The sequence below is a fragment of the Streptomyces sp. NPDC056527 genome (assembly GCF_042794475.1).
GTDB lineage: Bacteria > Actinomycetota > Actinomycetes > Streptomycetales > Streptomycetaceae > Streptomyces.
The window spans coordinates 1-57671 of the sequence record NZ_JBHTTQ010000034.1; the positions used below are offsets into that span (position 1 = coordinate 1).

The 57671-nt window shown below is 72.4% G+C and carries 45 protein-coding genes (1 of these 45 running past the window's edge); 26 read left to right on the plus strand and 19 right to left on the minus strand.

What is annotated here, in order from left to right; genetic code table 11:
* Positions 1 to 168: 168 nt before the first annotated feature.
* The gene (locus ACFQ7Q_RS18345; RefSeq protein WP_383556039.1) at positions 169 to 1176 is read left to right on the plus strand and encodes a hypothetical protein; all 1008 of its coding nucleotides are present in this window, start codon (positions 169 to 171) and stop codon (positions 1174 to 1176) included.
* A 4-nt stretch (positions 1177 to 1180) separates the two neighbouring features.
* Here ACFQ7Q_RS18345 and ACFQ7Q_RS18350 read toward each other — a convergent pair whose 3' ends face one another.
* The 5 genes from ACFQ7Q_RS18350 to ACFQ7Q_RS18370 form a co-directional block, all read right to left on the minus strand.
* Positions 1181 to 2314 (minus strand): serine hydrolase domain-containing protein, encoded by a 1134-nt coding sequence (locus ACFQ7Q_RS18350; RefSeq protein ID WP_383556042.1) that lies wholly within the window; start codon positions 2312 to 2314, stop codon positions 1181 to 1183.
* A 93-nt stretch (positions 2315 to 2407) separates the two neighbouring features.
* Positions 2408 to 2875, minus strand: a complete 468-nt coding sequence (locus ACFQ7Q_RS18355) for an NUDIX hydrolase (RefSeq protein WP_383556044.1) — start codon at positions 2873 to 2875, stop codon at positions 2408 to 2410.
* Positions 2876 to 2884: 9 nt separating this feature from the next.
* Positions 2885 to 3325, minus strand: a complete 441-nt coding sequence (locus ACFQ7Q_RS18360) for an HPP family protein (RefSeq protein WP_383556046.1) — start codon at positions 3323 to 3325, stop codon at positions 2885 to 2887.
* Positions 3326 to 3361: 36 nt separating this feature from the next.
* Positions 3362 to 4231, minus strand: coding sequence for a pyridoxamine 5'-phosphate oxidase family protein (locus tag ACFQ7Q_RS18365; protein ID WP_383556048.1), 870 nt, complete (start codon positions 4229 to 4231; stop codon positions 3362 to 3364).
* Between the two features lie 52 nt (positions 4232 to 4283).
* The gene (locus ACFQ7Q_RS18370) at positions 4284 to 4739 is read right to left on the minus strand and encodes a VOC family protein (RefSeq protein WP_383556051.1); all 456 of its coding nucleotides are present in this window, start codon (positions 4737 to 4739) and stop codon (positions 4284 to 4286) included.
* A 117-nt stretch (positions 4740 to 4856) separates the two neighbouring features.
* On the opposite strand from ACFQ7Q_RS18370, the gene ACFQ7Q_RS18375 reads away from it, so the two are divergent.
* The 5 genes from ACFQ7Q_RS18375 (at position 4857) to pepN (ending at position 14123) form a co-directional block, all read left to right on the plus strand.
* Positions 4857 to 5399 carry a CGNR zinc finger domain-containing protein gene (locus ACFQ7Q_RS18375; RefSeq protein ID WP_383556053.1) on the plus strand — a complete coding sequence of 181 codons (543 nt, stop codon included), beginning with the start codon at positions 4857 to 4859 and terminating at the stop codon, positions 5397 to 5399.
* A 197-nt stretch (positions 5400 to 5596) separates the two neighbouring features.
* Positions 5597 to 8914, plus strand: a complete 3318-nt coding sequence (locus ACFQ7Q_RS18380) for a S8 family serine peptidase (RefSeq protein WP_383556056.1) — start codon at positions 5597 to 5599, stop codon at positions 8912 to 8914.
* Between the two features lie 192 nt (positions 8915 to 9106).
* The gene (locus tag ACFQ7Q_RS18385; RefSeq protein ID WP_383556058.1) at positions 9107 to 10126 is read left to right on the plus strand and encodes an aspartate-semialdehyde dehydrogenase; all 1020 of its coding nucleotides are present in this window, start codon (positions 9107 to 9109) and stop codon (positions 10124 to 10126) included.
* Positions 10127 to 10273: 147 nt separating this feature from the next.
* Positions 10274 to 11497, plus strand: coding sequence for a TerD family protein (locus ACFQ7Q_RS18390; RefSeq protein ID WP_383556061.1), 1224 nt, complete (start codon positions 10274 to 10276; stop codon positions 11495 to 11497).
* Between the two features lie 52 nt (positions 11498 to 11549).
* Positions 11550 to 14123: an aminopeptidase N gene (gene pepN, locus ACFQ7Q_RS18395; protein WP_383556063.1), complete on the plus strand. Its 2574-nt coding sequence runs from the start codon at positions 11550 to 11552 to the stop codon at positions 14121 to 14123.
* Positions 14124 to 14239: 116 nt separating this feature from the next.
* Here pepN and alc read toward each other — a convergent pair whose 3' ends face one another.
* The 4 genes from alc to ACFQ7Q_RS18415 form a co-directional block, all read right to left on the minus strand.
* A complete protein-coding gene (alc, locus tag ACFQ7Q_RS18400) occupies positions 14240 to 15373 on the minus strand; it encodes an allantoicase (RefSeq protein ID WP_383556065.1) in 1134 nt (377 codons plus the stop codon).
* Positions 15374 to 15457: 84 nt separating this feature from the next.
* Entirely contained in the window at positions 15458 to 16378 is a 921-nt protein-coding gene (locus tag ACFQ7Q_RS18405) for a LysR family transcriptional regulator (RefSeq protein ID WP_383556068.1), read from the minus strand.
* Between the two features lie 35 nt (positions 16379 to 16413).
* The gene (locus ACFQ7Q_RS18410) at positions 16414 to 17358 is read right to left on the minus strand and encodes a DMT family transporter (RefSeq protein WP_383556070.1); all 945 of its coding nucleotides are present in this window, start codon (positions 17356 to 17358) and stop codon (positions 16414 to 16416) included.
* 25 nt (positions 17359 to 17383) lie between these two features.
* Positions 17384 to 18331: an EamA family transporter gene (locus tag ACFQ7Q_RS18415; RefSeq protein ID WP_383556072.1), complete on the minus strand. Its 948-nt coding sequence runs from the start codon at positions 18329 to 18331 to the stop codon at positions 17384 to 17386.
* A gap of 166 nt (positions 18332 to 18497) precedes the next feature.
* Between ACFQ7Q_RS18415 and ACFQ7Q_RS18420 the strand changes: the two genes are divergently transcribed.
* Positions 18498 to 19010 (plus strand): MarR family winged helix-turn-helix transcriptional regulator, encoded by a 513-nt coding sequence (locus tag ACFQ7Q_RS18420; protein ID WP_383556074.1) that lies wholly within the window; start codon positions 18498 to 18500, stop codon positions 19008 to 19010.
* A gap of 65 nt (positions 19011 to 19075) precedes the next feature.
* Here ACFQ7Q_RS18420 and ACFQ7Q_RS18425 read toward each other — a convergent pair whose 3' ends face one another.
* From ACFQ7Q_RS18425 to ACFQ7Q_RS18435, 3 genes are read right to left on the minus strand one after another with little or no spacing between them, the layout of a single operon-like run.
* Positions 19076 to 19312 carry a hypothetical protein gene (locus tag ACFQ7Q_RS18425; protein ID WP_260226244.1) on the minus strand — a complete coding sequence of 79 codons (237 nt, stop codon included), beginning with the start codon at positions 19310 to 19312 and terminating at the stop codon, positions 19076 to 19078.
* Positions 19313 to 19332: 20 nt separating this feature from the next.
* The gene (gene malQ / locus ACFQ7Q_RS18430) at positions 19333 to 21417 is read right to left on the minus strand and encodes a 4-alpha-glucanotransferase (RefSeq protein WP_383556077.1); all 2085 of its coding nucleotides are present in this window, start codon (positions 21415 to 21417) and stop codon (positions 19333 to 19335) included.
* A gap of 1 nt (position 21418) precedes the next feature.
* Positions 21419 to 21655: a hypothetical protein gene (locus ACFQ7Q_RS18435; protein ID WP_383556079.1), complete on the minus strand. Its 237-nt coding sequence runs from the start codon at positions 21653 to 21655 to the stop codon at positions 21419 to 21421.
* A gap of 168 nt (positions 21656 to 21823) precedes the next feature.
* Here ACFQ7Q_RS18435 and ACFQ7Q_RS18440 point away from each other — a divergent pair, with 168 nt between their 5' ends.
* On the plus strand, positions 21824 to 24808 hold the full coding sequence (locus ACFQ7Q_RS18440) for a beta-N-acetylglucosaminidase domain-containing protein (protein WP_383556081.1): 2985 nt from the start codon (positions 21824 to 21826) through the stop codon (positions 24806 to 24808).
* Between the two features lie 41 nt (positions 24809 to 24849).
* Here the strand turns inward: ACFQ7Q_RS18440 and ACFQ7Q_RS18445 are convergent, their stop codons facing one another.
* Positions 24850 to 25413, minus strand: coding sequence for an HNH endonuclease (locus tag ACFQ7Q_RS18445; RefSeq protein WP_329120506.1), 564 nt, complete (start codon positions 25411 to 25413; stop codon positions 24850 to 24852).
* Positions 25414 to 25627: 214 nt separating this feature from the next.
* Between ACFQ7Q_RS18445 and ACFQ7Q_RS18450 the strand changes: the two genes are divergently transcribed.
* The 14 genes from ACFQ7Q_RS18450 (at position 25628) to ACFQ7Q_RS18515 (ending at position 44551) form a co-directional block, all read left to right on the plus strand.
* A complete protein-coding gene (locus ACFQ7Q_RS18450) occupies positions 25628 to 26722 on the plus strand; it encodes a mechanosensitive ion channel family protein (protein ID WP_383556085.1) in 1095 nt (364 codons plus the stop codon).
* A 220-nt stretch (positions 26723 to 26942) separates the two neighbouring features.
* Entirely contained in the window at positions 26943 to 28157 is a 1215-nt protein-coding gene (locus tag ACFQ7Q_RS18455) for an ROK family protein (RefSeq protein ID WP_383556087.1), read from the plus strand.
* A gap of 233 nt (positions 28158 to 28390) precedes the next feature.
* Positions 28391 to 29728, plus strand: a complete 1338-nt coding sequence (locus ACFQ7Q_RS18460) for an ABC transporter substrate-binding protein (protein WP_383556090.1) — start codon at positions 28391 to 28393, stop codon at positions 29726 to 29728.
* A 136-nt stretch (positions 29729 to 29864) separates the two neighbouring features.
* Positions 29865 to 30746, plus strand: coding sequence for a carbohydrate ABC transporter permease (locus ACFQ7Q_RS18465; protein ID WP_383556166.1), 882 nt, complete (start codon positions 29865 to 29867; stop codon positions 30744 to 30746).
* A gap of 3 nt (positions 30747 to 30749) precedes the next feature.
* A complete protein-coding gene (locus ACFQ7Q_RS18470) occupies positions 30750 to 31634 on the plus strand; it encodes a carbohydrate ABC transporter permease (protein WP_383556093.1) in 885 nt (294 codons plus the stop codon).
* 8 nt (positions 31635 to 31642) lie between these two features.
* The gene (locus ACFQ7Q_RS18475; protein ID WP_383556096.1) at positions 31643 to 32908 is read left to right on the plus strand and encodes a 6-phospho-beta-glucosidase; all 1266 of its coding nucleotides are present in this window, start codon (positions 31643 to 31645) and stop codon (positions 32906 to 32908) included.
* A complete protein-coding gene (locus tag ACFQ7Q_RS18480) occupies positions 32905 to 33888 on the plus strand; it encodes an N-acetylglucosamine kinase (RefSeq protein WP_383556168.1) in 984 nt (327 codons plus the stop codon). The genes ACFQ7Q_RS18475 and ACFQ7Q_RS18480 overlap by 4 nt, the downstream gene beginning before the upstream one ends.
* A 235-nt stretch (positions 33889 to 34123) precedes the next feature.
* Positions 34124 to 35545, plus strand: a complete 1422-nt coding sequence (locus tag ACFQ7Q_RS18485) for a hypothetical protein (protein WP_383556098.1) — start codon at positions 34124 to 34126, stop codon at positions 35543 to 35545.
* An 11-nt stretch (positions 35546 to 35556) separates the two neighbouring features.
* Positions 35557 to 36636 (plus strand): glutamate ABC transporter substrate-binding protein, encoded by a 1080-nt coding sequence (locus tag ACFQ7Q_RS18490; RefSeq protein ID WP_383556100.1) that lies wholly within the window; start codon positions 35557 to 35559, stop codon positions 36634 to 36636.
* 3 nt (positions 36637 to 36639) lie between these two features.
* On the plus strand, positions 36640 to 37917 hold the full coding sequence (locus tag ACFQ7Q_RS18495) for a hypothetical protein (RefSeq protein ID WP_383556102.1): 1278 nt from the start codon (positions 36640 to 36642) through the stop codon (positions 37915 to 37917).
* Between the two features lie 41 nt (positions 37918 to 37958).
* Complete coding sequence (locus ACFQ7Q_RS18500) at positions 37959 to 40430, plus strand: tetratricopeptide repeat protein (protein WP_383556170.1); 2472 nt, start codon at positions 37959 to 37961, stop codon at positions 40428 to 40430.
* 2 nt (positions 40431 to 40432) lie between these two features.
* Positions 40433 to 41884 carry a protein phosphatase 2C domain-containing protein gene (locus tag ACFQ7Q_RS18505; RefSeq protein ID WP_383556172.1) on the plus strand — a complete coding sequence of 484 codons (1452 nt, stop codon included), beginning with the start codon at positions 40433 to 40435 and terminating at the stop codon, positions 41882 to 41884.
* Positions 41885 to 41945: 61 nt separating this feature from the next.
* Complete coding sequence (locus tag ACFQ7Q_RS18510; RefSeq protein ID WP_383556104.1) at positions 41946 to 43274, plus strand: VWA domain-containing protein; 1329 nt, start codon at positions 41946 to 41948, stop codon at positions 43272 to 43274.
* Positions 43275 to 43315: 41 nt separating this feature from the next.
* Positions 43316 to 44551, plus strand: a complete 1236-nt coding sequence (locus tag ACFQ7Q_RS18515; protein WP_383556106.1) for an FHA domain-containing protein — start codon at positions 43316 to 43318, stop codon at positions 44549 to 44551.
* A gap of 27 nt (positions 44552 to 44578) precedes the next feature.
* Here the strand turns inward: ACFQ7Q_RS18515 and ACFQ7Q_RS18520 are convergent, their stop codons facing one another.
* Positions 44579 to 45556, minus strand: a complete 978-nt coding sequence (locus ACFQ7Q_RS18520) for a methyltransferase domain-containing protein (protein WP_383556108.1) — start codon at positions 45554 to 45556, stop codon at positions 44579 to 44581.
* A gap of 102 nt (positions 45557 to 45658) precedes the next feature.
* Between ACFQ7Q_RS18520 and ACFQ7Q_RS18525 the strand changes: the two genes are divergently transcribed.
* The 4 genes from ACFQ7Q_RS18525 to ACFQ7Q_RS18540 all read left to right on the plus strand — a co-directional run bounded on the left by ACFQ7Q_RS18525 (position 45659) and on the right by ACFQ7Q_RS18540 (position 53276).
* Positions 45659 to 46063: a globin gene (locus ACFQ7Q_RS18525; protein WP_329120479.1), complete on the plus strand. Its 405-nt coding sequence runs from the start codon at positions 45659 to 45661 to the stop codon at positions 46061 to 46063.
* 126 nt (positions 46064 to 46189) lie between these two features.
* Entirely contained in the window at positions 46190 to 49525 is a 3336-nt protein-coding gene (locus tag ACFQ7Q_RS18530) for an FtsX-like permease family protein (protein ID WP_383556111.1), read from the plus strand.
* Complete coding sequence (locus ACFQ7Q_RS18535; protein WP_383556114.1) at positions 49525 to 52317, plus strand: FtsX-like permease family protein; 2793 nt, start codon at positions 49525 to 49527, stop codon at positions 52315 to 52317. Before ACFQ7Q_RS18530 ends, ACFQ7Q_RS18535 begins: the two co-directional genes overlap by 1 nt.
* Positions 52314 to 53276, plus strand: a complete 963-nt coding sequence (locus ACFQ7Q_RS18540; protein WP_383556116.1) for an ABC transporter ATP-binding protein — start codon at positions 52314 to 52316, stop codon at positions 53274 to 53276. Before ACFQ7Q_RS18535 ends, ACFQ7Q_RS18540 begins: the two co-directional genes overlap by 4 nt.
* A gap of 68 nt (positions 53277 to 53344) precedes the next feature.
* Here ACFQ7Q_RS18540 and ACFQ7Q_RS18545 read toward each other — a convergent pair whose 3' ends face one another.
* The 5 genes from ACFQ7Q_RS18545 to ACFQ7Q_RS18565 all read right to left on the minus strand — a co-directional run.
* Positions 53345 to 54013 (minus strand): hypothetical protein, encoded by a 669-nt coding sequence (locus ACFQ7Q_RS18545; RefSeq protein ID WP_383556118.1) that lies wholly within the window; start codon positions 54011 to 54013, stop codon positions 53345 to 53347.
* On the minus strand, positions 54010 to 54432 hold the full coding sequence (locus tag ACFQ7Q_RS18550; RefSeq protein WP_383556121.1) for an acyl-CoA thioesterase: 423 nt from the start codon (positions 54430 to 54432) through the stop codon (positions 54010 to 54012). Before ACFQ7Q_RS18550 ends, ACFQ7Q_RS18545 begins: the two co-directional genes overlap by 4 nt.
* 2 nt (positions 54433 to 54434) lie before the next feature.
* Positions 54435 to 56099, minus strand: coding sequence for an energy-dependent translational throttle protein EttA (gene ettA, locus ACFQ7Q_RS18555; RefSeq protein WP_383556123.1), 1665 nt, complete (start codon positions 56097 to 56099; stop codon positions 54435 to 54437).
* A 310-nt stretch (positions 56100 to 56409) separates the two neighbouring features.
* Positions 56410 to 57225, minus strand: coding sequence for a sulfite exporter TauE/SafE family protein (locus ACFQ7Q_RS18560; RefSeq protein ID WP_383556125.1), 816 nt, complete (start codon positions 57223 to 57225; stop codon positions 56410 to 56412).
* 393 nt (positions 57226 to 57618) lie between these two features.
* A protein-coding gene (locus ACFQ7Q_RS18565) for a hypothetical protein (RefSeq protein ID WP_383556128.1) crosses the window boundary here: on the minus strand, positions 57619 to 57671 show its final stretch. 364 nt of this gene lie beyond the right edge of the window; 53 of the gene's 417 nt are visible here — the last part of the coding sequence; its start codon lies beyond the right edge, outside the window; the stop codon is at positions 57619 to 57621.

Consider the following 57671-nt stretch of genomic DNA (forward strand, 5'->3'; position numbering starts at 1 on the left):
GGCCGGGGTTTCCCCCGGCCCCTGCGGAACGTATGCCCATGACGGGAGGAGCGGCGGTCGGGCCTTTTCGGCACTCGAACGCGCGTACTTTAGGGCGAGCTTGTCCCGGTTTGGTGACGCGCTTGTAACAGCGGTTAGCGAGGGCCCGGGAAGCGGAAGACCCCCGTCATGAACCACAACACCCCCATCAGTCCCCGCCCGCTCCCCCTCCCCCCTCACGCGGAGAACCACCAACGCGTCCTGTCCGCCTCCCAGTTGCGCGCCCAGGGGATGTCCGGCGCGGAGATCGCCGCCCGTTGCCGACCGGGCGGCGGATGGCAGCAGATCCTGCCCGGCGTTTTCCTGCCGCACCCGGGACAGCCCACCAGCGAGGAGCGGCTGCAGGCCGCGCTCCTCTACGCCCGCCGCTCCGGCCTCGTGCCCTCCCAGGACCCCGACGCGATGATCACCGGGCTCGCCGCGCTCGCCCTGCACCGCTTCTCGTCCGCTCCCCCGCTGACCTCTCTGGACCGGATCGACGTGCTGGTGCCGCGCACCCGCCGACTGCGGTCCACCGGCTGGGTCCGGGTGGAGCGCACCCAGGACATGCCCGAGCCGCTGGAGCTCACCGGGCTGCCGGTCGCCCCGGTCGCCCGGGCCCTCGCCGACGCCGTGTCCGGCCTGACCGACGCGGACGTGGTGCGCCGGCTTCTCACCGAGGCCGTCCGCGGCGGACACTGCGAACCCAGCGCGGTCGTACGGGAGTTGAACCGGGCCCGGCTGCTCGGCCGGTCGCATGTGGTGGACGCCGTGGACTCGCTCCTCGCGGAGGGCCGGAGCATCGCCGAGGAGCGGCTGTACGAGATGGTGCGGGAGTTCGCGCTGCCCGACCCGTTGTGGAACGTGGACCTGCGGCTGCCCGGTGGTCCGCACCTCGGCGGCCTCGACGCGTACTGGCCGGACCAGGCGGTGGCGGTGGAGCTGGACACGCGGGCGCCGCGGCAGGACGACGACGCGCTGTGGTCGGAGTACACCCGCAAGCGCGAGCACCTGGAGCGGCTCGGCATCACGGTCGTCCACATCACCCCGCGCAAGCTGCGCGAGGCGATGGACCAGCAGGCCACTGTGGTCCGTACGGCCCTGATGGCCGCGTCGGACCGGCAGCCCGCCGCCTATGTCGTCGTCCTGCCCCGCTGACGGATCAGCCGCAGAACTCGCCCTCGATGACCGTCCGGCTGTCGCCCGCCCAGTCGGCGTTGAAGTTCATGGCGAGCGAGTGCTCGCCGTCCCGGGTGACGACGGCCTCCGACGAGGAGCCGTGAATGCCACCACCGTGGCCCCACACCTCCTTGCCGCAGCTCAGCTTCTGCCGCATCAACCCGAGGCCGTAGAAGAACTCCGGCTCCTCGGCGCTGACGGGCACGGCTTTCGTCATCTCTCGCATCTCGGCCTTCGGCAGCAACTTGCCCTTGAACAGGGCCCGGTAGAAGGTCTGCAGGTCGTTGGAGTCGGAGATCATCTCTCCGGCCGCGCCTGCGAGGCTCGGGTTCAGCTCGGTGACGTCGTGGATCGTCGTCGCGTTCTCGTCGATCGACAGCTTCGAGAAGGCCCGTGAACTCGGCTTCGGCATCGTCACGGTCGTCCCGGGCACGCTGGTGGCGCGCAGCTTCAGCGGCTTGATGATCCGCCTCTCGACCTCTTTTCCGTACGGACGTCCCGTGACCTCCTCGATCACCATGCCCGCCAGGACGTAGTTGGTGTTGGAGTAGTTCCAGGCGGCGCCGGGGGCGAAGTCCGGCTCATGGGTCATCGCGATCGCGACGAGCTGGCGCGGGGTCCAGGTGTCGTAGCGGTGGTCGAGGAAGGCGGGGCCGAAGATCTTCTCCTGGAATCCGGGGTCGGAGGTGACGCTGTAGATCCCGCTGGTGTGGTTGAGGAGCTGACGGACGGTGACCTTGCGGCCGTCGTGGCCGTTGCCGCGGACCACACCGGGCAGCCACTTCTCGACGGAGTCGTCGAGATCGAGGCGGCCCTCGGCCTGAAGCTGGAGGAGGACGGTGGCGACGAAGGTCTTGGTGATGGAACCGACGCGGTAGCGGTCCTGGCCGCCGCGCTCACCGGCCGTCCCGGTCCAGCCGGTGCGACCGGACCGGGCCTGGGCGACGGCGCCGGGCACGCCCGCCCGGACCGCCGCGTCGAGAGCCTGCTGAGTGGCGGTGTGGTCCGGCTTCTTCGGCGCGGTGGCCGCGACGGCGGGCGCGGCGAGCGCTCCGGCGGTGAGCGCTGCCACGGCGGTGGCGGCGAGGACGGTGCGTGCGGTGCGTACGGCTGACATCGTGTGCGAGCTCCCCTGTCGTGTACTGCGGTCACGGGAGGGGACCTCGCCCTCGGGCGGCGGGTTGAGGCCGTTTCCTGGGTTGAGCGAGATTCAGCCGTTCGCCGGATCGGCGAGGCGGGAGCGTCCGACGGGGGGTCGCTCGCTCCACAACTGGAGTCCGATGTCGACGAGTTCGACGCGTTCGAGGTCGGGGACGGCGGCGAGCGGATGCCAGGCGGCGAGGTCGGTGGATCCGCCGACCTCGTTGCGCAGCTCACCGCCGGTGACCCGGTTCTCGTAGATGATCCGCAGCCCCTGGAAGTCGCCCGGTCCGGCGAGCCGGCGCAGCCGGCCGCGGCGGATGGAGTCGATGCCGAGCAGGGCGACCGGCTCGGTGACGTATCCGGTCTCCTCCTCGACCTCGCGGACGACGGTGTCGACCGGCTCCTCGCCGTGGTCCATCCCGCCGCCGGGCAGGGTCCATCGCTTGGCACCGGCCCTGTCCACCCAGCGGGCGAGGAGCACCTCGTCGTCACGGACGCACACGGCGTAGGCCGCCACCCTCAACTCCTGCTTCATGAGCCGAGGTTAGAACCAGTACGCCGGGTACGTCCGCCCGGCGGCCCGAGCGCCCGCGAGGCCGACGGCGACGAGCAGCACGCTCGCGAGGGCGAGCAGGGCGAGGAAGCTCCAGAACGGCGGATTCTGAAGGGCGACGATCACGGCCGTCGCCGCGGCGGGCGAGTGCGGGGTGCGGGCCGCCATCATGACGCCGAGCGCGAGCCCGCCGGCGAGGGCGGCGCCCCAGAGGCCGGGTCCGGCGACGAGCAGGACGCCGAAGCCGGTGAGCGCGGAGAGCAGCTGACCGCCGACGACCGAGCGGGGCTGGGAGAGCGGCAGGTCGGGTGCCCCGGCGACGAGCGCCATGCTGGCGGCCAGGGGCGGGATCAGCAGCGGCTGGTGCAGCGCGGTGCCGAGGGCGACGAGGGCGAGCAGGGCCGCGAGGCTGACGGAGGTGGCCGTGGTCATGGCACGGGGGTGGGGGCGGGCGGGGGCGGATGCCATTCAGGAGTCCAGGGGTGGGTTGGCGGGCGAGTACTCGGGGTGGGACCAGCGCAGGGGGCTGGCGGACGGGGTCTCGACGGTCCGCTCGATACGGAAGCGGGTGGTGCGGACTCCGTCGGGGCCGTACGCGGTGTGGGCGCGGCCGGTCAGCCGGACCGTGGTGCCGGTGTGCCAGTCGAGGAAGAGCAGACCCGCCCGGTCGTCGGTCTCCAGGTTGCCGAGAGTCAGGAACATCGCGTTGCCGGGATAGTCCGCCCAGCTGAGTTCGGTGGGCGAGTCGACCCGGACGAAGCCGGGGTGGCCGCCGCGGTGGCTCGCGTCCGCGCCGTCGGGGGCGACGGTCGCGATGAAGAAGGTGTCGGCGGCGCTGACGAAGCGCTCCTGCTCGGGGGTGAGCGCGGTGCCGTGGTGCGGGGTGCCGGCTGGGGTGGTGGTGTCGGGCGCGTACAGCTCGCGCTTCTGGAGGTACTTCGGGCAGTTGGAGAAGACCTGTTCCGCTTCGACGGTGAAGCCGCGGGCGCTGGGGCGGGCGAGGCCGTTGAGGCGCATACGGCGGCGGGTGCGGGGGTCCAGGGCGATCGTTCCGACGGGGGTGCCGTCGGGGGTGCCGTCGGGGACGGGGAGGGGTGCCGCGACCGAGATCGAGTGCGGGCCCGTCGCCCGGACGAAGCCGGGCGTGCCGGTCAGGAGCGAGCACCAGACCCGGCCGTCGGCGTCCGCCGCCCCGAGCACCAGCATGGGCTGGAGCTCGAGGAAGGCGGCGGCGATGGGGCGGATTCCGGTGCCGATGGATCGGCCTACGTGGGCGGCGAGGTCGCGGACGCCTACGCGGGTCTGTACGGCGAGGGAGCCTTCGTTGTAGGCGGCCATGTCCTTGTGGCCCTTCGTGTGCGGGTACGGGGGGTGGGGTGGGCAGCCGGCTCTAGAAGAAGCCGCAGGTGGGAGCCCCCTCCACCGGGGCTTCCGTGCTCTCCGCGCCCGTCGGGGCGAAGATCTCCAGGCGGGTGCCGTCCGGGTCGTGGAAGAAGATGCCGCCGGAGGAGGCGCCCTCGGCGTGGGGGACCACGCCCTCGTAGGCGAAGGAGGTGCCGCGCTCCTTGAGGGCCGCCTCCGCCGCCCTCACCCGGTCGATCGACTCGGCCTCGAAGGCGAGGTGGTGCAGGCCCGCGCGGGCCGAGTCGTACGCGCCCTCCGCCTGCTGCCAGAGCGTGAGGACCAGCCGGCCGCCCTGCCCCAGGAGCGCGAAGCGCCGGCCCTCCTCCTTGCCCTCACGGAGCAGCTCGAAGCCCAGGACGTCCGCGTAGAAGCCGAGCGAGCGCTCCAGGTCCGTGACGTTCAGCCCGATGTGGCCGGTGTTCAGCGTTCCGATCGCCGACATGGCGGTTCCCCTCTGATCGACTGGCTAACCTCTCACTTTGACTTTAGAGGTTAGCCACTCGATGCGCAACCGGTCACGTAACCTTGAGGGGTTAGTTCTTCGAGGAGGGTGTCCGCCATGACCGTTTCCGACCCGCGGCCCCTGCTCGGCGAGCCTGTCTCCCTCGACCTGCTCAACACCCGCTGGATGTCGGACGGCGTGCGCCGGGACCTGCTCGCGGAAACCGAAGGGTTGGGCGTCTGGCTCGCCTCGAACGAGCTCGACGGGCGCTTCGCCGCCGACGCGACGACCCTGCGCCACACGCTCACCGCCCGCGACGCCCTGCTCGCCCTCGCCGACGCCCCGGGTGACGCCGCCGCCATCGCGCGCGTCGACGCCGTCCTCGGGCACGGCCGCATCCGCGCGACCCTCACTCCCGAGGGGCCGGGCGAGGAACCCGAGTTCAAGGACGCCGCCTGGGGGCCGGCCTGGACCGCCGCCCGCGACTACCTCGACCTGCTGCGCACCGCGCCGGACCGGATCCGGGCATGCGCCCACGACGCGTGCATCCTGCACTTCTTCGACACCTCGCGGAACGGCACGCGACGCTGGTGCTCGATGACGACGTGCGGAAACCGGGCCAAGGCCTCGCGCCACTACGCCCGTACAAAGGACAACTAACCGGCGGTTCGGACGAGTCGAGTCGCCCCGCTTCGCGGCGATTCGCTCCCTGTGGCGCGTCTCGCGCGGTGGCGGATGTATGCCACGGCCGTAAACCGCCGTCGACAACTCTCCACAAACCCCTGTCTCTTGCGATTGGCTGAGCGGTCATCCGGTACCGAAATCCGGACCCTCTTCTTTCACAAACAGGGATGTAAATGACCACCCCCGAATCACAGAGCTCCATACCCGGGCGCTCGACCCCCGGGCACAGACGCGCGGCCCGTATCGCCGCCGCCGCCGGACTTGTGACCGCGCTCATCGCGGCCGGTGCTGCTCCGGTCCTGGCCGCCGACGACCCGGCGACCACTCCTCCGGTCAAGTCCGCCGACTCCGCCGACAAGCTCGGCCCGACCGACGCCCAGCGCCTCACCGAGGCCGAGGCGACCGGCGAGAAGAACGTCACCATCCTCGTCGCGACCGCCCCCGGCGCCACCGAGCAGGTCGCGGGCCAGCTCGACGCCGTCCAGGGCGCCTCGGTCGGCAGGCAGGACGACAAGCTCGGCTACGTCCGCGCCACCATCCCGACCGCCAAGGCGGAGGCCGCGATCGCGGCGGCCACCAAGCTCTCCTCCGTCCAGTCGATCGACCTCCAGGCCGAGATCAAGCTGGACGACCCGACCCCGGACGCGGGCGCCACCGGTGCCGTCGAGGGCACGACCGTCACCACGACGTACCCGGCCCCGAGCAAGAGCACCCCGGCGAAGAACCCGTACAACCCGTCCCACGAGACGGGTGCGGTCGACTTCGTCGAGGACCACCCCAAGGCCGACGGCCGCGGCGTGACCATCGGCATCCTCGACTCCGGTGTCGACCTGGGCCACCCGGCCCTGCAGAAGACCACCACCGGCGAGCGCAAGATCGTCGACTGGGTCACCGCCACCGACCCGCTGACCGAGGGCGACGGCACCTGGCGCGCCCAGATCACCCCGGTCGCCGGCCCCGTCTTCACCGCCTCCTCGCAGTCCTGGAAGGCGCCCGAGGGCTCCTACCAGTTCAGCCGCTTCAACGAGGCGATCACCGCGGGCGGCGACCCGGCCGGTGACATCAACCGCGACGGCGACACGGCCGACCTGTTCGGCATGCTGTACGACCCGGCGGCCGGCACCGTCCGCGTCGACACCGACCAGAACAACGACTTCACGGACAACGCGCCGATGAAGCCGTACAAGGACGGGTACCAGATCGGCTACTTCGGTACCGACAACCCGGCCACCGAGGTCGTCGAGAAGACGCCGTTCGTCGTCGAGATCCGCAAGGACGTCGCGATGGACCCGCTGGGCGGGACCTGGGTCGGCCAGAAGCGCGACTTCGTCAACATCGGTGTCGTCGAGTCCTCGCACGGCACGCACGTCGCCGGCATCACCGCCGCCCACAGCCTCTTCGGCGGCAAGATGAACGGCGCCGCGCCCGGCGCGAAGATCGTCTCCTCGCGCGCCTGCACGTGGACCGGCGGCTGCACCAACACCGCCCTCACCGAGGGCATGACGGACCTCGTCGTCAACCGTGGCGTCGACATCGTCAACATGTCGATCGGCGGCCTGCCCGCGCAGAACGACGGCGACAACGTCCGCGCCCGCCTCTACACCCGTCTGATCGACCAGTACGGCGTGCAGCTGATCATCTCGGCCGGCAACTCCGGCCCGGGCATCAACACGATCGGCGACCCCGGCCTGGCCGACAAGGTCGTCTCGGTCGGCGCGGCGATCTCCAAGTCGACCTGGGCGGCCAACTACGGCTCGGCCGTCACCAAGTCGTACGCCATGTTCCCCTTCTCCTCGCGCGGTCCGCGTGAGGACGGCGGCTTCACCCCGACCATCACCGGTCCGGGCTCGGCCGTGAACACCATCCCGACCTGGCAGGCCGGCTCCGGCGTGCCCGAGTCGGGCTACCCGCTGCCCGCCGGCTACGGGATGCTCAACGGCACCTCGATGTCCTCCCCGCAGGTCGCGGGCGCGAGCGCGCTGCTGCTCTCCGCCGCGAAGCAGAAGCGCATCGAGCTCTCCCCGCTCACCCTGCGCACCGCGCTCACCTCGACCGCCCACCGGATCTCCGGTGTCGCGGCCCACGAGCAGGGCTCGGGTCTGATCGACATCAACGACGCCTGGGAGTCGATCAAGGACGGCGCCACGGCGCACGAGTACAAGGTCGAGGCCCCGGTCGACACCGCCATCTTCCCGGCCCCGCACACCGGCACCGGTGTGTACGACCGTGAGGGCGGCCTGAAGGTCGGCCAGAAGAAGGTCTACGACGTCACCATCACGCGCACGACCGGCCCGAACCGGGTCATCGAGCACGAGCTGGAGCTGAAGTACAACGACGGCACCTTCCGGATCCTCGGCGACGACGAGATCGGCCTGCCGCTGAACAAGCCGGTCACCGTCAAGATCCAGGCCCGGCCGACCTCGGCCGGTGTGCACAGCGTGATCCTGGAGGCCGACGACGACCGCACCGAGGGCGTGGACAAGCAGATCCTCGCCACCTCGGTCGTCGCGAGCGACCTGGCCGCGCCCGGCTTCGCCTTCTCGGCGTCCGGCTCGGTCCAGCGCAACAGCCACAAGTCGTTCTTCGTGACCGTGCCGCAGGGCGCGAAGACCCTCGAGGTCGCCCTCGGCGGTCTGAAGGAGAAGAGCCAGACCCGGTTCATCTCGATCCACCCGTACGGCGTGGCCTTCGAGTCCACCGCCTCCAACGTGTGCTACCCGCACTACAACCCGGGCAACGGCTGCCGTGCGGACCTGCGTTCGTACGCCAACCCGACGCCGGGCGTCTGGGAGATCGAGGTCGAGTCCCGCCGTACGTCGCCCGACCTGGACAACCCGTTCAAGCTGGACGTCGCGGTGCTCGGCGCCGACTTCGACCCGGCCGTGCAGACCGTCGCCGAGGCGAAGGTCGGCACCCCGGCCGCCGTCGAGTGGACGGTCACGAACAAGTTCGCGGCCCTCGACGGCAAGCTGAAGGGCGGCCCGCTGGGCTCCCTGAAGGCCGAGACGCCGACGATCAAGCACCACGAGCAGCAGACGAAGACCGTCACCATCGGTGAGGGCGTCGACCGGCTCGACATCTCGATCGGCAACACCTCCGACAAGGCCGCCGACCTCGACCTGACGGTCCTGCGCGACGGTGTGCAGGTGGGCCAGGCCGCGGACGGCGACTCGGAGGAGGCCGTCTCCCTGGTCAAGCCGGCCGCCGGTACATACACCGTCGTGATCGACGGCTACTCGGTGCAGGCCGAGGGTGGCACGACCTTCGACTACAAGGACGTGTACTACTCGGCCGCGCTCGGCAGCGTCCAGGTCGACGGGGCGAAGAGCTACCCGCTGGCCAACGGCGCGAACGCCAAGGTCGGTGCCGAGATCCTCGTCGCCGGTGCCGCGCCCGAGGGCCGGCAGTTCTTCGGCGAGGTCCAGCTGCTGAACGCGCGCGGCACGGTCGCGGGCGCCGGCAGTGTGGTGATCGGCAAGGTCACCCCGTAACACCGCTGTACGAGTGAGGGGCGGGCGCCGGAACCGGTGCCCGCCCCTTCCCCGTCTCCGCCTCCGTCGCCGTGTCATGCCGCTCACGTCGCCGTTTCCGTCCCGATCCTCGGACAATGGATTGGACAAGGCGGGCCGGGACATACGCATCATGGACGGCAGCAGCCTGCACAAACGTACGGAGGAGTCCCCGTGAAGGTCGGAATCGTCGGAGCCACCGGTCAGGTCGGCACAGTCATGCGCAAGATCCTGGCCGAGCGGAAGTTCCCCGTCGACGAGCTGCGGCTCTTCGCCTCCGCCCGCTCCGCCGGCACCGTCGTCGACGGTGTCACGGTCGAGGACGCCTCCACCGCCGACTACACCGGCCTGGACATCGTCCTGTTCTCCGCCGGTGGCGCCACGTCCAAGGCGCTCGCCGAGAAGGTGGCCTCCCAGGGCGCCGTCGTGATCGACAACTCCTCCGCCTGGCGCCGCGACCCCGAGGTCCCCCTCGTCGTCTCCGAGGTCAACCCGCACGCGATCAAGGACCGCCCCAAGGGCATCATCGCCAACCCGAACTGCACCACGATGGCCGCCATGCCGGTCCTGCGGCCGCTCCACCAGGAGGCCGGCCTGACCGCGCTGGTCGCCACCACCTACCAGGCCGTCTCCGGCTCGGGCGTGGCCGGTGTCGCCGAGCTGCGCACCCAGGCGTGCGCCGTCGCCGAGAACGCCGACCAGCTGGCCTTCGACGGCGAGGCCGTCGCCTTCCCCGAGCCGAACGTTTACCGCCGCCCCATCGCCTTCAACGTGGTGCCGCTGGCCGGCAACCTGGTCGACGACGGCACGCACGAGACCGACGAGGAGCAGAAGCTCCGCAACGAGTCCCGCAAGATCCTGGAGATCCCCGAGCTCAAGGTCTCCGGCACCTGCGTACGCGTCCCGGTCTTCTCCGGCCACTCGCTCCAGGTCAACGCCCGCTTCGAGCGTCCCATCAGCGTCGAGCGCGCCTACGAGCTCCTCAAGGACGCCGAGGGCGTCGAGCTCTCCGAGATCCCGACCCCGCTCCAGGCCGCCGGCAAGGACGCCTCGTACGTGGGTCGCATCCGCGTGGACGAGACCGTCGACAACGGCCTCGCGCTGTTCCTCTCCAACGACAACCTGCGCAAGGGCGCCGCTCTGAACGCGGTGCAGATCGCGGAGCTCGTCGCCGCGGAGCTCGGCCAGGCCTGATCGGATCCGACGGATGCGGGGGCGGCCGGTGTCCGGCCGCCCCCGCTTCGCGTCCCCACGACGTCGCCGCGGCATCCCCGCGTCGTCCCCCGGCGGGATTCGGACAACGCGTTCGAAGCCGGGCCTCGGGATGACAGGATCCGCAGCATGACCCAGATACCGAAGGGTGCCAACATCCCGGTGCCCGCCCAGGTCCTCCAGGTCGCCGTCGCCTGGCAGGCCGTGCCGGGGACACCCGACGTGGATGTCTCCGCGCTGCTGCTCGACGCGGGTGGACGGGTGCGGGGGGACGCGGATCTCGTCTTCTACAACCATGTCGAGCACCCCACGGGCACGGTGCGGCATCTGGGCAAGTCGGCGCCCGGCGCGCCGGGCGAATCGGCCGCGGACTGGCTGTGGCTGGACCTGGAGCGCGTGGAGCCCGCCGTCGAGCGGGTGGTCGTCGCCGCCTCCGCGGACGGCGGGACCTTCGGGCAGGTGCCGTCCCTGGACGTACGGGTCACGGACCTGGCAGGCGCACCGGTGGCGTACTTCGCGATCGGGGACGCGACCACGGAGACGGCCTTCGTCTTCGGCGAGTTCTACCGGCGGGAGGGCGGCTGGCGGTTCCGTGCCGTGGGGCAGGGGTACGCCTCCGGTCTCGCCGGCCTCGCGACGGACTTCGGCATCGTGGTGGAGGCCCCGCCGCCCCCCATCCCGGGCCCCGGATACGTCACCCCCGCCCCGCCGCCCGTCCCCGGTCCCGGGTACGCGGCCCCCGTGCCGGCGACGGTCCCGGCCCACGCCCCGGTCCCTGTCGCGGCCGACCCGTTCTCGACCGACTTCCGTCCCTCCGTCCACCAGGGCCGGGGCAAGGAGACCGTGCACTGCGACCCGTCCCTCCCGCCGGGCTGGGCGCTCCTGGAGATCGAGTCGTACCACTCGATCTCCACCACCATCGAGTCCTGCGACGCCTATGGCCGGGCCGAGGACTACCTGCTCATGGCGTACGAGGACGATGTGCGGGCCCGTACCGTCGCGCTCGTCCCGCGCGGCCGGCCGCTGTCGCTGCGGGTCGAGGCGGACACCCCCTGGACCCTGCGGGTCCTCCCCCTCACCCATGCCCGCCGCTTCGACAGCCGAATCGAGGGCCACGCGCACGACCTCGTCGTCTACGACGGGCCTCCCGGTGTCCTCGACTTCTCCCACCACGGCGAGTCCAACTTCACCGTCCATCAGCACACCCCGCCGAGGGAGCCGGAGTACGACGCGGAGGACCAGGATCTCCTCGTCAACGAGATCGGCGAGGTCCGTGTCAGCGCGCCCGTACCGGGTCCCGGACTGCTGCGGATCAGCGGCGACGGACCCTGGAAATGTGCGGTGCGGCGCTGAGGCGCGGCGTGGAAGGATGAGCCAAACGTCACGAAACCGAGGAGTTGACCGGGTGCCTGGCACAAACCTGACCCGTGAAGAGGCGCAGCAGCGGGCGAAGCTGCTGACCGTGGACGCGTACGAGGTCGACCTCGACCTCTCCGGTGCGCAGGAGGGCGGCACCTACCGGTCCGTCACCACCGTCCGCTTCGATTCCGCCGAGGCCGGTGCGGAGACCTTCATCGACCTCGTCGCCCCCGCCGTGCACGAGGTCGTCCTCAACGGCCACGCGCTCGACGTCGCCGCCGTGTTCCGCGACTCGCGGATCGCGCTGGCCCATCTGCACCAGGGCCCGAACGAGCTGAAGGTCGTCGCCGACTGCGCGTACACCAACACCGGTGAGGGGCTGCACCGCTTCGTCGACCCGGTCGACGACCAAGCCTATCTCTACACCCAGTTCGAGGTGCCGGACGCCCGTCGCGTCTTCGCCTCCTTCGAGCAGCCGGACCTGAAGGCGACCTTCCAGTTCACCGTGAAGGCGCCGAGCGGCTGGACGGTGATCTCCAACTCGCCGACGCCGGAGCCCAAGGACGACGTGTGGGTCTTCGAGCCCACCCCGCGCATCTCGACGTACATCACCGCGCTGATCGTCGGCCCGTACCACTCGGTGCACTCGACGTACGAGAAGGACGGGCAGACCGTCCCGCTCGGCATCTACTGCCGTCCGTCGCTGGCCGAGTTCCTCGACTCGGACCACATCTTCGATGTCACGCGGCAGGGCTTCGACTGGTTCCAGGAGAAGTTCGCGTACGACTACCCGTTCGCCAAGTACGACCAGCTCTTCGTGCCGGAGTTCAACGCGGGCGCGATGGAGAACGCGGGCGCGGTGACCATCCGCGACCAGTACGTCTTCCGCTCGAAGGTGACGGACGCGGCGTACGAGCGCCGGGCCGAGACGATCCTGCACGAGCTCGCGCACATGTGGTTCGGCGACCTGGTCACCATGGAGTGGTGGAACGACCTGTGGCTGAACGAGTCGTTCGCGACCTTCACCTCGGTCGCATGCCAGGCGTCCGTGCCGGGGACCCGCTGGCCGAACGCCTGGACGACCTTCGCCAACGCGGAGAAGACCTGGGCGTACCGCCAGGACCAGCTGCCGTCCACGCACCCGATCATGGCCGAGATCAACGATCTCGAGGACGTGCTGGTCAACTTCGACGGCATCACCTACGCCAAGGGCGCCTCGGTGCTCAAGCAGCTGGTGGCGTACGTCGGCCAGGACGAGTTCTTCAAGGGCGTGCAGGCGTACTTCAAGGCGCACGCCTTCGGGAACACGCGACTGTCGGACCTGCTCGGCGCGCTGGAGGAGACCTCCGGTCGTGACCTGAAGGCCTGGTCGAAGCTGTGGCTGGAGACGGCCGGCATCAACATCCTGCGTCCGGAGATCGAGACCGACGAGAACGGTGTCATCACCTCGTTCGCCGTCAAGCAGGAGGCCCCGGCGCTGCCCGCGGGCGCCAAGGGCGAGTCGACGCTGCGTCCGCACCGGATCGCGATCGGCTTCTACGACCTGGACGCGGCCGGGAAGCTGGTCCGCACGGACCGTGTCGAACTGGACGTCACCGCCACCGAGCTGACGAACGTGGCGCAGCTCGAGGGCAAGACGCGTCCGGCGGTGGTGCTGCTCAACGACGACGACCTGTCGTACGCCAAGGTCCGTCTGGACGGGGTGTCGCTGAAGAACGTCACCGAGCACCTCGGCGACTTCACCGAGTCGCTGCCGCGCGCGCTGTGCTGGGCCTCCGCCTGGGACATGACCCGCGACGGCGAGCTGGCCACCCGCGACTACCTGGACCTCGTCCTCTCCGGCATCGCCAAGGAGACCGACATCGGCGTGGTCCAGTCGCTCCAGGGCCAGGTCAAGGCCGCCCTCGACCTGTACGCGGCGCCGGAGTGGCGCGAGGCCGGGCTGACCCGCTGGACCGACGCGACGCTGGCGCACCTGCGCGCCGCCGACGCGGGCAGCGACCACCAGCTCGCCTGGGCGCGGGCCTTCGCGGCCACCGCCCGGACCCCGCAGCAGCTGGACCTGCTGGCGGCCCTCCTGGAGGGCCGCGAGTCCATCGAGGGTCTGGCCGTCGACACCGAGCTGCGCTGGGCGTTCGTGCAGCGGCTGGCGGCGACCGGCGTCTACGACGAGCCGGAGATCGCGGGCGAGCTGCAGCGCGACCCCACGGCCGCGGGTGAGCGGCACGCCGCGACCGCGCGGGCGGCCCGTCCCACGGAGGCGGCGAAGGCGGAGGCCTGGGCGTCGGTCGTGGAGTCGGACAAGCTGGCCAACGCGGTACAGGAGGCCGTGATCGGCGGCTTCGTGCAGACCGACCAGCGTGAGCTGCTCGCTCCGTACACGGCGAAGTACTTCGCCTCGATCAAGGGCGTCTCGGAGACCCGCAGCCACGAGATGATCCAGCAGATCGTGGTGGGCCTCTACCCGACGATCCAGGTCTCGCAGGAGACCCTGGACGCGACGGACGCCTGGATCGCGGAGAACGACCCGGCGCCGGCGCTGAGGCGTCTGGTGACGGAGTGCCGCGCGGGCGTGGAACGTGCCCTGAAGGCGCGGGCGGCGGACGCCGCCGCCGCGTGACGGCTGACGGCTGAATGACGAAGGGGCACCCTCCCCCACGGAGGTGCCCCTTCGTCCGTTTGAGTCCGCTCGGCGGGCGGGCGTCGGCGCGCGGCCGCCCGCCGGGCGGAAGCGTGTCAGCCGCCGAGCGCCGCGTAGCGGGCGCGCAGGTCGGCCGCGCCCTGCTCGGTGAGCGCGCCGTGCAGCCGCATCCGGGCGACGCCGCCGTCGGGGAAGGCGTCGAGGCGGACGTGGGTGACGACGGCCTGCGCGGGGAGCTTGAAGCGGTGCAGGGTGTCGGGCTGGAGCCTGGTCCGGGGGATGATCTCGAACCATTCGCCCGTCTCGCCGTTGCGGCCCTGGAGGGCGATCCAGCCGGCCGAGTTCCCCTTGAGGTACGCGGTGTCGATCTCGACGGCGCGTACGACGCCCTGGGCGGCGAGGCGGAAGCGGACCCAGTCGTTGGTGCCGCGGACCCGGCGGCGGCGGTTCTCCCAGCCGTCGTCCATCTTGCGGGAGGTGCCGGGCAGGATGATCTGGGTCGGCGAGGAGTAGAACTTGTCCGAAGCGTCCTCGTACACGCCTCCGTTGAGAACGGAGATCAGGTCGAGGGTGCCGAGCAGCTCAAGCCACTCGGGGTCGGGCACGACCTCGCCGTGGACGCGCAGACGGGCGATGCCGCCGTCGGGGTGCTGGCACAGGCGCAGATGGGTGAAGCGGCGCTCGACGTCGATCGCGAAGCCGTTGGCGGCGTGGCCGCGTACGGGGGTGGGCGGGACGATCTCCTCCCACTTCACGTCGTCGGCGAGGAGCTGCTCGGGGCTGGGCGAGCCCTCCACCGCGGCGGCCTGGATCGACACCCGCTGCGGGTAGTTGCCGCGGAAGTGGGCGGTGTCGACGATGATGCCGCGGATGACGCCGGGGGCGCCGAGGCGGACGATCGCCCAGTCGTGGTCCTCGGGCGCGGGGAAGACGTTCACGGCGTCGGCACCACGGCGGCGGCGGGTCTCCCAGCCGTCCATGATCTTGCCCTTGTGGCCGAAGTGCTCCGGGTCGAAGACGGCGCGCTCGCGGACGAGGAGGTTCTCGCGCTCGGCGAAGAACTCGTCGTTGGCGGCGACGACACCGGCGCCGAGACGGCGGTCGGCCAGGTCGACCAGCTCGGTGAAGGGGAAGTCACCGGTGCGGTAGTCGGCGTACGGGTCGGCTCCGCCGTAGGGGGCGGCGTCGTTGGCGTGCGGGTCCTGGTCCTGGCTCGTCTCGAAGGTCATGCGTCGACTGTGCGCCCCGAGGACCTGGTGGGTCCATCGAATGTTTTCGACAGGTATTTTCAGTTCTGCTGAACGATGCCGGGGTCAGTTCTGCTGAACGGTCTCGCGCTGGGCGGCCGCCTGGCGGAGCGCGCCGAGCACCCGGGCCACCGCGACCCCCTCCTCCGCCCCGCGCCGTACCGCCGCGACGACATGGCGGCGCGGCTGGTCGGCGGAGAGAACCCGCATGACGACTCCCGCGCGGCGCTCGGCGGAGGCCATCCGGGGCACCAGGGCGACCCCCATGCCCGCCTCGACCATGGCGAGGATCGCGGTCCAGCCGGCGGCGCTGTGGGCCTGTTCGGGCACGAATCCGGCGGCCTCGCAGGCGGCGGTGGTGATCTCGGACCAGGGGCCCGAGCCGCCGAAGATCCAGGGCTCGGCGGAGAGGTCGGCGAGCCGCAGCCCGGGCGCGTCCGCGAGCGGGTGCCCGGCGGGCAGGGCGACGTCGAGGGGGTCGGCCAGGAGGGGGACGCGGCTGAACTTGGGGTCGCGGACGGAGGGGGCGTGCGCGGCGAGCGAGAGCGCCAGGTCGACCTCGCCGGCGCCGAGCAGTTCGTACGCCTCGGACGCCTCGGCCTCGCGGATCCGGACGTCGAGTCCGGGGTGCGCGGTGCGCAGCTGCTGGACGGCGGGGACCACGAGCGCGGGTACGGCCGTCGAGAACGCGGCCACCCGCACCTGCCCGACCTCGCCCCGCAGATAGCCGTCCAGCTCGGCGTCGGCGCGCTCCAGTTGGGCGAAGACGACCTCGGCGTGACGGAGCACGAGATGCGCGGCATCGGTGAGCCGGACCCGCCGCCCCTGCGCCTCCAGGAGCGGCACACCGAGCTGCTTGGCGAGGTTGGTGAGCTGCTGGGAGACGGCCGAGGGGGTCATGAGCAACGCCTCCGCGGTCGCGGTGACGGTGCCGCGATCACGGAGGGTACGAAGGATCTGGAGCTTCTTGATGTCCCACTCGGTCATGGGGCGCAACCTACCGGGGGCCACCGGTGGACCGCTCACGCACGGGACCGTGCGGAGGCCAGTGCGACTCCGCTCAGGATGAGGGTCATGCATGCGCCGCCCGCGATGCCCAGTTCCTCGCCGAGCAGGGGGTACGAGAGCAGCGCCACGCAGACGGGCTGGAGGTAGTAGACGACTCCCGCTCGGGCCGCGCCGATGAGGGCGATGGCCTTGTTCCAGGCGAAGAAGGCGACGGCGGAGGAGAAGACCCCGACGTAGAGGAGCGGTCCGACGGTGCCGAGGGTGGGGTCGAAGCCGCCCTGGACGGCGAGGCTGACGCCGTAGGCCGGGAGCAGCATCAGGGTGCCGAGCACGAAGGTCGTGAAGAGGAAGGGCAGGGCGCCGATCTCGGCCGGCTTGCGCTTGAGCAGGGCGCTGTAGGAGGCGAAGGACAGGGCGGCCGCGAACATCCACAGGTCGCCCGCGGTGAAGTCGACGGCGAGGGAGCCCTTGCCGACGAGGAGCAGCACACCGAGCGCGGCGAGGAGCATCCCGAAGGTACGGCGGGCGCCGAGCCGTTCGCCGCCCAGGCGCGAGTAGAGCGCCATGATCACCGGGGAGGCGGCCATGATCATGCCCATGTTGGAGGCGGAGGTGGTCAGTCCGGCCTGGTGCACGAGGGTGTTGTAGAGGGCGACACCGAACAGCGAGGCCAGGGCGACGTAGCCGAAGTGACGCCGGATCAGCTGCCGTTGTCGCCACGCCTGCCGGGCCGCGAGGGGGGCGACGGCGACGAGGGCGATGATCCAGCGCCAGAAGACGGCCTGGACCGGCGGGACGGAGTCGGCCATGTCCCGGGTGGCGACGAAGCTGCCGGACCAGACGACCGTGGCGACGAGCGCGAGGAGAACGCCGAGGCCGGCCCCCCGCGCGAGGTTCTTCGCGGGTGCCGGCTCGTCGGTCGTTCTCGGTTCGGTGCGGTCGTGCTCCAGAAGCGTCACGGTGGTCCTTTCGGTCGGTGAGGCTCTACCGTCGCACCGAGGAAACCTCCAGGTCCATCGAAAGTTCCTGACCATTCCTTTCAGCTGAGCTGAACGATTCGGGCTTCTTCGCGGCGGCGGTACGCGGGGTCAGCTGGCCGACCAGGGTGGCACCGAAGGCGATCGCCATTCCGGCGAGCTGCACCGGACCCAGCGCCTGCCCGAGCGCCGCCCAGCCGATGACGGCCGCGCTGATCGGCGAGAGCGGACCGAGGAGGGTCACGGAGGAGGCGCTCAGCTGTCCGATCCCGCGGAACCAGAGGAAGTACGAGATCGCGGTGTTGCCGAAGGCGAGGTAGGCGTAACCGAGCAGGTTGGCGGAGTCCAGGGCCGGCGGGGCGCCCTCGATCAGGAAGGCGATCGGCAGGATGATCAGGCCGCCGGCGGTGAGCTGCCAGCCGGTCAGGGCGAGCGCGCCCACCCCCTCCGGCCTCCCCCAGCGCTTGGTGAAGACGGTGCCGGCCGACATCGAGAGGGCGGAGAGCAGTCCGGCGACCACACCGACGAGGTCGAGGGCCGCGCCCGCCTTCAGGACGACGAGACTGACGCCGAAGGCGGCGGCGATCGCCGCGAGCAGGGTTCGCACGGTGGGCCGGTCACCCAGGAAGAGAGCGGCCAGGCCGACGACGAAGAGCGGGCCGACCGAGCCGACGACCGCGGCGACGCCGCCGGGCAGCCGGTACGCGGCGAGGAAGAGCAGCGGGAAGAAGGCGCCGATGTTGAGACCGCCGAGGACCGCGGACTTCCACCACCAGGCACCCTGCGGCAGCTTGCGGGTGATCGCGAGCAGCAGCAGCCCCGCGGGGAGCGCGCGCATCAGACCGGTGAAGAGCGGCCGGTCGGGCGGCAGGAACTCCGTGGTGACGAAGTAGGTGGAGCCCCAGGAGATCGGGGCGAGCGCGGTGAGGGCGATGACGGCGGCCTTGCGGGACATGGCAGGTCCCCCCTGATTCGGAGTGGGTCCGAGTGACTTGGTGATAAGTAGCTTAGCTCTAAGCTACTTATTTGCAAGTCACTTCCGCATAAGCTTCTTCCTTACGAGTGGCTTACCGCCCAGTGACTTACTTGCCGTCGAGTCGATCGATCAGGAGACTGCCGCCATGGACAGCACCGAGACCCCCGCCCACGACGCCGTCGACGCCATCACCGACCAGTGGGCGGCCGTCCGCCCCGACCTCGACACGGTGCCGATGGCCGTCTTCGGGCGGATCTACCGGCTGGCCGGCGGGATGCGCGGCCGCGTCGACAAGGCGTACTCGCCCTACGGAATGGGGCTCGGGGAGTTCGACGTGCTGGCGACCCTGCGCCGCTCGGGCGAGCCCTACACGCTCTCGCCGCGCGAACTCACCGCGACGCTGATGATCACCACCGGCGGGATGACGGGCCGGCTCGACAAGCTGGAGAAGGCCGGGCTGCTCAGCCGCAGCCCCGACCCCAACGACCGGCGCGGGCTGCGGGTGACGCTGAGCGAGCGCGGCCGCGAGCTGGTGGACCAGGCGGTGGGCGCCGGCCTCGCCCAGCAGCGGGAGGCCCTGGAGGCCGCGCTCACGCCCGAGGAGGCGGAACAGCTGGCGGGCCTGCTGCGCAAGCTCCTGGCGACCACGGTCGTGTGAACGCAGACAAGGGCGCCGCGGCGGTACGTCCGTACCTCCGCAGCGCCCTCGGAAGAGGCTGGGCCCTAGGCCTTCTTGGGCCTGTCGGACTTGTCGAGCACCATCACGAGACCGGCGATCACCAGGAACAGCACGATCGGCGCGGCCACGAACAGGCCGAGGGTCTCGACGACACTCAGCTTGGGGGCCGGGTCGTCACCGTCGTCGCGGGTGAGCGCGAGCGCGGGGGACGACATGAGCAGCATCATCAGCGTCGTACCGGCCGCGACAGCACCGGCGCGCAGGGCGTTCTTCTTGTCCACGGTGCAAACGTAGCGAACACCTAAACGGGCCGCGCGCCCGGGGGTGCCGTACGGGAACCGGCGAGGGGACCGAACACCGCGAGGAGGCGGTGGAGGCGGGGGGAGGCGGCCAGTTCCTCCAGGGTGAGCGGCTGGCCCTCCGGGCCCGCCACCGGGAGCCGCCAGTTGGGGTACTGGTCCCAGGTGCCGGGCAGGTTCTGCGGCCGCCGGTCCCCCACGGCGTCCGGCAGCCACACCCCGACCATCGCCGCCGGGGTGCGCAGCAGGAACCGGTGGACGGCCCGGACCTCGGCCTCCTCGTCGCCCGGGCCCTCCGGCAGCAGCCCGCGCAGCTCCAGGTCCGTCAGCCACTCGGCGACCTCGGCCGCGTCCCGGGCGCGCTCACTCCCGAGGTCGCCGGTGAGCAGCCCGAGCCGGTGACGCAGGGCGACATGGTCGCCGGAGAGCTTCGCCGCGGTGGAGGGGAGGTCGTGCGTGGTGGCGGTGGCCACGCAGTCGGTGCGCCACTCCTCGGGGGACAGCGGGCGGCCCGTGCCTGACCAGTCCCGCTCGAACCAGAGCACGGAGGTGCCGAGCACCCCACGGTGGGCGAGCCGTTCGCGGACGCCGGGCTCGACGGTGCCGAGGTCCTCGCCGATGACGACCGCGCCCGCCCGGTGGGCCTCCAGGGCGAGGACCGCGAGCATCGCCTCGGCGTCGTAGCGGACGTACGTCCCCTCGGTGGGTTCGCACCCCTCCGGGACCCACCAGAGCCGGAACAGCCCCATCACATGGTCGATGCGCAGCGCGCCCGCATGCCGCAGCAGCTCCCTCAGCAGGCCGCGGTACGGGGCGTAGCCCGAGGCGGCGAGCGCGTCGGGGCGCCAGGGCGGCAGACCCCAGTCCTGGCCGCGGGCGTTGAAGGCGTCGGGCGGGGCGCCGACGGACATGCCGGCGGCGAAGGCGTCCTGCTGGGCCCAGGCGTCGGAGCCGTCCGGGTGGACGCCGACGGCGAGGTCGTGGACGATCCCGACGCCCATGCCCGCCTCCCGGGCCGCCTCGGCGGCGGCGGCGAGCTGCCGGTCCGTCAGCCAGGCGAGCCGGCAGTGGAAGTCGATCCGGGCGGTCAGCTCGTCGTCGGCGTGGACGGCCACGGCGGCGGAGCGGGGGTCGCGCAGCTCCTCGGGCCAGCTGCGCCAGTGGTGGCCGTGCCGCTCGGCGAGTGCCTGGTAGGTGGCGTGGTCCTCCAGGGCGGCGCCGCGCTCGGCGAGGAAGTCGAAGTACTCCGCCCGTCTGCCGGGGCCGAGTTCCACCGTCCGTACGAGCTCCAGGGCGCGGCGCTTGACGTCCCACACCGCGTCCCGGTCGATCAGGGCGCCCTTGCGCAGGACCCGTTCGCGCAGCTCGGCGGCGTCGGCGAGGACCGCGTCCACCTCGGCTCCGTGCTCGGGCCCCACGAAGCCGAACTCGGGAACGTCCTCGATCCGCAGATGGACGGGGTCGGGGAAGAGGCGTGAGGAGGGGCGGTACGGAGAGGGGTCCGTGGGCGCCCCGGGCACCGCCGCGTGCAACGGGTTGACCTGGACGAACCCGGCGCCGTGCGTCCGGCCCGCCCAGGCCGCGAGTTCGCGCAGGTCGCCGAGGTCGCCCATGCCCCAGGAGCGGGCGGAGAGCACCGAGTACACCTGGGCGAGCAGACCGAACACCCGCCCCTCGGGCCGCGGCACGCGCGCGGGGGCGACGATCAGCGTGCTCGTGCCGGAGCGCCCCTCGGGGGCCAGGGCCTCGACGCGGTGGACGCCTAGCGGCAGCCCGCCCCAGCCCGCGCCCTCCACCACCTCACCCGACTCGGTCGTGACGCGCAGCCGGGTGCCCGGCGGAAGGTCCTGCGGCGGGCGCGGCGGATCGTCCTGCCAGCGCACCAGCGTGGCGGGCAACAACCGGTCCTCGTCGGCCCGCTGTGCCGTCCGGAGCGCGGCGGCCACCGCCTCCGGCGTGGTGGCGTCCACGTCGAGGGCGCCGAGGACGGCCACGACCGTGGCGTCGGACACCTGGACGGTGACGCCCTCGGACGGCTCGTACGCGGTGGCGACGCCATGGAGTTCGGCGAGACGGGCCAGGGTCACTTCACACTCCGGGGGACTCCGTGCCGCCCGCGGTGGCGCGTGCGGTGGGTTCGCTGGTGAGGGGGGCCGCCTCGGTCATGGGCGGCTCGCTGGTGAGGGGTGCGGCGTCGGCGAGGGGCGGTTCGCTGGTGAGCGGGCCTTGTTTCGGTACGCGTATGGGGGTGGTGAGGGGGGCGGTCACGGTCACGGGGGTCTCCCGGTTCGTCTCGACAGGTGGGGCTTCGAGAGCCCTACCCACCGCACCCCGTTTTACCGGCGGAACTTGTCGTCAGGGCGCCACCTCGCCGAAAGACCGCCTGGCAAACCCGACACATCGACCACCTGCATTGACACCCCAGCCGGGCGGGTGGTGGGCTCGTAACCCTCTCGTGACCACGGGAGCCCCACGGGCGAAGAGGAGTCCTCCATGCACCTCGGGCACAGACGGCGGACCGCGTCGGCCGTCGCCGCCGCGGTGATCGGCGGCTTCCTCGGCGGCAGCGTGCCGAGCCTCGCCCAGGCGACGCCGGCCCTCCCGGGCTCCCCCGTCACCACTCCCGACACCGAAGAGCGGCTGTCGCCCGGGACGGCGGTCTGGCCGCGCCCTCAGTCCCAGCGGGCCACGGGCCCTTCGGTGCCGCTCGGCGGCGAGGTGACCCTGCTCACGGACGCCGACGCCGACCCCTACGCGGTCGCCGCACTGCGCGAGGTGCTGCGGGCGGCGGGGGTGCGGACCGTCCACACCTCCCTGCCGGGGGGCGGGACCGTGCTCCGCGTGGGCTTCACCGCCTCCGCGGAGGCCCTGCGGGCGCTGCGCGTGCCCGAGCGCGCCGACCTGCCGCGCGGCGGGTACCGGCTGGCCACCGGCCGGGTACAGGGCCGGGACACGGTCGCCCTGGACGGTGTCGGCGAGGACGGCCTGTTCCATGCCGTACAGACGCTGCGTCAGCTGATCGACGGCACCTCCGACGGCGAGCGGACCGTCCCCGGCGTCGTCGTCCGCGACTGGCCCGGAACCGCCGTACGCGGTCTGACCGAGGGCTTCTACGGCCGCCCGTGGAGCCAGGAACAGCGCCTCGCCCAGCTCGACTTCATGGGCCGTACCAAGCAGAACCGCTACCTCTACGCGCCCGGGGCGGACCCGTACCGCCAGACCCAGTGGCGCGAGCCCTACCCGGCGGAGCAGCGTGCCGACTTCCGCGAGCTGGCCGCGCGGGCCCGCGCCAACCATGTGACCCTCGCCTGGGCCGTGGCACCCGCGCAGTCGATGTGTCTGGCCTCGGACGACGACGTGAAGGCACTCACGCGCAAGCTCGACGCCATGTGGGCGCTGGGGGTGCGCTCGTTCCAGCTCCAGTTCCAGGACGTCAGCTACAGCGAGTGGCACTGCTCCAGGGACGCGGACACCTTCGGCCGCGGGCCCGAGGCGGCGGCCTCCGCCCACGCGCGCGTGGCGAGCGCGGTGGCCCGGCATCTGGCCGCCCGGTACCCGGACGCGGAGCCGCTCACCCTGATGCCGACGGAGTACTACCAGGACGGCGCGACGAAGTACCGCACGGCGCTCGCCGAGGCGCTCGACGACCGGGTGCGGATCGCCTGGACGGGCGTCGGGGCCGTCCCCCGGACGATCTCCGGCCGGGAACTGGCCGGTGCCCGCGACGCGCTGCGCCACCCGCTGGTCACCATGGACAACTACCCGGTCAACGACTACGCCCGTGACCGGCTCTTCCTCGGCCCGTCCATGGGCCGCGAGCCGGCCGTGGCCGCGGGTTCGGCCGCGTTCCTCGCCAACGCCATGGAGCAGGCGGCGGTCTCCCGCATCCCGCTCTTCACCGCCGCGGACTACGCCTGGAACCCGAAGGGTTACACGCCGCAGGAGTCCTGGCATGCGGCCGTCGACGAGCTGGCCGGGCCGAACCCGGCGGCCCGCGAGGCGCTGCGCGCCCTGGCCGCCAACGACGCCTCCTCGCTCCTCGACCCGTCGGGCGAGTCGGCGTACCTGAAGCCGCTGATGGCCGCGTTCTGGCGGAGCCGAACGAGCCCGGACCCGGCGGTGCGGGAGAAGGCGGCACGCGAACTGCGGGCCGCGTTCACCGTGATGCGCGAGGCGCCCGGGCAGCTGACGTCGACCGCCGACGGCACCCTGGACGACGAGGTACGGCCCTGGCTGGAGCAGCTGTCCCGGCACGGACTCGCCGGAGAGACGGCGGTCGACATGCTGCTCGCGCAGGCCCGCGGCGACGGCGCGGCGGCCTGGCAGGCGCAGTTGCGGCTGGAGCCGATGCGGGAGGCCCTGAAGGCGAGCGGGGTGACCGTCGGCAGCGGCGTCCTGGATCCCTTCCTCGCGCGGGCCGCGAAGGAGTCGGCGGCCTGGACCGGCGCGGACCGTGAGCGGGGCACCGGGCGGCGGGCGGACCGCGAGCCGGCGGCGTACACCGTGCGGCTGGAGCGTTCGCGGCCCGTCGAGACGGTGACGGTGATGACGGAGCCGGGCGCGGCCGAGTCGGCCCGCGTGGAGGCGTACGTCCCCGGCGAGGGCTGGCGGTCGCTGGGCCCGGTGTCCCCGTCCGGCTGGACGCAGGCGAACGTGAAGGGGCTGCGCGCGGACGCGGTCCGTGTGGTGTGGGACGGCGCCGATCCTCAGGTGCGCTCCCTGGTGCCCTGGTTCGCGGACGAGCCGCGCGCCGAGCTGGAGCTGGCCCGGCAGGAGACGGACGCCGAGATCGGCGGTCCCGTGCAGCGGGTGGACGTCCGGGTGGCGGGCCGGCGCGCCGACGAGGTGCGCGGGGAGCTCGCGGCGCGGGCCCCGAAGGGGATCACGGTGCGGCTGCCGAAGGAGACCCGGGTGCCGCGCGGCACGCACACGACCGTTCCGCTGGAGGTGTCGGTGGCGCCTGACGTGCCGGCGGGCTCGTACCAGGTGCCGGTGTCGTTCGCGGGCGAGGAGCGGGTCCTGACGGTCCGGGCCTTCCCCCGCACGGCGGGCCCCGACCTGGCGCGCGCCGCGAGGGCCTCCTCCTCCGGCGACGAGACGCCCGACTTCCCGGCCGCCTCGGCGCTGGACGGCGATCCCGCCACCCGCTGGTCCTCACCCGTCGACGACGGCGCATGGTGGCAGTTGGAGCTCCCCCGGCCGGCCCGGATAGGGCAGGTGGTCCTGCACTGGCAGGACGCGCACCCCTCCCGCTACCGCATCCAGGTCTCCGCGGACGGCCGCACCTGGCGCACGGCCGCGACGGTCGCCGACGGGCGCGGCGGACGGGAGAGCGTCCGCATGGACGCGGCGGACACCCGCTTCCTGCGGGTCCAGGGCGACGCGCGGGCGACGGAGTACGGCTACTCGCTGTGGTCGGTGGAGACGTACGCGGTGGCCCCGCCGGTCGAGTCCAAGGACCCCGGACAGCCGGAGTAGGGGCGCCTCCCCGAGGCGCCCCCGTACGACGAAGGCCCGGCTCAACCCGTCTTCACGGCCCCCACGGGGGTGGTGGAGACGGCGTCGATCCGGGCCATCACGTCGTCCGCGCCGTACGGCTGCAGATAGGGCAGCCAGCGTGGATCCCGGTGTCCGGTCCCGATGATGCGCCACGCCAGTCCGGTCGGCGGGGCGGGTTGGTGCCGCAGCCGCCAGCCCAGCTCGCGCAGGTGCCGGTCGGCCTTGACGTGATTGCAGCGGCGGCAGGCCGCCACGACGTTCTCCCAGGCGTGCGTACCCCCGCGGCTGCGCGGAATGACGTGGTCGACGCTGGTTGCGACGCCACCGCAGTACATACAGCGTCCGCCGTCACGGGCGAAGAGCGCTCTGCGGGTCAGAGGAACGGGCCCCCGGTAGGGGACCCGCACGAACCGCTTCAGCCTGACCACACTGGGTGCGGGGATGACGCGGGTCTCGCTGTGCAGGAAGGCGCCGGACTCCTCGAGGCAGAGTGCCTTGTTCTCGAGGACGAGGACGAGCGCGCGGCGGAGCGGTACGACGCCGAGGGGCTCGTACGACGCGTTGAGGACCAGGACATGCGGCACGGATGCCTCCTAATACGCCGGCGGCGCGTGGCTCGCGCCGGGACGAACTGCTCTCAGTCTCTCCTCATGCCTGGTCGGAGCGCCACCACGTACCGGTAACGGGCTTGAGGTGTTCTCGACCACATCGGCATCGTCACCCGGATCATCCCCGCGTGAGGTCCGTCTCTCCCTCGAACAGGGCAACAGGAGCACATCCGATGCCCCGTTAGTGTGGATGTTCCGCGTACGCCACGCCTGGAGGTTCTCCGTGCCCTGGTCCGCCCTGCTGACCGCCGACGATCCGCAAGAGGTCCCCGTCACCCTCGACGAGGCCGCGGAGCGGGCGACGAACGCCGCGGGCTGGGTGGAGGAGAACTGGTCCACCTGGCTGAACACCGGTCTCCGCATCCTCCTCATCCTGGTCGTCGCCCTGCTGCTGCGGATGGCGATCCGCCGCGCCCTGACCAAGCTCATAGAGCGGATGAACCGCTCCGCCCAGGCCGTGGAGGGCACGGCGCTCGGTGGTCTGCTGGTCAACGCCGAGCGGCGCAGACAGCGCTCGGAGGCGATCGGCTCGGTGCTGCGCTCGGTGGCGTCGTTCCTGATCCTGGGCACGGCGGGGCTGATGATCCTGGGCGCCTTCAAGATCGACCTGGCGCCGCTGCTGGCCTCCGCGGGTGTCGCCGGTGTGGCGATCGGTTTCGGCGCCCGGAACCTGGTCACCGACTTCCTCTCCGGTGTCTTCATGATCCTCGAGGACCAGTACGGCGTCGGGGACTCGGTCGACGCCGGGGTGGCCTCCGGCGAGGTCATAGAGGTCGGCCTGCGGGTGACGAAGCTGCGCGGCGACAACGGCGAGATCTGGTACGTGCGCAACGGCGAGATCAAGCGGATCGGCAACCTCAGCCAGGGCTGGGCGACGGCCGGGGTGGACGTCACGGTGCGTCCCACGGAGGACCTGGACCGGGTGCAGTCGGTGATCAACGAGGCCACGGCGTCCATGGCGAAGGACGAGCCCTGGAACGAGCGGCTGTGGGGCCCGGTGGAGATCCTCGGCCTCAACGAGGTGCTCCTGGAGTCCATGACGATCCGGGTCTCGGCGAAGACGATGCCGGGCAAGGCCCTGGGCGTGGAGCGCGAGCTGCGGTGGCGGATCAAGCGGGCGCTGGACGCGGCCGGCATCCGTATCGTCGGCGGTGTCCCGGCGCAGGCGGAGGAGTCCGCGGCGGACCCGACGGCGGGCATGGCGGCTCCCTCGGTCTTCGCCTCGCCGACCTCCCCGCAGGGCGCGGCGGCGAGCCCGCTGCCGAGGCCGGACCTCAGCAAGTAGCACCCCGACGACAAGGAGCACCCCTCTCCGCGCGACGCCCCCGCAGGTAACGCTTTGGTTGCCTTCGGGGGCGTCGTGCGTGCGGGGGTATTGACGCCCCGGTGACGCCCGTCCTACGGTCCTCCCAACGAATAGGAAACTTTCCTAACAGTGCAGTTGGGAGAGCGGACGGCGGGGCAGCACAATGGCCCCTCCAGAGCCGAAGGGCAGGTGCATCGTGATGGCCGGTACGACCCCGGGAACCCCCGGCACCCCGCGCGTCCTGCGGGCCATGAACGACCGCGCCGCCCTCGACCTGCTCCTGGAGCACGGGACCCTGTCCCGCACCCGGATCGGCAAGCTCACCGGCCTCTCCAAGCCGACCGCATCCCAGCTCCTCGCCCGGCTCGAAGCCGCCGGGCTCGTCCTCGCCACCGGCACCACGGCCGGCCGGCCGGGACCCAGCGCCCAGCTCTACGAGCTCAACCCCCGGGCCGCCTTCGCCGCCGGACTCGATGTGAACCCGCACCGGATCCGCGCCGCCGTCGCCGACATCACCGGCGAGGTCGTCGGCGAGTTCGAGCTCGGAACGCGGGGGCGTGCGTCGGAGGGCGTCCTTCAGCAGGTCACCACCGCCCTCGACGGCGCCGCCAAGGACGCCGGGATCACCCGTGCCGAGGTGCACCGCCTCGTCATCGGCACCCCCGGCGCCTTCGACCCGGCGACCGGACGGCTGCGGTACGCCTCCCATCTGCCCGGCTGGCACTCCCCCACGCTGCTGGAGGAGCTGGCGGCGGTGCTCCCGATGCCGTTCGAGTACGAGAACGACGTCAACCTCGCCGCGGTCGCCGAGCAGCGCCTGGGCGCCGCCCGGGGCCACGAGGACTTCGTGCTGCTGTGGAACCAGGAGGGCCTCGGCGCCGCCCTCGTCCTCGGCGGCCGGCTCCACCGCGGCTTCACCGGCGGCGCCGGCGAGGTCGGCTTCCTGCCCGTGCCCGGCACCCCTCTCGTACGGCAGGTCACCAAGGCCAACTCCGGCGGTTTCCAGGAGCTCGCCGGCGTCCAGTCCGTGCCCCGGATCGCCCGGGAGCTCGGCATCGACACCCCCGAGCAGCCCTTCGTGCCCACCGCGTCCCGGCTGCTCGCCCACGCCGCCGCCCACCACGACCACGACCCCCGCTACGCGGCGCTCCTCGACCGGTACGCCGAGCGCCTCGCCACCGGTCTCGCCTCACTCGTCGCCGTACTCGACCCCGAACTCCTCGTCCTGGCCGGCGAGGTGACCGTCGCCGGCGGGGAACCGCTGCGCGAGCGCGTCCAGTCCGAGCTGGCCGAGCTCGCCGCCTCCCGGCCCCGGCTCGTCCTCGGGGACGTGGCACGGCGCCCCGTCCTGCGCGGGGCCCTGGAAAGCGCCCTCGCCACCACCCGCGACGAGGTCTTCGACACGTCCCGCTAGGACCGCGGACCTCACACCACCCGGCTCGCACCACCCCGGATCGCACCAACCGGCTCGACCAACCCGGTTCGCACAACCCCGGCTCGACCAACCCGGCTCGCACCAACCCCGCTCGCACCACCCGGCTCACACAACCCGGCTCGCACCACCCGGCTCACCACCCGGCGCCGTCCAGCCTTCTCTTCGTCGTACCCCCTTCCCCCGTACCCCCTCCGCCACAGGGAGACTTCGCCATGCCCGTACGCCCGCGCCGAGCCGCCGTCGCGCTCGCCGCCACCGCCTCGATCGCGCTCCTCGCCTCGGCCTGTACCGGCTCGGCCGAGAACAAGGCGAGCGACGACCCGAACGCGCAGACCACGATCACCTTCTGGCACGGCTGGTCGGCCCCCTCCGAGGTCAAGGCGATCCAGGACAACGTCGCCCGCTTCGAGAAGGCCCACCCGACCATCAAGGTGAAGGTCGTCGGCAACATCAACGACGACAAGCTCAACCAGGCGCTGCGTGCCGGCGGTTCGAACGGCCCGGACGTGGCCGCCTCCTTCACCACGTCCAACGTCGGCAAGTTCTGCGCCTCCGGCGCGCTCGCGGACCTGAAGCCCTTCCTGGAGAAGGACAAGGTGGACCTGGACAAGACCTTCTCCAAGGTCCTCCAGGACTACACCCAGTTCGAGGGCAGGCGCTGCTCGCTGCCGCTGCTCTCCGACGCGTACGGGCTCTACTACAACAAGGACGCCTTCAAGGCGGCCGGCATCACCGCCCCTCCGAAGACCTGGTCGGAGTTCAGGGAGGTCGCCGAGAAGCTGACCAAGGAGAAGGGCGACGGCTACGAGCGGCTCGGCTTCATGCCGAACTACCTCGGCTACGAGACCGTCCCGAGCCACTACATGTCGCAGTGGGACCACACGTACTTCGACGCGGACGGCAAGTCGAACCTCGCCAAGGACCCGGGCTTCGCCGAGATGCTGACCTATCAGAAGTCGCTGGTCGACGGCCTGGGCGGGTTCGCGAAGCTGGACAGGTACCGCACCACCTTCGGTGACGAGTGGGGCGCCAAGCACCCCTTCCACACCGGTCAGGTCGCCATGCAGCTCGACGGCGAGTGGCGGCTGAACTTCATCAAGGAGGCCAAGGTCGGCTTCGAGGTCGGCGTGGCGCCGCTGCCCGTCGCGGACGACGAGGTGGCCGAGTACGGCAAGGGCTACCTCTCGGGCACGATCATCGGCATCGCGCCGCAGAGCAGGAAGCAGAACGCGGCCTGGGAGCTGGTCAAGTACATGACCATGGACACCGAGGCGGTGGTGAACTTCGCCAACGGCATCGGCAACGTCCCCTCCACCCTGGAGGCCCTGAAGTCCCCGAACCTCAAGGTCGACGAGCGCTTCAAGGTCTTCCTGGACATCGCACGGCACCCGGAGTCCTCCACGTCCGACGGCGCCGTGAACGGCTCCACGTACCAGGACACCTTCCAGGACTTCGCCCAGAAGTACGAGAAGGGCCAGGTCCCGGATCTGAAGAAGGGGCTCGAGGACACCGCGGCCCAGATCGACCGCGACATCGCTCAGGCGAAGTGACGGCCGGGGCGCACTCCTCATGAGCACCGACACCCTGCCCACGAAGCGGCCGGCCGGTCCGGCCGCCGCCCCCCAGGACAGGCGTCACACGCTGCGGTCGAAGCGCGTGCGAGGCGCGCTTCGCACCGTGGCGTTCATGTCGCCCTGGCTGGTCGGATTCGGCGTCTTCTTCGCCTATCCCCTGGTCTCGACCCTGTACTTCTCGTTCATGAAGTACGACGGGCTCAACCCGCCGACCTGGCGGGGCCTGGACAACTGGACGTACGTCTTCTCGGACCTGCCGAAGTTCTGGCCTGCGATGCAGAACACCATTTGGCTGGCCGTCGTCATGGTCTCCTGCCGGGTGGTCTTCGGCCTCGGCGTCGGCCTGCTGATCACCCGGATCAAGACGGGCGCCGGCGTCTTCCGCACCCTGTTCTATCTGCCGTACCTGGCGCCGCCGGTCGCCGCGACGCTGGCCTTCGTCTTCCTGCTCAACCCGGGCACGGGGCCGGTCAACTCGCTTCTGGAGGCGGTCGGGATCCCGGCGCCCTCCTGGTTCAACGACGCGGCCTGGGCCAAGCCCGCGCTGACCGTCCTCGCGGTCTGGGGCGTCGGCGACCTCATGGTCATCTTCATGGCGGCGCTGCTCGACGTACCGAAGGAGCAGTACGAGGCTGCGGAGCTGGACGGGGCCTCGGCCTGGCAGCGGTTCCGGTACGTGACGCTGCCGAACATCGCTCCGATCGTGCTCTTCGCGGTCGTCACCGGGATCATCGGCGCGATGCAGTACTACACCCAGCCGATCGTGGCGGCGAAGGTCGCCTCCGGGGTGATGGGCGGCTCCGGCCAGACCTTCGAGCCGGGATATCCGGACGACTCCACCCTGACCCTGCCGCAGCTCGTCTACAACCTCGGCTTCGGCCGCTTCGACTACGGCGCCGCATGCGTCGTGGCGCTCGTCCTGTTCGCCCTCTCCATGGCCTGCACCGCGCTGCTGATGCGCAGGCGCGGCGGCCTGATCGGCTCGGGTGACTGACCCATGACCACCGCATCCGCGTCCGACCGTCCCGTGGCGGGTCCCGCCGAGAAGCGCGCCCGCCGCAAGGCGGCGCTGCACTGGATCGCCGTGCACTCCCTGGGGACGGCGGCGGCCCTGTTCTTCGTGCTGCCCTTCGTCTTCGTCCTCCTGACGTCCCTGATGAGCGACCAGCAGGCGCTGACCCGGGACCTCACCCCGAACACCTGGCACTGGGACAACTACGTCCGGGTCCTCGACACGCCCGGTTTCCTCACCTGGTGGCGGAACTCCCTGCTGTACGCGGGGCTCGGCACCCTGCTCGTGGTGGTGTCCTCGATCCCGGTGGCGTACGCGCTCGCCAAGTTCCGCTTCCGCGGCCGGCATCTGTCGCTGCTGCTCGTCATCTCGATGATGATGCTGCCGCCCCAGGTGATCATCATTCCGATGTACCTGTTCTGGGCCAAGCAGATGGACCTCTCCGGCACGCTGTGGCCGCTGATCGTCCCGATGGCGTTCGGCGACGCGTTCGCGATCTTCCTGCTGCGCCAGTTCCTGCTGACGATCCCGAACGAGTACATCGAGGCCGCCAGGATCGACGGGTGCGGCGAGTTCCGCACCCTCCTCAGGATCGTGCTCCCGATGGCCAAGCCCGGCATCGCCGCCGTCGCGCTGTTCCAGTTCTTCTACTGCTGGAACGACTACTTCGGGCCGCAGATCTACGCCTCCGAGAACCCCGGGGCCTGGACGCTCAGCTACGGCCTGGAGTCCTTCAAGGGCGCGCACCACACCGACTGGAACCTGACCATGGCCGCGACCGTACTGGTCATGGCCCCTGTGATCCTCGTGTTCTTCTTCGCCCAGAAGGCGTTCGTCGAGGGAGTCACACTGACCGGAGTGAAGGGCTGACCGACGAAATGAAGCTCGCTGTCGTGGGGGGCGGTTCCACCTACACCCCCGAACTGATCGACGGATTCGCGCGGTTGCGCGACACCCTGCCCATCACCGAACTCGTCCTGATCGACCCGGCCGCCGACCGGCTGGAGCTGGTCGGCGGCCTCGCCCGGAGGATCTTCGCCAGGCAGGGCCACGACGGGAAGATCGTCACCACCTCCGACGTCGACGCCGGGGTGGAGGGCGCGGACGCCGTGCTGCTCCAGCTGCGGGTCGGCGGGCAGGCCGCCCGGAACCAGGACGAGACCTGGCCGCTGGAGTGCGGCTGCGTCGGGCAGGAGACCACCGGCGCCGGCGGGCTCGCCAAGGCGCTGCGGACCGTGCCGGTGGTCCTGGACATCGCCGAGCGGGTCCGGCGGACCAACCCGGACGCCTGGATCATCGACTTCACCAACCCCGTCGGCATCGTCACGCGCGCCCTGCTCCAGGCCGGCCACAGGGCCGTCGGACTGTGCAACGTGGCCATCGGCTTCCAGCGGAAGTTCGCCGCGATGCTCGACGTGGCACCCGCCGACATCCATCTCGGCCACGTGGGGCTCAACCACCTGACCTGGGAGACGGCCGTCCGCCTCGGCGGGCCCGAGGGCGAGAACGTCCTGCCCCGGCTGCTCGCCGAGCACGGCGAGGCCATCGCCGGCGACCTCCGTCTGCCGCACTCGATCGTGGACCGGCTCGGCGTCGTCCCCTCGTACTACCTGCGGTACTTCTACGCGCACGACGAGGTCGTGCGGGAGCTCGGCTCCAAGCCCTCGCGGGCCGCCGAGGTCGCCGCGATGGAGAAGGAACTCCTGGAGATGTACGGGGACCCGGCGCTCGACGAGAAGCCCGCGCTGCTCGCCAAGCGCGGCGGCGCCTTCTACTCGGAGGCCGCCGTGGACCTCGCCGCCTCCCTCCTGGGCGCCGGGGGTTCGCCGTACCAGGTGGTGAACACGTACAACAACGGCACGCTGTCGTTCCTGCCGGACGACGCCGTGATCGAGGTGCAGGCGGCGGTGGGTCCGCAGGGCGCCTCACCGCTGCCGGTCGCCCCGCTCGACCCGCTGTACGCCGGGCTGATCGCGAACGTGACCGCGTACGAGGACCTGGCCCTGGAGGCGGCGCTGCGCGGCGGCCGCGAGCGGGTATTCCGGGCACTGCTCGCACACCCCCTGGTGGGCCAGTACGCCTACGCCGACGGGCTCACCGACCGGCTGATCGCGCACAACCGGGAGCACCTCGCGTGGGCGTGAAGCCGAACGGGTCGCTCCTCGCGATCGACGCCGGGAACAGCAAGACGGACGTCGCGGTGGTCGGGACGGACGGGAGGGTGCTCGGCTCGGCGCGCGGCGGCGGCTTCCAGCCCCCGGTCGTCGGGGTCGAGGCGGCCGTGGACACCCTCGCGGAGGCGGTCGGAAGGGCCTGGGCGGAGGCCGGCGGCGCCGACTCCCCGCCGGCGTTCTCGCACGTCTCCGCCTGCCTCGCCAACGCCGATCTGGCGGTGGAGGAGCAGGAGCTGGAGAAGGCCCTGTACGCGCGGCGGTGGAGCCGTTCGATCCGTGTCCGCAACGACACCTTCGCCATCCTGCGCGCCGGGGTCGACGAGCCGCGGGGCGTCGCCGTGGTGTGCGGGGCGGGCATCAACTGTGTCGGCATGGTGCCGGACGGCCGTACCGCCCGCTTCCCCGCCGTCGGGAAGATCTCCGGCGACTGGGGAGGCGGCAGCGGACTCGCCGAGGAGGCTCTCTGGTTCGCCGCCCGCGCGGAGGACGGGCGGGGTGAACCGACCGCCCTGGCCAGGGAGTTGCCCGCGCACTTCGGACTGCCGTCCATGTACGCGCTGATCGAGGCGCTGCACCTGGGCCGTGTCCCTGTCGAGCGTCGGCACGAGCTGACGCCCGTGTTGTTCCGTACGAGCGCGGCGGGCGACGTGATCGCCCGGTCGCTGGTGCACCGGCTCGCGGAGGAGGTCGTCGCGCTGTCGACGGTCGCCCTCGGGCGCCTCGGGCTGCTCGACGAGGAGGTGCCGGTGCTGCTGGGGGGCAGCGTGCTGGCCGCGCGGCACCCGGAGGTGGACACCCGGATCGCCGAACTGCTGGCCGTGAAGGCGCCGAAGGCCGTGATCGGGGTCGTGACCGCGCCGCCGGTGCTGGGCGCGGGGCTGTTCGCGCTCGACGAGCGGGGGGACGGTCCCCAGGCGGCCGCGCGACTGCGGGAGCACTACGGCGCGTGAGTCCACACGACCGGCGGGGGCGTCCTTCGGGGCGCCCCCTGCGATCGTGTTCACTCCCGCGTGGTGGAACCGATTTCGGCCGGGAGGCGTATTCATAGCAGGGGGTTCGCCTACGGGGGTGGCGCGGACGTGAGGCACGATAGGAACAAGATCGCGTCATTCCTGGTGTGCGGGTGGGGCCCCTGAGGCCATACTGCCCTCCGGGGAGTCGTCATCGACCGAGGGGGAGGCCACGTTGACATACCCGCCGAATGCGCCCGCCGCCTCGGCACCGGGCACCGCCCCGGCGCAGCCGGGACCGGGCGTTCCCGCGCAGCCGTCCGTGCCCCCCGTCACCCCGCCTCCCGCCGGTCCGAGCGCCTGGGGCGAGGTGAAGGAGCGACTGCGCCGGGCCGCCACGACCGAGCCCGGACGGCTGCAGATCCTCGGAGCCGTACTGGCCCTGCTGGTCGTCGCGTTCGGGGGCGTCACCGCCTTCGAGGTCGCCGACCGGGCCTCCTCCGCCGACGACGTGGTGAGCCGGAGCCAGCCGCTGAGCGCCGACGCCGCCGACATCTACCGCTCGCTCGCCGATGCCGACACGGCCGCGGCCAGCGCCTTCCTGGCCGGCGCGCAGGAGCCCGCGGACGTCCAGAAGCGGTACGCCGACGACATCAGGACCGCCTCCCGCCTCCTGGTCAAGGCCGCGGCGAGCACCGAGGGTTCGACCGAGTCGGCCCGCGAGATCGCCGCGCTCAACGAGCAGCTCCCCCGCTACACCGGCCTGATCGAGCGGGCCCGCGCCGCCAACCGGCAGGGCCTGCCGCTCGGCGGGGCCTATCTGCGGTACGCCAACAAGCAGATGACCAGCGAGCTGCTGCCCGCCGCCGAGCGGCTGTACGAGGCGGAGACCGCGCGCCTCCAGCAGGACGACGAGGACGCCCGCGACTGGCCCTATCTCTCCCTCGCGCTCGGCATCCTCGCCCTCGCCGTCCTGGTCCTGGCCCAGCGGCGCAACTACGCCCTGACGAACCGGGTGTTCAACCACGGGCTGCTCGCCGCCACGGCCGCCTCCGTGGTCGTGCTGCTCTGGATGGCGGCGGCGCACACCGTCGCACGCGCCGGTCTCCATGACGCCCGCGAGCACGGGCAGAGCTCGCTCCAGGTCCTCAACGCCGCCCGGATCAGCTCCCTGAAGGCGCGGGCCAACGAGAACCTGACGCTGGTCGCGCGCGGCGCCGTCCTCACCGAGGACGGCAAGAACGACAAGTACGAGACGGACTACACGAGCAGCATGACCGCGCTGACCGACGCGCTCGCCCAGGCCCGGGAGCTGGCGGACGACGATGCCGGGCGCGACCCGCTGGCCACCGTGGCGGAGCGCACCGCCGAGTGGAAGGACCGGCACAAGGACGCCCGCGCCAAGGACGACGCGGGCGACTTCGAGGGAGCGCGGCTCCGGGTCGTCGGCCCCGACAAGACCACCGGGCAGTCGTTCGACCAGGTCGACGCCGCCCTGAAGAAGGCTCTGGCTCACGAGCAGTCCGAGTTCACCAGCGCCGCCGAGGGCGGCCGGGGCGCTCTGACCGGGCTCCCGCTGGGCGCCGCCGCGCTCGGTGTGCTCGGCGCGGCGGGTGCGATCGTGGGCATCAACCGCAGGCTGTCGGAGTACCGGTGAGAGGGGGCGGGATGCGGAACGGCGTCGACGGCGCGAGGATGCGCGGCCCGGCCGGGCTCCGCGGACGTCTCCTCGGCAGCCGGCCCCTCGGGCGGCTGCGCGGCTGGGGCGGGGTCGCGGCCATGGCCGTGGCGTGCGGTCTGACCGCCTCGCTGACCCTGCTGCCCCTCACCCACAGCGCCCGCGGCGACTCCGGAGTGACCGAGGTGACCGGGCCGGGCGTGGGCATCGGCATGCCCGTGAAGGCGGACACCTGCGAGAACCCGGAAGCCTCCCTCACCCCGTCGAGCGCCGACGGCCCCTCGATCGCGGCGATCAAGGCCCGGGGGAAGCTCGTCGTCGGCGTCGACCAGAACAGCTTCCGCTGGGGCTATCGCAACGCCGAGGAGCGCACCCTCGAAGGCTTCGACATCGACCTGGCGAAGGCGATCGCCAAGGACGTCCTCGGCAGCGAGAACGACATCATCTTTCGGGCCATCCCCACCAATCAGCGGATCGCGGCCCTGGAGAGCGGCAAGGTCGACCTCGTCGTGCGGACGATGACGATCAACTGCAAGCGGATCGAGCAGGTCGCCTTCTCCACCGCCTACTTCCAGGTCGGCCAGCAGATCCTCGCGCCCAAGGGCTCCACGATCACGGGGTACGACTCCTCGCTCGGCGGCAAGCGGGTCTGCACGGCCGAGGGCTCCACCGCCTACGAGGCCCTGGAGCAGAACGCCTTCGGCGCGACGTTCAAGGACGAGGCGGACGGCACCAAGGCCGACAAGGACCTGCTGACCGTCCCCAACCAGCTGGACTGCCTGGCGCGGCTCCAGCTGGGCGAGGTGGACGCCGTCCTCACGGACAACGCGCTGGGGGCCGGCCAGGCCGCGCAGGACCCGGCGGTCGAGCTCAAGGGCAAGCCGTTCACCACCGAGTACTACGGAGTCGCCGCCAAGCTCGGCAACGACGACCTGGTCCGCCGGGTCAACCAGGTCCTCGTGCAGTACCGCCAGGGCGCCTGGAAGACGGCGTACGACAAGTGGCTGAAGGCGGACCTGCCCGGGATATCCGGGCCGCCCGCACCGAAGTACAAGCAGAGCGAGAGGTGATCGATGGGCGTCGCGGGCACCCCCGGGCCGGTGATGGACCGGGACGAGGTGGACCGTGCGCTGGCGCGGCTCGGCGCGGAGCACAAGGCGGTCGAGGACTCGCTCCTCGCTCTCCAGGACCACGCGGGCCGCAGGCTGCTGGAAGGCGCGGAGCTGACCGGCACGACCCGGGACCGCTGGCAGTCCACCGAGCGGACGATCACCCTGCTCTGGACGTACTTCGACGCGTACACCGGCGCGCTGAGCGAAGCCCGTGACCTGCGGGCGCGGCGGCGCTGGTCCAGTCGGGAGGACCTGGAGGAGCTGACCGAGCGGCTGCGCGGCGAGAGCGTCGTCGTCGCGGGCGGGGCGCAGCAGCAGGCCCTGCTCTCCGAACGGTTCACGCTGGAGGCGCTGGTACGGCGGATGAACGAGCTGTACGCGTCCTCGCTCGACATGGTCGTGACCGCCGACGCCGTCTGGTCCGCGCTGCCCGCCCGGATAGACCTCCTCGCCGCCGAGCTGGGGCGGACGCGCTCGCTGGCGCACTCGGTCGGCGTACGGCCCGGGGAGCACCCGGCCGGCGACGAGCTGGAGTCCATCACGGCCGAGCTGACCGCGCTGCGCGCCGAGGTCGTCACCGATCCGCTGACCTTCTGGCGTCCCGCGGCGGGCAGTTCGGCGCCCGGCGGCGGACGGCCGGACACCGAGCGGTACGACCGGGCGGCACGGGCCCTTGAGGACATCCGGCGGGAGATCGAGGCGGTCCTCGCGGTCCGGCAGGACTCCGAGGACCGCCTGCTGCGGCTGCGGGACGTGCTCTCGCGGGCCGACCGGACACTGGCCGAGGCCCGGGCGGCGCGCGGTGAGGTCCTCGCCAAGATCGCGGCCTCCGAGGTGCCGGCCGTCAGCGGCCCGCCGACGGTCCTCCAGGAGCGGCTCTCGACCGCCGCCGAGTACCGCAGGCACGCCCAGTGGCACCGGCTCTCCCCGCTCCTGGAGTCCCTGGAGCGGGAGGCCGAGGACGAACTGCTGCGCGCCCGTGAGTCCTTGACCGCCGTCACCGCACCGCTGGCGGTCCGCGCCGAGCTGCGCGGCCGGCTCGACGCGTACAAGGCGAAGGTCGCCCGCCTGGGCGCGGCCGAGGATCCGCTGCTGATCGAGCGGTACGACGCGGCTCGCCGGATGCTGTGGAGCGCGCCGTGCGACCTGCGGGTCGCCGAGCAGGCGGTGCTGCGGTACCAGCAGGCCGCGGCGGAGGTCCTGTCCGGACCCAGAGATGCCAGGGGGAGTCAGTGGTGAGCACCTGTCAGCGTCCCTCGTGCGAGGGATCGTACGAGGACATGGGCAGCGGCGAGCTGTACTGCGACACCTGCGGGCTCGCGCCGGTCGTGGCCGAGGGCGGAATGCTCCAGGCCAATCCGACCGGGATGGCCGTGCCCGGCAAGGGGTCGGCCTCGTCCCGGTCGAGTTCGCGCGCGTCCTCCCGCAGCTCCTCGCGTTCCTCCCGCTCGTCCACCTCCCGTCGTTCGGTCTCCGGGCGGCTCTCGCGTTCGCTGTCGGGCGGGAGCAGCAGCCGTTCGGTCTCGGTGCGCAGTTCGGGCGCGTCGGCGGCGCAGTCCGGGCGGAACCGGCTGGGCGCCGGCCTGGTCTCGATTCCGGAGGTGCCACGTCCGGACCCGCGCGCCGCGGTGATGGAGAACCCCGAGGTTCCCGAGCGGAAGCGATTCTGCTCCCGCTCGGACTGCGGGGCGCCGGTGGGCCGTTCGCGCGGTGACCGGCCGGGCCGCACGGAGGGCTTCTGCACCAAGTGCGGTCACCCGTACTCCTTCGTGCCGAAGCTGCGCGGCGGCGACATCGTGCACGGGCAGTACGAGGTCGCGGGCTGTCTCGCGCACGGCGGCCTCGGCTGGATCTATCTCGCCGTCGACCGGGCGGTCTCCGACCGCTGGGTGGTGCTCAAGGGCCTGCTCGACACCGGCGACCAGGACGCGATGGCGGCGGCGATCTCCGAGCGCCGCTTCCTCGCGGAGATCGAGCACTCCAACATCGTCCGGATCTACAACTTCGTCGAGCACCTCGACCAGCGCACCGGCTCCATGGACGGCTACATCGTCATGGAGTACGTCGGCGGCAAGTCGCTCAAGGAGATCGCCAACGACCGCAGGACGGCGGACGGCCGGCGCGATCCGCTGCCGGTGGAGCAGGCCTGCGCGTACGGCATCGAGGCGCTGGAGGCGCTCGGACACCTGCACAGCCGGAACCTGCTGTACTGCGACTTCAAGGTCGACAACGCGATCCAGTCCGAGGACCAGCTCAAGCTGATCGACATGGGCGCGGTCCGCAGGATGGACGACGACGAGTCCGCGATCTACGGCACGGTCGGCTACCAGGCGCCCGAGGTGGCCGAGGTCGGCCCGTCGGTGGCGAGCGACCTCTACACGGTGGCGCGCACGCTGGCCGTGCTGACCTTCGACTTCCAGGGCTACACCAACGTCTTCGTCGACTCGCTGCCCGAGCCGGACCACATCGAGGTGTTCCGGACGTACGAGTCGTTCTACCGGCTCCTGGTGCGTGCGACGGACCCCGACCCGGCCCGCCGGTTCTCCTCCGCGCAGGAGATGGCGGAGCAGCTGACCGGGGTGCTGCGTGAGGTCGTCGCCCTCCAGTCGGGTCGGCCGCGTCCGGCGCTCTCGACGCTGTTCGGCACGGAACTGCGGGTCACGGACACGCAGTTGTTCGCGGAGCTGACGGAGGACGTGTCGGCCCTGGGCGCCCGGCAGACGCGGCGCGGCCGCAAGGCTCTGCCGCCGGGCACGGGCGCCGGTGCGGTGGCCGGATCCGCCGGGGCGGTCGGGGCGGTGGCCGGGAGGGTCGGCGCCGGTCCGCTGCTCACGCCCCTGGACGGGCGGGCCACGTCGCTCGCGCTGCCCGTCCCGCGGGTGGACCCGGGGGACCCGAACGCCGGCTTCCTCGCCGGACTGATGGCCTCGGCGCCCGCCGAGCTGATCAGCGCCCTGCACCACGCTCCCGCGCCCTCCCTGGAGCTGCGGCTGCGCGAGCTGCGGGCCCGCCTGGAGATGGGCGACCTGGGCTCCGCCGGGCGCGCGCTCACCACTCTGGAGGAGCAGGTCCCGGACGACTGGCGGGTGGTCTGGTACCGCGGTCTCACCTCCCTGGTGACCGGCGACCACGAGAACGCGGCGCTGTCCTTCGACGCGGTCTACGACGCGTTTCCCGGGGAGCCCGCGCCCAAGCTGGCCCTCGGCATCTGCGCGGAGGTCCTCGGCCAGCTGGACAACGCGGCGGAGTACTACCGCCTGGTGTGGGCGACCGACCCGAGTTTCGTCAGCGCCGCGTTCGGGCTCGCCCGGGTGCAGCTGGCGGCCGGTGACCGCACGGGAGCCGTACGGACCCTGGAGTCCGTGCCGGAGGCGTCGATCCACTACACCGCGGCCCGGGTCGCCGCCGTGCGGGCCCGGCTGCGGCGACGGCCGCCGAACGAGCCTCTCGGCGCGGATCTGACGGCGGCGGCGACGCAGGTCTCCGCGCTCCAGGGCTTCGGTCTGGACGCGGTGCGCCGGGAGCAGTTGTCGACGGAGGTCCTCGGCACGGCGCTCGACTGGGTACTCTCCGGAAGTCCCGGAGCGGGTCCCGGCGGCGCACTGCTGCTCGGCAGCGAACTGGACGAGCGCGGACTGCGCTTCGGCCTCGAACGCTCGTACCGGGTGCTCGCCCGGCTCGCTCAGCGGGGCGAGGAGAGGATCGAACTGGTGGAGCGGGCCAACCGTTTCCGCCCCAGGACGTGGGTGTGAGTATGTCCCAGAAGCCCCAGCACGATCTCTCGGCCTGCCCCGGCTGCGCGGAGCCGCTGGACACGGGCGACCGCTTCTGCGGTGCGTGCGGATTCGACCTGTCGGCCGTACCGGCGTCGGCGCCGGACCGTCCGACGGTGGCGATCGGTACGCCCGTCAGCTGGCCCGACGCCCCGGCCCGCGAGCCCGGCTCCCTGTCGACGGTGACCCAGCACCCGGGGGACCTTCCCGGCACGGACTCGGGCGGTCGCGACCTCCCGACCACCGAGGCGTCGGAGGGGGCGGATGTCCCGGCGGCGCGGCCCGCACGGGACCTGCCGACCATCCCGGTCCGTACGGACGGACCGCACACCGCCGCGACGTCCGGCGGCGCACTCGCGGCACTCGCCGCCGAGACCGCAGGCACCGTGGGTGCCGTGGACCCCGCGGGCGCCCCCGAGGCGCCCGTCTCCCCCGGCTCCGACGGCGACTTCACGCTCGCCGCGCCCGACCCCCGTACCGCCCCGCCGGCACCGGCCCCGCCCGCCGGGACCAAGCTGTGCGTCGCCTGCCGCGCCGGGCACGTGGACCCCGACGGGTACTGCGAGAACTGCGGGCACGCCCAGCCCCGCGAGCGCGACCACATGGAGCAGGAGCTCTCCGCGGTCGCCGCCGTCAGCGATCGCGGACTGCGCCACCACCGCAACGAAGACGCGTTCACGGTCTCCGCCACCGCGCTCCCCGACGGCTCCCCCGCCACCCTGGCGATCGTCTGCGACGGCGTCTCCTCGGCGACCCGTCCCGACGAGGCGTCCGCCGCCGCCGCGAGCGCGGCCGGCCAGTCGCTGCTCGCCGCCCTGCCCCGCGGCACCCACCCGCAGCAGGCGATGCACGAGGCGATCGTCGCCGCCGCCGAGGCGGTCAACTCCCTGGCCGAGGAGCCCGGTCAGGGTGGCATGGAGCACGATCCGCACCGCCACCAGAACGCCCCGGCCTGCACCATCGTCGGCGCGGTCGTCGCCGACGGACTGCTGATCGTCGGCTGGGTCGGCGACAGCCGGGCCTACTGGGTGCCGGACGACCGCACCTCGCCGCCCGCCAGGCTGACCCAGGACGACTCCTGGGCGGCCCAGATGGTCGCCGCGGGGCTGATGAACGAGGCGGAGGCGTACGCGGACGAGCGCGCCCACGCCATCACCGGCTGGCTGGGCGCCGACGCGTACGAACTGGAGCCGCACACGGCCGCGTTCAAGCCGGACCGGCCCGGCGTGGTCGTGGTCTGCACCGACGGGCTCTGGAACTACGCGGAGGCCGCGGAGGACATGGCCCGGGTGGTGCCGACGGACGCCGCCGGACGGCTGCTGCACGGCGCCCAGGTGCTGGTCGGCCACGCCCTCGACGGCGGGGGCCACGACAACGTAACAGTGGCGCTGCTGCCGTTCGCCCTCTCCCCGCAAGGGGCAGGATCGGCCTGAGCGGTCGCCTGCGCCCTACCCCTTTCACCTTTCACGCTTGTCTGTCGAGGAGCCTCATTCCATGGCGAACTTCTCCAAGTCGAACGTGCCGCAGTTCTCGGTGGACGTGTACCAGAACGCGTTCCTGCCCGAGGGCGGGCGTGAGGTCAACGCCATCGTCACGGTCGCCTCGACCGGTGGCGGCACCAGCGGCGGCGCGGCCTTGAGCGGCACCGGCGCCGACGCCGCCGTGGTGATCATGGTCGACTGCTCCGGCTCGATGGACTACCCGCCGACGAAGATGCGCGGCGCGCGGGAGGCGACGGCCGCCGCCATCGACGCCCTGCGCGACGGCACCTCGTTCGCCGTGATCGCGGGTACGCATGTGGCCAACGAGGTCTTTCCCGGCAACGGTGGCCTCGCCGTCGCGGGTCCGGCGACCCGTGGCCAGGCCAAGGACGCGCTGCGCCGGCTGAGCGCGGGCGGCGGTACGGCGATCGGGACCTGGCTCGCCCTCGCGGACCGGCTGCTCGCCTCCGCCGAGGTGCCGATCCGGCACGGCATCCTGCTCACCGACGGGCGCAACGAACACGAGGCGCCGGAGGACCTGCGGAGCGCGCTGGACGCCTGTGCGGGCCGGTTCACCTGTGACGCGCGTGGCGTCGGTACGGACTGGGAGGTCAAGGAGGTCACCGGCATCGCCTCCGCCCTGCTCGGCACGGCCGACATCGTGGCCGACCCGACGGGCCTCTCCGCGGACTTCACCACCATGATGGAGAACGCCATGGGCAAGGAGGTCGCGGATGTCGCGCTGCGTCTGTGGACCCCGGTCGGGGTGGAGATCGCCTTCGTGAAGCAGGTCGCGCCGACGGTCGAGGACCTGACCTCGCGCCGTACGGAGGTGCCCCCGCGAGCCGGTGACTACCCGACAGGATCCTGGGGCGACGAGTCCCGCGACTATCACGTCTGTGTCCGCGTTCCACAGGCCCAAATCGGCCAGGAGATGCTCGCGGCCCGGGTCTCCCTGATCGTCCCCGATCCGGCGGGCGGCACTCCGCAGACCCTGGGTCAGGGCCTGGTCCGGGCGGTGTGGACGGACGACATGGCGATGTCCACGTCCATCAACCCACAGGTCGCCCACTACACGGGCCAGGCCGAATTGGCGCAGGTCATCCAGCAGGGCCTGGACGCCCGCAAGTCCGGTGACCATGACGGGGCGACGGCCAAGCTGGGGCGCGCGGTGCAGCTGGCGGCCGCCTCGGGCAACGAGGACACTGCGAAACTGCTTTCGAAGGTGGTGGACGTCGTCGACGCGGCGACAGGTACTGTGCGTTTGAAGGCGAAGGTCGCGGAAGCGGACGAGATGACTCTCGAGACCCGCTCCACCAAGACGGTTCGCGTCAAGAAGTAGCCCGGCCAGGGGGCCGGACGACGAGAGGGGGAAGCACCGACATGCCGACCTGCCCGAACGGACACCAGTCGGTCTCCGACGACTGGTGCGAGGTCTGCGGCCACCGCATGGCCGGGGCGGGTGCGCCGGCGGGTGCCGTACCGCCGCCTCCCCCGCCCCCGCCGCCGGCGTACGGATACCCGGGCGCGGCCGGACCCGGACAGGGTCCCGGGGGTTACGACCCGAACGCGACCGCCCAGGCGGAGCTCTGCCCCCAGTGCCGCACCCCGCGCGAGGCCATGGCCCCGTTCTGCGAGGAGTGCCGCTGGAACTTCCTGACCAACACGGCGACCTCGTACACGCCGGTGGCACCGCCCTCCCCGCAGCAGAGCCCACCGCCGGGCCTCAATCTGCCGCCGGGCTTCCAGTCGCCGCCGCGTCCGCCGCAGCCGCAGGCTCCGCAGCAGCAGGACCCGTACGAGTACCAGAGCTCGCGGCCCTCGCAGATGAACCGGCCGGCCGAGCCGCTCTCCGCCGACCCCACGCACCACCAGGCGCCGCCGCAGCGTCCGCCGATGCAGCAGCCGCCCCAGGGACAGGCTCCCCAGCCGCCGCAGGCACCTCAGCACCCGCAGGGGTTCCAGCAGGGACCGCCGCAGCCCCCGCCGTCCTTCTTCCAGAGCCCGCCGCCCGGCGGGCAGGCGCCTCAGCAGCCCGCTCCGCACGCCCCGCCGCAGCACGGTGGGGGCGGTGACGACTGGATGCTGCCGCCGCCCTCGCAGCCCCAGGCTCCGCCACAGGCGCCCCCGATGCAGCAGCACGCCCCCCAGGCGCCGCCGCAGCAGCACGCCCCGCAGCCTCCGCAGCAGCAGTACCAACCGCAGCGGCCCGCAGCGGGCTGGTCGGCGTACATCGGGCCGGACCGCGACTACTTCATGGCGATGATGCAGCGCAGCGGTCCGGAGGCCACGGGTCTCAACCTGCCCGCCTACTCCCCCGAGCAGCATCTGCCGCTCCAGGGGAACCAGGTCAGCATCGGCCGCCGCCGGCACTCCACCGGCGAGTCCCCCGACATCGACCTCTCCGTGCCGCCGGAGGACCCGGGCGTCTCGCACCAGCACGCGGTGCTGGTGCAGCAGCCGGACGGCTCGTGGGCGGTGGTGGACCAGAACTCCACCAACGGCACGACGATCAACGGCGGTGAAGAACCGATCCAGCCGTACGTCCCCGTCCCGCTCCAGGACGGCGACCGGGTGCACGTCGGCGCCTGGACGACGATCACGGTCCGCAGGGGATAGGCGGTCGGGGTCCCGGCGACCCCGGGATCAGCCGCTCGGCAGTGGCCAGGCGTACGGCCCCTCGGGGTCGTCCAGCCAGGCCCACTGCCGGCCCCCGAGCACCGTCACCCCGAAGCGCTCCCGCTCAGGCCGCCGCTCGCGCTGCCAGAGCGAGAGCGCTTCGCGCGCGTCGAGGGTGTCCTCCGCGAGAGTGCGCAGGAAGCGGAAGCGCTCGTCGTCGAACACCTGGCGCGGCAGGCCCATCGGCCGCCGCCGGGGGAAGCGGGCGTTGCCGCCGCGCAGCGCGACGAAGTAGGCGGAGGTGGGCAGGAAGCGGCCCTCCGCGTGGGAGGCGTCGCGCACGCGCAGCAGGATCAGCCCGGTGGAGAGCGGGGCCAGCACGAGCGCCTCGGGACGGCACTGGGAGAGCCAGGCGTACGGGATCGACGGCACCGTGCAGGTCGCGACGATCCGGTCGAAGGGGGCGCGGCCTGGGCAGCCGCGGGCGCCGTCGCCGGTGATCACGGCGGGCCGGTACCCGGCCGCGGCGAGATGGACGCGGGCGGATTCGGTGGTCTCCTCGTCGAGATCGACGGTCGTGACGTGCTCGGCGCCGAGCCGGTGGCTGAGCAGGGCGGCGTTGTAGCCGGTTCCGGCGCCGATCTCCAGGACGTCCTGCCCGTCCCGTACCTCCAGGGCCTCCAGCATCCGAGCCATCAGCGAGGGCTGGCTCGAGGAGGTGAGCAGTTCCCCGTCCCGCACCCGGGTGGCCAGTGGCTCGTCCTGATAGGCGCCGTGCAGCCAGCGGGCGCGGCGGCCGGGGTCGGGGTCGCCGGACCAGAGCCGCTCGTAGCCGCCGGTCCCGGAGACGTAGTAGCAGGGGACGAAGAGATGGCGGGGCACCTCGGAGAAGGCCGTGCGCCAGGCGGGGTCGTGCAGAGTGCCGTACGCCTCGATCTCCCGTACGAGAACCCGTCGCGCCCGCGCACCGTCCTCGGCGAAGCCGTCCTCCGGCCGAACGCCCATGCCTCCACTGTCCTGCGCGGGCGATGGGGAGGCGAACGGTCCCGGGAGTCCGGTGGTCCTAGACCTCCGGTCCTCGGTCGGGGCATCTGAGACGATGGAGCGGTGATGGAGATTCCGCGCGGCACACTTCAGGAGCAGACCTTCTACGAGCAGGTGGGTGGCGAGGAGACCTTCCGGCGTCTCGTCCGCCGCTTCTACCAGGGCGTCGCGGAGGACCCCCTGCTGCGCCCGATGTACCCCGAGGAGGACCTCGGGCCGGCGGAGGAGCGCCTCGTGCTCTTCCTGATCCAGTACTGGGGCGGCCCCCGCACCTACAGCGACCACCGCGGGCACCCCCGGCTGCGGATGCGGCACGCCCCCTTCACGGTCGACAAAGCGGCGCACGACGCCTGGCTGAGGCACATGCGGGACGCGGTGGACGAGCTCGGTCTGGCGCCCGAGCACGAGAGCCAGCTGTGGAAGTACCTGACGTACGCGGCGGCGTCGATGGTGAACACTGCGGACTGACGCATTCCGGTGTCGTGGCCCCGAATAACGGTCACGATCGAGTCAAGGTCCCCGTGCAAGCGGTTACCAGAGGCACGTGCCCTCTGAAAGCATCGGATGAACGTTCGGTGGGGTTCAGGGGGATGGGTGACCGGGTTCGTACTTCTGCGCGTCAGGGCACACCGGTTGCTGCTCACCGCGGCGCTTCTCGCCGTGCTGCTGACCACCTCCGTGCTCGCGGCCCTCGCCGCCTTCTCCGGCTCCATCGGCGATGCCGCCCTCCAGGGCACCCTGCGGGGCCGGGCCGCGCCCGCCGCCGCGCTGGTGGTCTCGGCGCAGGTGCCGGCGGCCGAACGGGACGGCGCGGACGCGGCGACGCGTGAGGCGGCCGCCCGGACCTTCGACGGGCTGCCGGTGCAGGTGCGGAAGCTGGAGCGCTCGGGCCCGTACGCGCTGCCCCGGAGCCTTCAGGACCCGGGCGCGCGCCAGGGCGAACCGGACCTCACGCACATCGCCGCGCTCGACCGTTCGCGCCTCACGCTCGTCAAGGGCGCCTGGCCCCGCGGCGGCGCGGCAGGGGGAGCGGTCGACGTCGCCGTGCCCGAGGAAGCCGCCGAGCGGCTGCGGATCGGACCGGGGACCGTACTCGATCTCACCGACCGGCTCGGCGGCAAGCCCGTCACAGCCCGCGTCACGGGCCTCTACCGACCCGCCGACCTCACCGACCTCTACTGGCAGCTGGATCCGGCGGGCGGGCGCGGGGTCCAGACCGTCGTGTTCACGACGTACGGCCCGCTGGTCGCCGATCCCGCCGTCCTCGGCTCCGGCCGGGTCACCACGGGCGAGACGTCCTGGCTGGCCACCGCCGACTTCACCGGGGTCACCACCGGCCGGATGGACGCGCTGAGTGCCTCCGCCACGGCGGAGCCGAAGGCGCTCGCCGCCGACACCGCCCGCTTCGGCTCCACCGTCACCGCGCACACCTCGCTTCCCACCGTCCTCGAAGAGACCGACCGGGCCCTGCTCGTCTCCCGGTCCACTCTGATGATCGTCGCCGTGCAGCTGGTGCTGCTGGCCGCGTACGCCCTGCTGCTCGTCGCCCGGCTGCTCAGTTCCGAGCGATCGGGCGAGACCGCGCTGCTGCGGGCCCGCGGCGGTTCGCGGCGCCGCATCGCCGCGCTCGCCGCCGTCGAGGCGCTGCTGCTCGCCCTGCCCGCCGCCGTGATCGCTCCGCTCCTCGCCGGTCCGCTGACCAGGCTGCTCGCCGACCGGTCCTCGCTCGGCGCGCTGGGTCTACGGCTCGACGACGCCCCTCTCGGCCAGGTGTCCCTGGTCGCGGCGCTCGTCGCCGTCTGCTGCGCGGCCGCCGTGGTGGCGCCCGCGCTCAGCACCGGGGACGGCGCGGTGGTGAAGCTTCGCAAGGGGCGTACGGCCGCGCTGCCCGGGCCCGTACGGGCGGGGGCCGACATCGGCCTCCTCCTCGTCGCCGCCGTCGCCTACTGGCAGCTCGACCGGCAGACCGGGGAGTCCGGGGGCGCCGGTGCGCTCAGCGGCGACCGCGGGGGCTCCCTCGGCATCGACCCCCTGCTCGTGGCCGCGCCCGCGCTGGCGCTGCTCGCCGGCACCGTCCTGACCCTGCGGCTGCTGCCTCCGGCGGCCAGGCTCGCCGAGCGGCGCGCCGCAGGCGGCCGCGGACTGCCGGCCGCACTCGCCGGCTGGCAGTTCAGCCGCCGGCCGCTGCGGGGCGCGGGCCCGGTGCTGCTGCTCGTCCTCGCCGTCGCGATGGGGATGCTCGCCATCGGGCAGAGCGCCTCCTGGGACCGCTCGCAGGAGGACCGGGCCGACTTCCGTACGGGAACGGCACTCCGGATCCTCACCGGCGGCGCCCCCGACCCCACCCAGGCCGGGCGGTACGCCGCGGTGCCCGGGCTCGCCTCGGCCGCCCCCGCGCACCGCGCCACCACGGACCTCGCGGAGAACCGGACCGCGACCGTCCTCGCCCTGGACACACGGCATGCCGCCGACGGCTTCCTGCTCCGCGACGACCTCGCCGACCGCCCCACCTCCGCCCTGCTGACCTCCCTGGCCCCGAAGGACGCCCCGCGCCCCGGGGTCGCCCTGCCCCCCGGCAGCCGCGGCCTCGCCCTCGACCTGCGGCGCACGGCGCCGCCCGGCGCGGCGACGCTCCAGGTGACGGTCGTCCTGGAGGACCGGCACGGCGTTCCGTACCGTCAGCTCCTCGGGCCGCTGCCCGCCGACGGCAAGCCGCACCGGCTCGCCCTCGACCTCGGCCCTGACGGGACCGGCCCGGCGGCCGGCGGGGTGCTGCACCTGACCGGCGTGGAGCTGGACGGGCGGAGCGCCGACGGCCCGGGCGGGCGCCAGACCCTCGCCGTCGAGCGGCTCGTCTCCCTCGATGAGCGCGGCGCCGGGCGTCCGCTCGACATCGCCCGCTCCTTCGCCTCCTGGACCGCGGGGTACCGGACGACGTCGAACGGCGAGTGGCAGGATCCGACCCCGCTCACCCGGGGCCCGGGCGGCGCCGCGCCGTTCTCCGTCGGATTCGACGTCGACGGCGTCTCCCGGACGGATCTCTTCGACGGCACGGAGGACTTCAGCGTACGGATCGCCGCCCCTCGGCCCGCCCCGCCGAAGACGCTGTCCGGGGTGGCGAGCGACGCCTTCCTCACGGCGGCGGGGGCGAAGAAGGGCGACGAGGTGGAGGTGTCGCTCGCCGGCCTGCGCCTGCGGGTGACGATCGTCGACAGCGTCCGGGAGCTGCCCACCACCGGCAGCGGCGCTGGGACCGTGTCCGCGACCGCACCGTCCGCCACGCCCGACGACGGGGGCGCTCTCCTCCTCGACCTGCACGCGGCCAACCAGTACCTCGCCGACGACCGCACCGCGACCCTGCCGCCCACCGAGTGGTGGCTGACCGCCGCGCCCGGCCGGACCGACGAGGTCGCCCGGGCGCTGCGTGCCCGCCCGGACGCCGATCCCGGCCAGGTGCTCGTACGGGACGAGGCCGCCGCCGAGCTGCTGGGCGACCCGCTCGGCGCGGGACCCAACGCCGCGCTGATGGCGGTGGCGGCGGCCGCCGCGGCGCTCGCGGCCGTCGGGTTCGCGGTCAGCGCGGCCGGCTCGACCCGTGAACGCTCGGCCGAGTTCGGGGTGTTGCGGGCGCTCGGCGCCCCGCGCCGCCAGCTGGCCCGGCTGATCGCCGCCGAACAGGGACTGCTGGTCGGCATCGGCCTGCTGGTGGGCGTCGCCCTCGGCGCCGTGCTGACCCGGGCCGTCGTCCCGCTGGTCGTCCTGACCGGACAGGCGACCCGGCCCGTCCCCCGCGTCCTCGTCGAACTCCCGCCCGGACACGTGGCCCTGCTGCTCGCCGGGGTCGCCGCGCTGCCGCTGCTGATCGTCGCCGCGATCGCGCTGCGCCGCACCGACCCGGCCGTGACCCTGCGCCACCAGGGGGACCAGTGATGCGTACCGCACCCGGCAGGAAGGCGACCGCCATGCCCCGCAAGCCCGCCCGCGCCGTGGCGCCCTGGGTGCGGACCCGGCTGCGGACCGCCCCCGGGACCGCATGGGCCTTCGCGCTCCTCGTCCTGGTCACCGCCTTCCTCGCCGCCGCCCTCCCCCGGACCGTGGACGGGTACGAGACCGAGGGGCTGCGGCACGACGTCGCCACCGCCGCGCCCGCCAAGGCGGTCCTCGGCATCACGACCCTCCTTCCGCGGGTGCCCGCGGAGGGCGGCATCGAGCCCGAGCGGCTGGCCAAGGACCGCGCCGCGCTGGAGGAGCTGCTGCCGCGGCCGCTGCGCTCCGACCCCCGGGAGTCCGTGCACGGGGTGCGGACCACGAAGCGGGTCACCGGACTCGACCCCTGGCTTCCCCGGCCGTTCGGGATAGCACCCGAGTTCACGATGGCCACACCGTCCGGGCTCGCCGAGCACACGACGGTACGGGAGGGCCGGCTGCCCGCCCACGCCGACGCGGTCAAGGGCACGAGCGAGGCGGCCGTCACCGCGTCGACGGCGAAGTCCCTGGGACTGGAGGTCGGTTCGGTGGTGCACGTGCCGGCCAAGTTCTCCTCGACCCCGCTCGCCGTCACCATCACCGGCATCGTGGACCCGGTGCGGCCCGCGGGCGCCTACTGGTCCGTGGAACCCCTCCTGCGGTCCCCCGTCTACGCCGTGGTCCCGCGCGGCGACGGCAAACAGTTCTACTGGCAGGCCGCGCTGCTGCTCCCGCCCGCCGGCGGCCCCGTGCTCCTGACGGGCAGCGGTGAGCCGGAGCTCTACTGGCGCCTCGCGCCCGCCTCCGGCCATCTCACCGCGCAGGACACGTCCCGGTTCGGAGAGGCGGTCGCCTCGATGTCCGGCGGCCCGGGCCTGGTGCAGGTCCGAGAGGCGATCGGCCGCAACGGCGAGGTCGACACCGACCTCGACGAGGTCGTCGGCGCCTACCGCGGGATGCGTACGGCGATCGCCCCGGTCGTCGCCGTCGCCGCGTTCGGCATCGGCGCGGTCGCGGCAGTCGTCCTCGCCATGACCGGCGGCCTGTTCGCGGCCCGGCGCGCCACCGAGCTGGCGCTGCTGCGCTCGCGCGGCGGCTCGCTCGCGGGCATCGGGGTCCGGCTGCTCGGCGAGACGGCGGTCCTGGCCCTGCCCGCCGCCGGGCTGGGTCTGCTGCTCGCGACGGTCGTCCTCCCCGGCGCCCGCTTCCTGCCGGCCCTGGCCGCCGCCGGCGCGGTCGCGCTCCTGGCCACGCTGGCGCTGCCGCTGCGCGCGCTGTTCCTGCACCGCAGGCCGCTCACGCACGGAGGGCGCCAGGACCTGGTCGACGCCCGCCCCTCCCGGGGCCGCACCGTCGCCGAACTCACCGTGCTCGTCCTGGCCGTCGGCGCGGTCGTGGCGCTGCGCCGACGCGGCACGGAGGATTCCGGGGACTATCTCGTGAGCTCGGCCCCGGTGCTGGTCGCGCTGATCGCCGCGCTGGTCCTCGTACGGCTGTATCCGCTGCCGCTGCGGTGGGCGGCCCGTCCGGCGCGCAGGCTGCGCGGGGCGGTGGGATATCTGTCGCTCGCCCGGGCCGGGCGTTCCTCGGCGACCGGCGCGCTGCCGCTGCTCGCTCTGCTCGTGGCGCTGACGACCGCCGCGTTCGGCGGCTCGGTGCTCGCCGGGGTCGCCGACGCCCGCGACCGGGCCGCGCTCCTGGAGACGGGCGCGGACGCACGGATCACCGGGAACACCGACGGGATGCCGCTGCCGGCCGGACTGGCGACGGCGGTGCGCGGGTCGGCGGGGGTACGGGACGTGGCCCCGGTCCAGATCGAGTACGGCCTGCCGCTTCCCGCAGGGACGGGCCGTACGCAGGAGGCGCGGTCCGTGCCCCTCGTGGGGGTGGAACCGGAGTCGTACACCCGTCTCGCCCGGCAGACCGGCTTCGGCCCCTTCCCCGCCGGCCTGCTGAAGTCCACCGGCACAGGCGGCCGGATCGACCACGACCGGGTCCTGCCGGCCATCGCCTCCCCGGCGGTCGCGGCGCGGCTGGGCGGCGAGCCGCAGAGCGTGACGGCGGCCGCGGGTGAGTTCAAGGTGCGGATCGTGGCGGTACGGGCCGCCACCCCGGCTCTGCCCGGCGGGGACTTCCTGCTCGTCAACGCCGCCGACCTGACGAACCGGGCGGACACCGCGCTGCTGGCGTACGGCCCTTCGGTCGACGGGAAGGCGCTGCGGGCCGCGGTCGCGGCGAAGTCCCCGAACTTCTCGGTGGTGCTGCGGACCGAGCGACGGGCCACCTATGTGGACTCGCCCATGCAGTCCGGCGCCGAGCGGATCTACCTGGCGGCGATCGGCGCTGGCGCCGGCTACGCGGTGCTCGCCGTGCTGCTGTCGCTGATGCAGTCCGCGCCGGAACGGGCCACGCTCCTGGCCAGGTTGCGGACCATGGGCCTGACCCGGCGGCAGGGCCGGCGGCTCCTCGGGCTGGAGGCGCTGCCGCAGGCGCTGCTCGCCGCGGTCGGCGGCACGCTCGTCGGCTGGGCGACGATCCTGCTGCTCGGGCCGGGCGTGGATCTGGTCCGGCTCTCGCTGGCGGCGGCGCCGGGCTTCGGCGTCCTCGACGACGCGACCCTGAGGGCGGACCCGTGGTCGCTGGCGCTGCCGGCGCTGGGCGTGGTGGTCCTGACAGGGGTGGCCGCCGTCCTTCAGGCGTGGTGGTCCGCACGCACAGGCTCGATCAAGGAACTCAGGGCAGGAGACGCACGATGACCGACATCAGCCTCGCCGAGCTGGAGCAGCGGGCGACCGCACACCGCGACCGGCCCTCGTACGGGCACGACGCCCTGATCGCCTGCGACCGGCTCGTACGGATCTTCACCACGGACGGCGTGGAGGTGCAGGCGCTCCAGGGACTCGACCTCCTGGTGAAGGAGGGCGAGTTGATGGCCCTGGTCGGGGCGTCCGGCAGCGGCAAGTCGACCCTCATGAACATCCTGGCGGGCCTCGACGTGCCCACGGCCGGCGCGGCGAAGGTCGCCGGCTGCGATCTGCTGGCCATGGACGCCAAGGCGCGGCTTCGGTACCGGCGCGACGTGGTGGGCTTCGTCTGGCAGCAGACGGCGCGCAACCTTCTCCCGTATCTGACGGCGGCGCAGAACGTGGCCCTGCCGATGCAGTTGCGCGGCGGCCGAGGCCGAGCGAGGCGGAAGGGCGAACGGGCGGAGGAGCTGCTGGCGATGCTGGACGTCGCGGACTGCCGGGACCGGCGCCCGCACCAGATGTCCGGCGGGCAGCAGCAGCGGGTGGCGATCGCGGTCGCCCTGGCCAACTCCCCCTCGGTACTGCTGGCGGACGAGCCGACCGGTGAACTGGACTCGGCGACGGGTGAACAGGTCTTCGCGGCCTTCCGCCGCGCCAACGAGGAGCTGGGCACGACGATCGTGATCGTCACCCATGACCAGGCCGTCGCCTCCGAGGTCCGCCGCACGGTCGCGATCCGCGACGGCCGCACCTCCTCGGAGGTCCTGCGCCGCACGGAGGTCGACGCGGAGGGCCAGGAGTCCCTGGTGGCGCGCGAGTACGCGATGCTGGACCGTGCGGGGCGGCTGCAACTCCCGGCGGAGTACACGGAGACGCTGGGCATGGAGCATCGCGTGATGCTGGAGCTGGAGCAGGATCACATCGGGGTGTGGCCGGACGACAAGGGCCCGGAGGGCGCGGCCGGGTGACGGGCCGCGCTCACCCCCGGCGGAGTTCGCCACGCGCCGAGGGACGGGTCACGCGGCTCGTCCGAAGGTCAGTGCCTGTGCCGTGAGGTCGGGGCGACGGTCAGCGACATCGGGACCGTACGCAGGGCTATCGAGCCGTACGGGGTGCGCAGGCGCAGCCAGGGGCCCGAGGCGAGGAGCGCCACCGGGACCTCGTGCGGGGGCAGGAAACCGAGGGACTGCGCCGCGTGCACGGCCCGCAGCGGAAGCCCGGTGTCCGCGACCGTCCGCGACCAGATGTCGCGGCCGATCCGGTCCCGCTCCGCCCGCGTCCGGCGCTCCTCGGGCAACTCCTCGTCCCGCGCCCGGAATTCGGAGACGGCGGCTGCCACCGCGCCGCGCAGTGCCGCGACTCCCGGCATTCCGGTCACCGGCTCCCAGCCGCCCCGCGGCGGCAGGACCCCGGTCCACGGCGGTCCCGTGACGGCGTCGGGGACGACGGCCTTGCCGGCCGACTCCTCGACGCCTTCGAGGAGTTCACCGGCCGACACCGTGACGTCCAGCTCCACCTCGTCGACCAGCCGCGCCGTGCGGATGGCCAGCACCTCGAACGACGGCGGCCGACCGAACACGGCCAGCGCCCCGCCCCCCGCCTGGAGGCGGACGGCGGCGGCGCGGTCGTAGTGGATCAGCCGGGCCAGGAAGGCGGCGAGGTCCGCCGCCTCCCTGGCGTCGGCGAAGTGCAGCGGCGCGATCATGCGGCGGCCGTCATCCCGTCGTCCATGTACTCCTCGAGGAACGAGCGCTCCTCGGCGGAGATACGGCGCGGCCGCTGGGCCTCCAGGTCGAAGGGGACGACGATCGTGGAGGCCCGTACGTACGTCACGTCCGGGTCCTTGATCTCGTACGCGATCGTCAGGGACGCCGCGCCTATCTTCGTCACCCACGACTCGATGGTCACCGGCGCGTGCCGGTGGACCAACGGCCGTACGTAGTCGATCTCGTGCCGGGCCACGACGGACCCGCCGGAGAACGACGGCGAACCGTCGCCCGGTGCCAGCCGGAACATGAAGTCGATCCGCGCCTCTTCCAGGTACCGCAGGAAGACGACGTTGTTGACGTGCCCGAAGGCGTCCATGTCCGACCAGCGCAGGGGACAGCTGTAGATGTGACGCACGCTCAGCCTCGGGTCAGCTTCTTGTACGTGGCACGGTGCGGACGGGCCGCGTCCGGGCCGAGCCGCTCGATCTTGTTCTTCTCGTAGGACTCGAAGTTGCCCTCGAACCAGTACCACTTCGACTCGCCCTCGTACGCGAGGATGTGCGTCGCGACCCGGTCGAGGAACCAGCGGTCGTGGGAGATGACCACGGCCGCACCCGGGAACTCCAGGAGCGCGTTCTCGAGCGAGGACAGGGTCTCGACGTCGAGGTCGTTGGTCGGCTCGTCGAGGAGCAGCAGGTTGCCGCCCTGCTTGAGGGTGAGCGCGAGGTTCAGGCGGTTGCGCTCACCGCCGGAGAGGACGCCGGCCGGCTTCTGCTGGTCCGGCCCCTTGAAACCGAAGGCGGACACATACGCACGGGACGGCATCTCGACCTGGCCGACGTTGATGTAGTCCAGCTCGTCGGAGACGACGGCCCACAGCGTCTTCTTGGGGTCGATGTTGGCGCGGCTCTGGTCGACGTACGAGATCTTGACGGTCTCGCCGACCTTGACGGAACCGGAGTCCGGGGTCTCCAGACCCTGCAGCATCTTGAACAGCGTGGTCTTGCCGGCGCCGTTCGGGCCGATGACGCCGACGATGCCGTTACGGGGCAGCGTGAAGCTGAGGTCGTCGATGAGGACCTTGTCGCCGAAGGCCTTCGAGAGGTTGTTGACCTCGACGACGATGGAGCCCAGGCGCGGGCCCGGCGGGATCTGGATCTCCTCGAAGTCCAGCTTCCGCATCTTGTCGGCCTCGGCGGCCATCTCCTCGTAGCGAGCGAGACGGGCCTTGGACTTGGCCTGACGCCCCTTGGCGTTCGACCGCACCCACTCGAGCTCTTCCTTCAGACGCTTCGCGCGCTTGGCGTCCTTCTGGCCCTCGACCTTGAGGCGGGTGGCCTTGTTCTCCAGGTAGGTGGAGTAGTTGCCCTCGTAGGGGTGGGCGCGACCACGGTCGAGCTCCAGGATCCACTGGGCCACGTTGTCGAGGAAGTACCGGTCGTGGGTGACGGCGACGACGGTGCCGGGGTACTTGGCGAGGTGCTGCTCCAGCCACTGCACGGACTCGGCGTCCAGGTGGTTGGTGGGCTCGTCGAGGAGGAGCAGGTCGGGCGCCTCCAGGAGCAGCTTGCAGAGCGCGACGCGGCGCTTCTCGCCACCGGAGAGGTTGACGACCGGCCAGTCACCGGGCGGGCAGCCCAGCGCGTCCATGGCCTGCTCGAGCTGCGCGTCGAGGTCCCAGGCGTTGGCGTGGTCCAGGTCCTCCTGGAGCTTGCCCATCTCCTCCATCAGCGCGTCCGAGTAGTCGGTCGCCATGAGCTCGGCGACCTCGTTGAAGCGGTGAAGCTTCCCCATGATCTCGGCGGCGCCGTCCTGGACGTTCTGGAGGACGGTCTTGGACTCGTCGAGCGGCGGCTCCTGGAGCAGCATGCCGACGGTGTAGCCGGGCGACAGGAAGGCGTCACCGTTGGACGGCTGCTCAAGACCGGCCATGATCTTGAGGACGGTGGACTTACCGGCACCGTTCGGGCCGACCACACCGATCTTCGCACCGGGCAGGAAGCTCAGCGTCACGTCATCGAGGATGACCTTGTCGCCGTGCGCCTTGCGCGTCTTGCGCATCGTGTAGATGTACTCAGCCAAGAGAAACCGTCCGGCAAAGAGTGAGTGGGCAGATACACCCCATCTTGCCTGACCGCCACCCCTGGGAGCGAACCAGTAGGCGGTGGACGCCCTGACCTGCGACTTCCCGAATCACCCCGGTAGTCGACCTGTCACCGTTGGTCGCCATCAGTCACCTCTGAGCCCCCTCGTACGGCCCACAGACGGCCCAGCCATCGCCGCTCGCAGACTGCGGGCGGGCCGTTTCGGCCCTCTGCCGGGGAGCCCCTGCTGCCCGCCTCCCCCGCTCTTCCCCCTCCGTACGGGCACGGATCGGGCACGGCGCAGTGGGCTAGTCGTGCCGGGCGAGCTTGGCCGCTGAGACGAGCAGGATCAGGGCGAGCGCGGGAATGAGGACCTGGTCCGAGAACACCCCGAGCAGCAGGCCGCCCAGGACAGCTCCGGTGACCGATCCAGCGATCATGACCACGGTGAAGCGGAGATTGGCACGGAGCACCGAGAAGCTGCCGTCCCGGCTGTAGCGCGCGAAGGCAACGAGCATGGTCGGCAGGGACACCACGAGGGAGAGGCTTCCGGCCGTTTTGATGTCGGCTCCGAAGAGCAGCACGATCGTCGGGATCAGCAGCTCGCCGCCGGCCACTCCCATGATGGCGGCGACCACTCCGATGCCGAATCCGGCTACGACCCCACTGGGAATCTGAGCCCACAGCGGCAGGGAGAGTGTCCCGAGCGTGGTGTTGTGCGTGATGAGCAGGGCTGCGGCCATGAGCACCATCAGCCCGGCGAGCACCTTGTAGAGGGTCGCGCTGCGCATCCGGATTGCCCAGGACGCTCCCGCCCAGGCCCCCAGCAGGCTTCCGGCCAGCAGGTTGACCGCGATAGGCCACTTCGCGGCGACCTCCGCGGCCGGTACCGCCACGAGTCGGGCGGGAAGAGCGACCAGGACGACGACCAGGCTCATCGCCTTGTTCAGGATGACCGCCGAGAGAGCTGCGAACCCGAAGAGACTGATCAGCAACGGCAGGCGGAACTCGGCACCGCCCAGCCCGATCATTCCTCCGAGGACCCCCACGGAGGCTCCCGCCCCGAACACCAGGGGCAGGGATCGTGTCGCGCGGGCAGGAATGAGGTCCTGGTCAGTGGCCATGACGGGCATCCTCGCGCCTGGCTCCTGCCGCAGGCTACGAACCGGCTCGCAGTTCGGGGGAAGGCACCGAAGGCCCTCCGTCCGTTCGTCGGCTCGTCCGAGCCACCACCCACCCCTAACTCCCATCCCGTCTGCCGTCGGCCCACACACCGTGGAGCGGGCGCGGTGCCGGGCGTCCAGGTGGAGCGCGCCACTGTACGAACGACCTGGACGCCCGGTGCCGTGTCTGCTCGGCTTGTCCTGGGTCGATGGCAGACGGGATGGGAGTTCCCCACCGCCACACTCCACCGGCCGGCACCCGCGTACGGCGCCCCCGCCATCCCGGAGCCTGAGGCCCCCGCCGGAGGCATGTCTTTGACCAGCGGCTCCCATCCCCGCAGCGCGTTTCCGGGGTCAGCCGAGGCTTTCCAGGCCCAGCTTGGCCAGGCGGGACCGGACGGCGCTGG

Coding starts and splice junctions, on each gene's coding strand:
- ACFQ7Q_RS18345 (WP_383556039.1), top strand. CDS start 169: ATGAACCACAACACCCCCATCAGTCCCCGCCCGCTCCCCCTCCCCCCT.
- ACFQ7Q_RS18350 (WP_383556042.1), bottom strand. CDS start 2,314: ATGTCAGCCGTACGCACCGCACGCACCGTCCTCGCCGCCACCGCCGTG.
- ACFQ7Q_RS18355 (WP_383556044.1), bottom strand. CDS start 2,875: ATGAAGCAGGAGTTGAGGGTGGCGGCCTACGCCGTGTGCGTCCGTGAC.
- ACFQ7Q_RS18360 (WP_383556046.1), bottom strand. CDS start 3,325: ATGACCACGGCCACCTCCGTCAGCCTCGCGGCCCTGCTCGCCCTCGTC.
- ACFQ7Q_RS18365 (WP_383556048.1), bottom strand. CDS start 4,231: ATGGCCGCCTACAACGAAGGCTCCCTCGCCGTACAGACCCGCGTAGGC.
- ACFQ7Q_RS18370 (WP_383556051.1), bottom strand. CDS start 4,739: ATGTCGGCGATCGGAACGCTGAACACCGGCCACATCGGGCTGAACGTC.
- ACFQ7Q_RS18375 (WP_383556053.1), top strand. CDS start 4,857: ATGACCGTTTCCGACCCGCGGCCCCTGCTCGGCGAGCCTGTCTCCCTC.
- ACFQ7Q_RS18380 (WP_383556056.1), top strand. CDS start 5,597: ATGACCACCCCCGAATCACAGAGCTCCATACCCGGGCGCTCGACCCCC.
- ACFQ7Q_RS18390 (WP_383556061.1), top strand. CDS start 10,274: ATGACCCAGATACCGAAGGGTGCCAACATCCCGGTGCCCGCCCAGGTC.
- alc (WP_383556065.1), bottom strand. CDS start 15,373: ATGACCTTCGAGACGAGCCAGGACCAGGACCCGCACGCCAACGACGCC.
- ACFQ7Q_RS18405 (WP_383556068.1), bottom strand. CDS start 16,378: ATGACCGAGTGGGACATCAAGAAGCTCCAGATCCTTCGTACCCTCCGT.
- ACFQ7Q_RS18415 (WP_383556072.1), bottom strand. CDS start 18,331: ATGTCCCGCAAGGCCGCCGTCATCGCCCTCACCGCGCTCGCCCCGATC.
- ACFQ7Q_RS18420 (WP_383556074.1), top strand. CDS start 18,498: ATGGACAGCACCGAGACCCCCGCCCACGACGCCGTCGACGCCATCACC.
- ACFQ7Q_RS18440 (WP_383556081.1), top strand. CDS start 21,824: ATGCACCTCGGGCACAGACGGCGGACCGCGTCGGCCGTCGCCGCCGCG.
- ACFQ7Q_RS18450 (WP_383556085.1), top strand. CDS start 25,628: ATGTTCCGCGTACGCCACGCCTGGAGGTTCTCCGTGCCCTGGTCCGCC.
- ACFQ7Q_RS18455 (WP_383556087.1), top strand. CDS start 26,943: ATGGCCGGTACGACCCCGGGAACCCCCGGCACCCCGCGCGTCCTGCGG.
- ACFQ7Q_RS18460 (WP_383556090.1), top strand. CDS start 28,391: ATGCCCGTACGCCCGCGCCGAGCCGCCGTCGCGCTCGCCGCCACCGCC.
- ACFQ7Q_RS18465 (WP_383556166.1), top strand. CDS start 29,865: ATGTCGCCCTGGCTGGTCGGATTCGGCGTCTTCTTCGCCTATCCCCTG.
- ACFQ7Q_RS18470 (WP_383556093.1), top strand. CDS start 30,750: ATGACCACCGCATCCGCGTCCGACCGTCCCGTGGCGGGTCCCGCCGAG.
- ACFQ7Q_RS18475 (WP_383556096.1), top strand. CDS start 31,643: ATGAAGCTCGCTGTCGTGGGGGGCGGTTCCACCTACACCCCCGAACTG.
- ACFQ7Q_RS18490 (WP_383556100.1), top strand. CDS start 35,557: ATGCGGAACGGCGTCGACGGCGCGAGGATGCGCGGCCCGGCCGGGCTC.
- ACFQ7Q_RS18495 (WP_383556102.1), top strand. CDS start 36,640: ATGGGCGTCGCGGGCACCCCCGGGCCGGTGATGGACCGGGACGAGGTG.
- ACFQ7Q_RS18500 (WP_383556170.1), top strand. CDS start 37,959: ATGGGCAGCGGCGAGCTGTACTGCGACACCTGCGGGCTCGCGCCGGTC.
- ACFQ7Q_RS18505 (WP_383556172.1), top strand. CDS start 40,433: ATGTCCCAGAAGCCCCAGCACGATCTCTCGGCCTGCCCCGGCTGCGCG.
- ACFQ7Q_RS18510 (WP_383556104.1), top strand. CDS start 41,946: ATGGCGAACTTCTCCAAGTCGAACGTGCCGCAGTTCTCGGTGGACGTG.
- ACFQ7Q_RS18515 (WP_383556106.1), top strand. CDS start 43,316: ATGCCGACCTGCCCGAACGGACACCAGTCGGTCTCCGACGACTGGTGC.
- ACFQ7Q_RS18520 (WP_383556108.1), bottom strand. CDS start 45,556: ATGGGCGTTCGGCCGGAGGACGGCTTCGCCGAGGACGGTGCGCGGGCG.
- ACFQ7Q_RS18535 (WP_383556114.1), top strand. CDS start 49,525: ATGCGTACCGCACCCGGCAGGAAGGCGACCGCCATGCCCCGCAAGCCC.
- ACFQ7Q_RS18540 (WP_383556116.1), top strand. CDS start 52,314: ATGACCGACATCAGCCTCGCCGAGCTGGAGCAGCGGGCGACCGCACAC.
- ACFQ7Q_RS18545 (WP_383556118.1), bottom strand. CDS start 54,013: ATGATCGCGCCGCTGCACTTCGCCGACGCCAGGGAGGCGGCGGACCTC.
- ACFQ7Q_RS18560 (WP_383556125.1), bottom strand. CDS start 57,225: ATGGCCACTGACCAGGACCTCATTCCTGCCCGCGCGACACGATCCCTG.